We start from the raw sequence: 57,671 nt of genomic DNA on the forward strand, positions 1-57,671 counted from the left end.
ATCTGAAATATGCTGCCCGGTGCTTTGTCAGGGGATAATGCGTGCCGCTCTCAGTTGCGTGAACAGGCTGAAAAACATTTCGTGGGTGGCCTGCATACGGGTAAAGCCTGCCCGGCGCAGCTTGCTGCCATCACCAAACATGTCGTAATCCCAACCAAACACAAAATCTGCAAAACTCCCGTCGTTCAGCTGTAAAATGTCAGTTTCCATCAACCGCTGCCCGGCAAGTTCACGCCATGTCGTGCGGTAGTCCTTAAACAACTGATGAAATGACAGCCGGACCGGCGGTGCGTATTCCAGCTCAAACCAGCGCGCGATATGCGGCCAGAGCTCGCTCCAGCGCCAGATGTCACCGTTATTCACGTTGAAAGCCTGGTTCTCTGCCGCAGGCGAGGTTGCAGCCCACAATGTCGCCTCTGCCAGCAACCCGGCGTCAGTATGATCAACGATGCTATGCCAGGTTTGTTCTGAACCGGGAAAGCGGAGAGGTAAATCCTGAGCCTTACACAGCGACGCATACAGTGCGATGCTCATTGCAAGATTCATGGCATTGCCGGGCACCGCGCTGCCAACCACACCCGGCCTGATTGCATTCCAGTGCCACGTTTTCCCACGCTGAAAATGGCTGAGCCATGTGAGCTGAGCCGCGTTAAATTCTGCGCCGGGTATGGCGGGATCGCTTTCACGCGCCGGGGTTTTGAACGGTCCAAGATGTGCGCCATAAACTTTGTATCCTTGCATCAGGCTTACAATCTGGAGGGGTGCCGTTTTCTCAATGTTACTGACCAGATTGCGCAACATGGTGACGTTCGGTTCAACCATTTCTGTCCAGTTCGCGGCGTTCACCCAGGCGCTGTAAAAAATATGGGTGATGCGGCTGAGTGGTTGCAGTGCCTGCGCGCTGTTTTGCGCATCCAGTAAATCGACGTTTACAACCTGAATATTATCAGGGTGAGATAATGCATTGCGGCTCAGCCCGATAACCTCCCACTCATTTTGCAGAAGTGTTTTGACAAGCTGGCTGCCGACAATACCGCTGGCGCCGGCGACCAGCGCGACCTTTTGTTGCTGCGTCTTATTCATGGTGTTTCTCCAGAGAAGGTGACAGATACAGTGTGATATATTATTTTTTTCACACATATCCCATGAAACTGATGGCACTTATAAGCAGAATCATTAAATGAATAATAAGCTCAATGCCATTGCCACCTTTCTGCGCGTAGCACAAGCAGGCTCTTTTTCTGCAGCCGCCCGCCAGAGCGGTATGAAGCAATCTGCGGTCAGTCAGCAGATTGCCGCACTTGAGGAGGAGCTCGGTGTGGTATTGCTGCATCGTACAACGCGTGTGATGGCGCTTACTGAGCAGGGAGAAAGTTACCGGCGTGATATGCAGCTTTTGCTGGAGGCCATGCGGGAAGCAGAAAGGCGTCTGAACCCTGCCGATCACCACTGGCATGGCAGGGTTCATGTGCAATTGCCGAGCGGGCTGGGCCAGCTCTTTTTACCCCATCTGCTGACGCTTCAGAAAATGAACTCAGGATTGCACCTTACGCTTTCACTTGATGACCGCATCGCCGATCTTGTCACTGAAGGGGTGGATGTCGCGCTGCGCTTGACCCATGAGCCTCCGCAAACGCATGCGGCGCGCGTGCTGGCACGTATTGAAACGGCGCTTTTTGCCGCCCCCGGTTTTAAACCGGTTCATTCTGTGAGTGAGCTGGCGGCACATCCACATGTGCGATTCAGCGGCATCGCGCCGGAGGCACCACTACGGTTAGTTTCTGATAGTGAAACTATCGACATCAAAGTTAATACCGTGTTCCGGGCTAATACCAGTGAAGCGCTGTTACAGGCGATAGAGTCAGGCATGGGTATCGGTGGCATGCAGCTACCGCTCGCGGCCAGGGCTTTGCAAGCCGGTACGCTGGTTCCGGTATTACCCGCCTACAGGTTAGCTGATCGCTTCCTCTATGCGGTCTACCCGGACGCCCGCTTTATCCCGCAGAGGGTCAGAAGCATTATCACTGTAATCGAACAATTACTGCCTGAGATGACGGGGCCTTTACGCATTCTATAATGCTTTTTTCATAAAAATACGGCTCGTGCCTTCCGGTTGACAGTCAATACGCCCAACCCCTTCCCTCCCATCAACATGAACTCCCCCACAAACGCCGGCTTCAATTCAGAGAGTGGAAGACCCTCACTGTGGGTAACGCGCTGATTGACGCATTTATTGACCGGGGCTCATGCGATCTGGCAAAGGAATTTGCGTTCCCTTTAACCTGGCTCATAGACATGGTGATGGCGGGACTGCGCGCGGGGGCACCGCTACGCTCTGTTTCTCAATAGACGACGGCAAAGCGTGCATGCAGAAACTTCCTGCGATATCAATATCGTTGTATTACTGTCTGCTGAACTCTACCTCTATTTTATCTGTATCCCCCATCGCGGGGAGTGTCCCGGGATTTACAACGTTCCCGATGGGGGTGTAGCGATATGAAGAGTCAAATGAGGCATAGAATAAAACCAACGTTTGCGTTCCGTACAACATGAGATCACCGGCATGAAGGGTCCCCGGCTGCACCGGGCTGGAAGGCAAGCTATGAGGCAGTTCGGCAAATTTCTCGTTACCATTTAACTCAGTCATTTCGAGTTGCAGAGGTAACATATTAACAAAGGATTTAGCCGCCGGATTGTCGTGAATTCTGACTTCAAATGGTTGGCCATTAATGATCATTCTCGCCTTCATGACGTTATCCTTACGCAGTGTGGTGTCGGCATGGCTTGCAAAAGCGCACACCCAAAGCAGGCTCGTGAGTAAATATTTCACATGACCTCCGGAAGAGCAGCCACACCCGGCAGGATGTGGCTTTGGCGTTTAACTGAGGTGAGTTTTAAAGAATGACGCCAGCTTGGCGAAAGGGATCAAATCGGTACGGTCATACAAATCGACATGGCCAGCACCCGGGACGATATACAACTCTTTCGGCTGTCCGGCACGTTTGTAGGCATCTTCGCTGAATTCCTTCGAATGCGCCTGGTCGCCGGTGATGAAAAGCATCGGGCGCGGAGAAATCGTTTCGATATCATTGAACGGATAGAAGTTCATAAACTTCCCTATGCTGCTCAGCATCGGTTTTGTTGTCAGCTCTTCTTTCTCGCCCTGTGGCGTATAACCCCCCCGTGATGTGCGATAGAAATCGAAGAATTCCCGCTGAACCGCAGAGGTTGAATCATCGAGCTTGTTCACGGTTCCGGGAATATAGGCAATATCGCCGCCTTTAAACTCGACCAGCCGTTGTTCTGTAGCCGACTTAATAAACGCTTTGCGCTGTTCAGGCGTCACGGAATGATTAAGACCATGACGGAACACAGACCCCATGTCATACATGCTGACGGTGGCAATGGCCTTCATTCTCGGGTCAATTTTGGCAGCACTGATAACGAAGCTGCCGCTACCACAGATACCCAGTGCACCAATTCTCTGCGGATCAACATAAGGCTGAGTGCTGAGATAATCGACTGCAGCACTAAAGTCATCCGCATAGATTTCAGGGGAAATCAGATGACCGGGTTTGCCGTCACTCTCCCCCCAGAAGGAAAGATCAATCGCCAGCGTCACGAACCCTTGTTCCGCCAGTTTCTGGGCATACAAATTTGAGCTTTGTTCTTTCACCGCCCCCATCGGATGACCAATGACAATAGCGGGATGCTGCACGTCTTGCTTCATCCCTTTCGGTATAAACAAATTACCGACGACTTTCATTTGATACTGGTTTTTAAAGATCACTTTTTGCCGGGTGACCTTATCGCTTTGGTAAAAGTTATCTGCTCCGTTAGACATATCGGCTCCTGTCGCAGCAAATGAGCTGATTAACAGCCCTAACAGCAGGGTAAATACTTTCATTGATGAATCCTCAGTGGGTTGGATGGATATCTTTACGTGACGTTAATAAAGCCAGGGCAGCCGCGATGACGAGTAAAATGGCACTGATGAGAAAAGTGCTTTGATAACCACTATGGTCAAAGGCAAAACCCCCGAGAGTGGAGCCCATGGCGATTGACAGTTGCACGATGGCGACCATAAGACCTCCGCCCGCCTCCGCATCTTCCGGCAGGGTTCTGGCAATCCATGTCCACCATCCGGTGGGGGCCGCCGTGGCGATTAATCCCCACAACCCCAGCAACGGCGCAACGACCCATACACTGTTTCCAAAAGCAATCAGCACCCCGGCGATTGCAGCCATCAGCAAGGGAATGGTGATAAGTGTGGGATAAAAGGCGGTCTTCAAAAACGTGCCAATCACCAGGGTGCCGATAAAGCCTGCCATACCGATGGTCAGCAAAATGAGCGACAGCGTGGTGATATTTACCTGCGTGACTGTCTCGAGGAACGGGCGCAAATAGGTGAATAAGGAAAACTGCCCCATAAAGAACAATCCGCAGGCGGTAAGGCCAGCGACCACAAGCGGGTTAGCAAAAAGACGAAAAACATTGGCAGTCCTCTTACCGGCTTTCTCCGTGGTCATTGCAGGCAGGCTGAACCACTGCCATATAAAGGCAATGACCGCCACCGGAACGATGCAAAAGAACGCCCCGCGCCAGCCGATGACAGACCCGAGATAACTCCCCAGCGGAGCGGCTATAACGGTTGCCAGCGCGTTACCGCCGTTAAAAATAGCCAGTGCACGGGGAACCCGATGCGCCGGAACCAGGCGAATAGCCGTAGCGGCAGAAAGTGACCAGAATCCTCCGATCGCGATACCAATTAATGCGCGGCCCACCATGTAAATCAGATAACCGGGTGCCAGCGCGATAATTGCACCGGAAACGGCCATCAGCAACGTCATGCTCAGCAGCAATACCTTGCGGTTGAGTGTTCCGGCCAGCGCAGAAATGGAGAGACTGGTCAGTACCGCAAACAGACCGGAAATCGCGATCCCCTGCCCCACGCGTCCCTCACTGACACCTAAATCGGCTGATATCGGCGTCAGCAAGCTCACAGGCATAAATTCCGAAGCGATGAGCGCAAAGACGCATAACGTCATCGCGAAAACCCCGCTCCAGTAAGCGTGCTCTTTTTGACGTTTTGTATGACTCGGCAATGCGGACATAAATAGTAATTCCCAATAATCCAGGGTTATTTGCACACCCGCTGAACGCTATTCGCAGAAATAACGTAAAAAATAAAACGTGAAATAAAGATGAAAAAATAAGAGCGTTAATCTTCCCTCGCGGAATAAGCTCTTGTTGAAAATTTTACACGCGGTGTGCATCATTACTAGCTAATGGATACTGAATGGGCTTATAAGCATTACTTATTAATAAGGCGGGAAGGACTTTATGAAACGCAACCTGAACGATCTTCTTTATTTTATTACGGTTGCCCGTGAAAGCAGCTTCACCCGCGCCGCTGCAAAGCTGGGCGTCACCCAATCCGCACTGAGCCAGGCGATTTCGGCACTTGAAGAGGATATGCAAATTCGCCTGCTGACGCGTACAACCCGTAGCGTATCGCCGACCTCTGCCGGAGAACGGTTGCTACTGACCATAGGCGATCATGTTGATGGCATACTCGCCGAGCTAGACATGCTGACTGAGATGCGTGATAAACCCGCAGGAACTGTTCGCATCACCTGCGGCCCCCATGTTCTGAAAACCATACTGTTGCCCAAATTATCGCCTCTGCTGAAACACTATCCGGATATCAGACTGGAGTTTGATGCTAACCACGGTTTTCGCAACATCGTCGCCGACAGGTTTGACGCGGGTGTCCGTCTGGGTGACACCATCGATAAGGATATGATAGCGATACCGATTAGCCCGAAGTTGCAAATGGCTGCGGTTGCATCGCCTGAGTATTTTGCTACCCATGCGATGCCGCAAACGCCACACGACCTTCTCCAGCACAACTGCATTAATATGCGGCAAGCGACGTCAGGGGGACTTTACGTCTGGGAGTTCGACAATGAAGAAGGCCCGGTAAATGTCCGGGTTACCGGGCAACTGACGTTTAATACGTCAGCACACATGGTGGACGCGGCATTAGCCGGGCTTGGCATTGCTTTTCTGCCGGAAGAAGAGTTTGAATCACATATTGAGGAGGGGCGCCTGATACGCGTACTTGAACCGTGGTGCCAGCCATTTCCCGGCTATTACCTGTATTATCCCAGCCGTAAGCAACCCTCACCCGCATTTTCACTGGTCGCTGATGCCTTACGCCACAAGGCATAGAAAAGCCCGCGGGCCTTCAGGCAACGATGAGCGAAGAGATGACCAGATCTTGTTATGTTAGCCAGTGGCAGGCCGACATATGGCGTCTAAATTTCCATGCCCATGATGTGCAACTTACTTATCTGTGATTCCGTTCTGAAGTCAGTATCAGTTATGTGTCGCATGCCTGAAGCTTCATAGAATTTACGAGCGCGATCGTTTTTCTCTCTCACCGAAAGCCACAAAAATTTCTTATCTTGCTTTTGCGCAGCTGTAACGATTTCTTTAAATATTTCTTTTCCAAAGTGTTTACCCGTCGCTTCCGGTGCAAGATAAAGCCGGTCAAGCGATACCCCAGAAATAGCCGTTCCCGGAATCGTATTGATCCACGTGAGTTTGGCAAATCCAACCGGTTTATCGTTTTGCGCCAGAAACCAGCAAACTTTTGGATCCCTTAGTCCGTCATTGAGTGCGGACAAAGAGAATTCACTTTCCAGATACGTATTCATTTCGCGCTCTGACAACCACATATGTCTGAAGTGCGCCGGATATATATTGAAAGCCAGGCTGCGCAACAGGCTGGCATCTACCGGGTGGGCGATTCGTGTATTGATGTTCATGCAGAAACCTTAAACCAGCAATAAATTGGAATGACTTAACATATCAAACTTACTTTAATAACGGTCGAACTCTTCAGCAAGGGTATTCATCACTGCCCTGACTCTTGCAGTGTGCGACAGATCCTGATGCATAACCAGCCAGACCTCATAAGGGCTTTTACGCGTTCTTTCTGGCCACAGGCGGATAAGTTCCGGGTACATTTTCGCAAGGTAATCGGGCAGCTCACCCAGGGCCAGCCCTGCGCGAATAAACGTTGCTAACATCATGCTGGAGTCCAGCTCTGCCACTACGCGTCCTTTATGTCTCGGTTCTCCTGCCAGCAGTCCATCCTGAGAGCGCGTAATGCCTGACTGGTAAAGCGCGATACGGTGCCCGTCAAAGCCTTTGCCGGGTTCTGGTATGCCAAACCTGTCGATATACTTATGCGTCGCAAAAAGTCCCACCTCCCTGGAGGCCAGTTTACGGGTAATCAAATCCGGCTGTTCTGGCCGAATGGTGCGTACCGCTATATCCGCTTCGCGTCGGCCGATATCCAGCAGGCGTGTGGTGGTGGTCAGATTTACCCGAATATTGGGAAAGTTATGCTGTACGCGCTCGATTGCCGGTAAAACAAAATCAATGGCCAGCGAGTCAGTGGCAGTCACATGCACTTCTCCTTCAAGCCGGTCATCATCCCCGGAGCCGCGACGTTCAAAGCTGACCGTCAGGCGCTCAATCTCTTCTGCAAGCGAGAGTATTTTTCGCCCGCCAGCGGTCAGAACCCAGCCCTGACGGCTTTTTAAAAATAGTTTACTCCCCAATAATTTTTCAAGCGTATTGAGTCTGCGGCCTACGGTAGTCTGATCAACTGAAAGCTGCTCAGCCGCGCTGCGTAAAGTACCTGCGCGGTATACCGCCAGGAAAATCCGGACATCATCCCAGTTCATCGTTCCTCATGCTGCATTTTTGCAGGTATTGCCTGCATGATAATGCATTTAAGCAGGATGAAACAGACGTTAAGCTACGCACTTCTTCTGCTGATAACCCTTTTCAACACCGGAAATTTTATGCCTCGACTCTCTTTTATTATTACCGTTGCTATGCTGAGCGCGTTCGGTCTCATCGCGTCCGATATTTATCTTCCGGCGATGCCAGATATGGCACGCGAATTTGCGGTGGATCCATCGCGGATATCTCAGACCATTTCAGCCTATTTACTGGCACTGGCCATATGCCAGCTTTTTTACGGTCCGCTTGCAGATCGCTTTGGACGAAAACCCGTACTGCTCGCTGGCATTGCGATTTACATTGGCGGATCGCTGGGATGTGCAATTGCTGAGAGCTATTCTTCTTTTCTGCTCTTTCGCCTGCTGCAAGGGGCAGGTGCAGCGGCTGGTCTCGTCATTGGTCGCACGCTGATCGCGGATACCTGTAATAAAGCCATTTCTGCCAGGGTCTACTCGGTCATCTATCCGCTGGTCTCATTGTCACCTGCAATAGCACCGATGATAGGGGGACATCTCGCCGCCACATTTGGGTGGCATACGGATTTCATTTTCGTCGCCATTTTCGGCATGGCTACCATGCTGATGATCATTTTCATGCGCGAGACGCGACCTGAAAATATCTCTGCTACGGCCTCGCCGTTTTCAGGATTTAGCGTTATTTGCGGCGATACGGGGTTCTGGCGTTATACGCTTATCGTCTGTTGCATCTACAGTGCATGGTTTATTTATCTGACTCAGTCTCCTTTTTTATTTGCGCAGCTCGGGATGAGTGAGGAGGCGCGAGGATGGCTCTATATTCCCTTAACGGCAGGTATTATCGGTGCCAATGTGTTAACGAAACGGCTTTTAAACTTCTGGCAATATGATCGCATTGTTACTGCCGGCATCATGTGTTTTGTGCTGGGTGGTCTGGCTTATGCCACAGTAATGTTTACGGCAGAAAAAGGGATTTTATCTATTTTGCTTCCTATGTGCCTGGTCAGTCTGGCAAACGGCTCCAGCCTTTCACTGGCAATATCCGGGGCAATCAGCAGCGGGCATGGTCATGCCGCCACGGCCTCCGGAATGATTGGTTTTATGCAGATAGGCAGCGCGGCTGTTTTTGCCAACTTCATAAGTGCAGAGTTTGGTTTCAGCCAGCCGGTACTGGGCTCTTCAGTTTTATTGCTGGCTCTCACCGCACTTGTGGCCTGCCGTAAACAGCGTATCCGGCGCCATCATATTCAATCCTCCCGTTGAGCCTCTGACCGGCTGTGAAGGTTGTAATGTTTATTTCTGTCTCGAAATAAGAGTAATTAATCAAAGTTCAAAATAGCGCATTATTTCCACTATTAACGAATTTTTTCAGGATTAACAAATAACAGGTCATCAACGATGCAATTTTCTTCCCGCAAATACATATCCCGGAGTTTTATATAAATAATGTATAAATAATGGCACAACACTCATTGAGTGCATGCCTTTTTTGATCATGCCAATATTCTCACGACTTCAAACGTCAAACAGTATTAACATCTATTTAATTAAAGGATATTTGCATGACAAATTTAAATTATAAACCGACAATCTGGACACGTGCTGATGCTCTGAAGGTCAACGAAAATGACCCGACCACCACACAGCCTGTTGTTAGCGCCGATTTTCCGGTTATGAGTGATGAAGTATTCATTTGGGATACGATGCCGCTTAGGTCATTAGACGGCACGGTGGTTTCTGTCGACGGATGGTCCGTTATTTTCACGCTGACAGCGCAGCGTAATAACAATAATTCAGAATATCTCGATGCAGACGGAAATTATGATATTACCAGTGACTGGAATAATCGCCACGGACGCGCCAAAATTTGTTACTGGTATTCCCGTACGGGTAAGGATTGGATTTTTGGTGGCCGCGTGATGGCAGAAGGTGTTTCCCCTACGACCCGCGAATGGGCAGGGACGCCAATTTTGCTCAATGAAGACGGCGAGATTGATCTTTATTATACCTGTGTCACGCCAGGTGCGACCATTGCAAAAGTGAGAGGCAAAGTGCTGACCTCAGAAGAAGGCGTAACACTGGCCGGTTTCAACGAGGTTAAATCATTATTTTCAGCCGACGGCGTGTATTACCAGACTGAAAGCCAGAATCCATACTGGAACTTCAGGGATCCAAGCCCGTTTATCGATCCTCATGACGGTAAACTCTACATGGTGTTTGAAGGTAACGTGGCGGGTGAGCGGGGTTCTCACGTCATTGGCAAACAGGAAATGGGTACCCTTCCGCCGGACCATCGTGATGTGGGCAATGCAAGATACCAGGCGGGCTGTATTGGTATGGCCGTCGCCAAAGATCTTTCAGGAGATGAATGGGAAATTCTCCCTCCTCTGGTGACCGCTGTCGGCGTCAATGATCAAACCGAACGCCCTCATTTTGTCTTCCAGGATGGAAAATATTACCTGTTCACGATCAGTCATAAGTTTACCTATGCGGAGGGTCTGACGGGGCCTGATGGTGTTTACGGTTTCCTGAGTGATCGCCTTACCGGCCCTTATTCTCCGATGAACGGCTCCGGTTTGGTATTAGGTAATCCTCCTTCTCAGCCCTTCCAGACTTACTCGCACTGCGTAATGCCCAATGGCATGGTGACATCTTTTATTGATAACGTTCCGACCACCGACGGTAATTATCGTATTGGCGGGACAGAGGCTCCTACCGTAAAAATTGTCCTGACCGGAAACCGTTCATTTGTAGAATGCGTGTTTGATTATGGGTATATCCCGCCGATGAAGAATATTATTTTAAATTAATGAGGTGATCTGCCTTTCCGCATACGCTTTGCGGAAAGGCAGTGCAACTGGATTAAAACGGCACCGGCCTCCCCGCTGACTGAACGATTAAAGATTTATATTGATTCCAAAATCCCTGCCAATACATCTCCCGGCCTTTCAAGCACGGCCAGGTGAGTTCTGGCATTCTCCAAACGTTTCACCTTAAAGAAATCATGCGCCATAGCGAAACGCTGTTGTAAAGCAAGGTATTCGTCGTTTCTGTCGAGGGAATAGATATGGGTAGCCTTCGGTGGATTTTTGAGTTTTTCAAGGCGCTGGAGTGGCGAACCGTATGTCTGATAGGCATCGGCGATCACCTGCCCTGCAAGTCGCCACAACGGGTAGCTGGATTCAGACATTTCGGTTTTGAAATGATGGATCATGGTGGGTGACTCGCTTCCTGCCAGCCAAAATTCGTACAGCTGGTTCCGTGCAGACTGCCAGCGTTCTTCATGCTGCATCTCGTTGATTGAAGTGAAAAACGCCGTTGCAGGCTGATTCATGATCCAGTCAAGGAATATCACCGCAGGCACACGTTCTTTCAAACTTTCGGCCAAATCAACCGCTATCCAGCTGGCATGTGCAACGGAAACCGGTACTACGCGGGTCAGACCGAGATGGTCAATGAGTGTCAAAGCGTCTGTTAATAACGCCGCACCGTCAAAATCCTTGCCATCGGTCGATGATTTTCCATGACCACGCCAGTCAATAATGACAACACGGAAAAAAGCAGCGGCCAGTTCAGAGAAGTCATTGAAGACAGTTTTTGGCTGGCACCAGCCTGGCATAAGGAACAGCGTTGTGTCACCCGTACCGATATCCTGATAATCGATATCGCCATGCTCTGTATGCAAAATAGGCATGTTTTCGCCCCGTAGTGAAGTGAGTGGATAACTAACCTATCCGATCCCCCATCAATTAAACAAGCATTTGCTTGTTTAAATAGCACTAATGTCTTATCTCACGAGAGATCGCTAACTGACCTTTTGATTAACGCGATTATTTTCGAACTGCATAATAAGACTCAGCGCAGCGGGCAAAACAGTCAGCGTGACGAAAGTGGCAACGATCAGCCCGCCGATAATCGCATAGGCCATCGGCCCCCAGAAAACCTGCTCAGCAATCGGGATCATTCCCAGTATGGCCGCGCACGCCGTGAGCAATATGGGCCGGGAACGGTGTTGTGCCGCCGCTTTGATGGCTTCATCGCGGTCAAGCCCCTCCCTGACGTTATTGTCCACTTCACTGATGAGGATCACCGCATTGCGGATAATCATGCCTGCTAATGCGATGATGCCGAGCAACGCAACAAATCCCATCGGCGTACCCGTCGGCAACATCGCCAGCACAATGCCAATCAGTCCGAATGGCGCCATGAACAACGCGAGAAGCATGCGGGAGAAGCGCTGCAACTGGACCATCAGCAGGATCAGCATAACAAACAGTGTGACCGGCAACACCGCGAACACCGAGCTGTTGCCTTTGTCCGACTCGTCCACCACACCGCCCTCCTCTATCGTATATTCCGGCGGTAAGCTTGCCCTGATACGTGAGACCAGAGGAGAGAGTTGTTGAGAAACAGCCTCTGCCCGCAGACCTGCAGCTAAATCCGTCTGTACCGTGATAAACGGCAGGCGCTGCCGACGCCAGATAACCGGGTCATCAACTCCCCAGACCGGCGTCGCCACCTGACTCAGGGGGATTTTCTGCCCGCTTGCCGTGTTGATCATCAGCCCGGACAGCGTGGTCAAATCCTGACGTTCGCGCTTATTCCCGCGCAGAACAACGTCAATCAGCCGGTTTTTATCCCTGACGGTGGTGACAACGCTGCCAGACCAGACAGTGTTGAGCAACGTGGCGAGACTTTCGGAAGAAACACCCGCCGCCCGTGCTGCGGTCTGATTCACCTGTAACGTGATGACCCGCTCAGGTTCACCGGCGGTCAGATTAACTTCGCGGGTCCGGGGACTGTTTCCGAGAACGCTGGCGAGGTGCTGCGCAATCTGCCTGACCTTCGCATAATCCGGTCCGCTGACGCGATATTTTACCGGCCAGCCGATCGGCGGCCCCAGTTCCAGCGGCGAAACGCGCGTCGTGATATCACTGAAATCCCGGGCCAAAATAGTGTCCAGTTGCGCACGTAACTTATCCCTGTCCTCCAGACTTTTGGCGACAACAACCAGTTGTGCCGTGTTCTCATCATCCAGTAACACGTCCATGGGCAGGTAAAACCGCACCGCGCCTGACCCCACGTAGGTAGAAAAATGATCTACGTTCGGATTGTCTTTCAGGGCGTGCTCCAGCCTCTCCGCCCGGCGTGCCGTGTCGCTTTGCGAAACGTTACCGGGAAGCGTAAGGCTGACCAGCAGTTCCGGGCGATCGGACGCCGGGAAAAATTCGCCCTGCATAAACGTGGTCGCATAAGCGGCAAGCCCTAACAAAAGGCAGGCGAAACTGAGAGTCGCCACGCGTCTTTGCAAAACCTGATTCAGCAGACGCTGATAGAAACGCATCAGTCTGCCCTGTTTTTCAGCGTGTGATGCCAGTTTCTCAGGTAACAGCCAGGTTCCGATCAGCGGTGAAAACAGAATGGCCACTACCCAGGAACATAAAAGCGCAATCAGCACCACGGCGAAGAGAGAATAGCAATACTCTCCCGCACTTGAGGCAGCAAAGCCTACCGGAATAAAGCCCGCTATCATCACCAGTGTGCCGGTCAGCATCGGGAAAGCAGTCGTTTCAAATGCGTAAGTTGCCGCCCGCCATTTAGAATCACCGGCCTCAATACGGGAGACCATCGCCTCGACGGTTATCATGGCATCGTCCACCAGCAGCCCCAGGGCGATGATTAACGCCCCCAGCGAAATACGTTGTAACCCGATGCCGGCAAGCATCATGCCAATAAACGTCATTGCCAGCACGATGGGGATCGCCGCAGCCACCACCAGCCCGGCACGGGTGCCTAATGAGACGAAGGACACCGCCAGCACAATAACCACAGCCTCAATCAATACACGGATAAAGCCGCTTACCGCCTGCGATACTACGGCCGACTGATCCGCGACTTTAACCATTTCAATGCCGTGCGGGAGCTGTGCGCTAATCACGGCCATCCGGTCACTCAGCGCCTTGCCAAAAGAAAGCATGTTGCCTGTAGAAGCCATGGAAATGGCGAGACCGATCGCGGGCTGACCGTTGACCCGAAATGCCGGTGACGGGGGCTCGGCATCCTGGCGGCTAATGGTCGCGATATCCGTCAGCGGAATGTAGCGCCCGCTAATATGCAGCGTCACGGCACGTAAACTTTGCTCTGACGTCAGTGCGCCGCTCACACGCAGGGCAATGTTTTCACGATCGCTTCGCAAGACCCCCGAAGGTTCTACCGCATTTTGAGCCTTCAGTGCATCGGTGATTTGCCGGAGATCCAGCCCCATTCCCGCCAGTTGTGCCGGTGAAAATGCGAGAACAATATTCTCTTCCTGCACGCCCAGCAGGCTGGCTTTTCCCATATCCGGCAGCGACATCAGACTGCGGCTGATATCATCGACCTTGTCACGAAGCTCACGCGGCGTGAAACCTTCCGCAGTAAAGCCATAAATGGTGCCAAAGGTGTCATCAAATTCGTCATCCACCGAGGGACCCTGCACACCTGCTGGCAGTGACGGCGCGATATCCTGCATCTTTTTGCGCACCTGATACCAGATACCCGCAACCTCTGCAGGTGGCGTGTTATCGCGAAGATTCACAAAAATAACCGATTGCCCGGCACGCGTTTCACTTTGCACAAAATCAAGATAAGGCGTTTCCTGCAGTTTTTTCTCCAGCGTATCGGTGACCAGATTAACCGTATCCTCCACGCTTGCCCCCGGCCAGCTCGCGGACACCACGGCAGTTTTAATGGTAAACGCCGGATCTTCATTACGGGGGAGTTGCTCATAGCTGATGACACCCGCCGCCATTAACAGCAGCATAAAAAAGGCAATCAGTGACTGATGATTCAGCGCCCAGGCTGAAAGGTTGAAGGCCCCGACCGGGGAAGACGGTTTCATTCGCTGTCCTCCCCGGGCATGACTTTTTCACCTTCACGAAGTTTACTCACACCGGCAATGACCACCCTTTCGCCAGGCTGTACACCGGCAGACAGGAATATTTCAGAGGTACTGTAACGCCCGATAACCACGGGCCGTAAATGCAGCGTCAGCGTTTTCTCATCAACAACAAAAACCGCCGGTTTATCACCGGATCGGGTCAGCGCAGAAGCAGGCAGTGCTGTCAGACGCGGACCTGACGCGTTAAGTGTCAGTTGAACACTGGCACCGAGTGCCATGGCCGGTGGCGGGTTATCGAGGGTGATGCGGAGGCGCCAGGTGCGGGTTTGCGGGTCGGCCTGCGGGCTGACGTCGCGGAAATGCCCCTGCGCAACCACGGAAGGGGCCGAAAGTAACGATATAGTAAACAGGCTGTCAGCTTGCTGAGGAACAGACTGGGGATCGGCCACATCAAATACGGCATCACGCAGGCTGCCACTGGCCAGGGTGATCACAGACTGTCCGGCACTGACCACTTGTCCTGCCGACGCGCTGACCTGGGTAATCACGCCGTCAGCCGGAGCCGTGAGTTTTGTCCAGGACACGTTTTCCTGCGCATTTTTGAGCGCATCTTCACTGCTCTGACGCTTCGCGCGGGCAGCCTGCCAGTCAGCTTGCGCACTATCAAGCTGCGAGCGTGCGATAGCCCCGGAAGGCATCAGTAACTGCATACGCCTGAGACTGAGCGCCGCAACCTGCTCTGCCGCGCGGGCACTGTTCAGATCAGCCTGCGCACTGCTGAACTGGTTGCGGCTGGTCTCGCTTTCTTGCGTGGCGAGAACCTGACCGGCGATCACACGATCCCCCACCTCAGCCTGCCGCGTCAGAATGCGCCCGTCCAGCCGGAACCCGAGCGTCACCTCTTCATGGGCGCGTATTTCACCCGTTTGAATCAGGGAACTCAAAGCAACAGGAGGCGGTGCGGAAATGGTACGCACCGGCCTGACAGAGGGCGCTTGTTTATGGGCTTTGTCACCACAACCTGTCAGCACAATGGCAACGATGATCAGACAGGCGGCGGGAATGAAGGGAAGCATCCGACCGGTAGCGGATAAATGGCGAACGGCGTGACGCGCATAATCGGTGAAGGTAACAGCCATGACAGTCTTCCTGAATTGAGATGTCGCTATTCAATCCAATCACTGTCCAGATTCCCGTAATATTTCATCAAGAAACCGTCAAGATGCGCACTTTTTGCAAGATGGCTGACCGGCGCAGTGACAGCGGACGTGCAGCATGTAAATCAACATCGACCACGTCCACCGCATCGTCGTCTTCAATAATCAGCATCTGCCTGGTCTCCATACAGGTCATCTTGACGGTTTCTTCATAATTCCCCGACAGTTTATTGACACTGCCTCTTCATACTTCGGGTTTCAGACGCGGCTGCAATCCGCTACGAACCAACGTTTAGGTGATGAGGAATCACAATGACATCCAGAAAACTAATGCTGCAGATGACCTGTTTCAGCCTGTCCGCCACAGTGCTGCAGGCAATGGCCGACAACACGCCGTCTGCGCCGACGTTTACCGTCGGCATGGGCGCACAAAGCGCGCCGCGCTACAGCGGTTCCGATCAGCGCCACTGGCTGGTCGGGCCGGTCATTCAGGCGCGCGATGGCGCCTTTTTCTTCGATTCGCTCAAAGGCGTGGGTTATGACCTGCAGGCGGATAACGGCCTGTATCTGGAACATACGCTGGGATACAGCCTCGGGCGGACAGACAAAAATTCCACCTGGCGGGATGGCTCGAATAAGCTCAAAGGCATGGGGAATATCGATGCGACCATGAATACCGCGCTCGCGGTGGGCTGGTCTGCAACGCCGTGGCTGTCTTTTGAAGGCAAAGCCACCCTGCCACTGACGGACGGGCAAGGTGTGCATTATCAGACTTCCGTCACGGTACTGCCGCTGCAAAACGACACTGACACTGTTGCACTTCAGTCGGCAGCGCTCTTTGGCGACCGGCGCTATATGAATACCTTTTATGGTGTGAGCCGCGAACAAAGCGACCGCACTGACTTCGCGCCTTATCAGTCGGCCGGGGGTTTCTATGGCGTGGACAGCAGCCTGACCTGGAGCCATCAGTTCACGTCCCACTGGGGCGGCGTTATCAGTGCCGATTACACCTGGCTGGACGACAAAGCCGGTAACAGCCCGATTGTCGTTAAGCGCGGCGGCACGACTTACAATTTGGGTGTGCTTTATACCTTCTGATGCAATGAACATGAACCTATGAAAAGTCGTCCCGAACGGCGACTTTTTCATAGGTCCAAAAACACAAAGTCACAACCTTTCTGATAATAAAGGCAGAACACATGAAAGGAGATATCGCAACGCTGGTTTCAATTATTTTGTTTTATATTTTCTCATACTATTGCGTCTTTTTGACGTTATCCCCTCCGCAATTCGGCGGTCATTTCCGGCATATTCTGGATGTCCTCTTAAACTGAAAAAATATATGTGTGATCACAGAAAAATAAGCGCACATTCCCGGGCTGGTGCTGTTTAGAAAAGATATTTAAAACGCACGCGTGCGCCATAACGGTCATCCGTATTACCGGTTTTTACCGACGGCGATTCCAGCCAGGAGGCATAAGCCCCAAGATAAATATTGAAGTCAGGCATATCCATGATATCAGGCAGGTGCCATGAGGAATGGATGGTGTGGATGTCATATTTTCCCGGCGCCAGAATCGCGCAGTCGCTGTCACAGTCACTGGCTACCCCGGCCATATTGAACTTGTCGATATTGTTGTGCGCATAGATGTAACCCAGTTCCACGCGGTGCCATAAGGCATTTATGCCTGCGCTGAAATCTTTTTCGTCAGCGGCGTCGAGATAAGCCGTACTCAGGTTAACAACCGCACCGTTTTCTGCATCGGTTTTAAGCGTGTTCCAGCTCATCGTCATGCCGTAACCGGTCCGGCCCGACTGGTCTACCCAAACACCCTGAGTATCCTGATATCCATAGGCATTGTTCACCAGGTTGCTTTCGACAGCGGCGGCAACCGACCACGCGCCGGATTGCCAGGCCACGACCGGGCGGGCATAAACCACATTTTTACGGTTATCTAACGCATTGCCGTGATAGTTATTGTCGACAAATAGCGAACTGCCATCCTCTATAAGCGTGTTGAATTCGAAATACCAGTTATCGAGTGTCTTACTGAGCAGGAAATTGCCGCCGCTGCTGCTGCGCCCGCGCCCCTCTTTCATCATGTAGATATAACCGTAACCGTCACTGTAGAGATCGTTGGCGGTATTACCGGAATACTCAATGAACGTATCCTGATTCAGCGGGAACATATCCCAGGCCTCGAAGCGACCTATTTTAATTTTCCAGTCATCCTGCTGACCAAAGAAAAATGCCGCATCGTCGAGATTCATTTTTCCGTTTATATCAGCCAGTGGCTGAACAGTGAATCCGGCATATTTTCCATTAACCCCGTTTCGCAGACCATCAAACCCCAGAAGAATACGACCATTCATATCCCAGCGTTCTTTATCTCCGGGCGCCCAGTTTTTATTTGTACTGGTTTTTACCGACGTCAGGCTGCCCGTGCGGCTGGCACCGTCCATATTAAATTCAACGTCCCCGTAAAATTTAATATTACTATTCCCGCTGAGCTGAATAGCGGGAGTCGCGGGAACTGCGGGTGTATTGTTTACCACGGAGGATAATTGCTTCTCCTGCCTGAGTGCGCGAATTTCTGCCTCCGCACCCGCAGCGCGTTGCTCGGTGACTTTCAGCCGCTGCTCCATTTGTTCCAGCCGTTGTTCGAGGGAAAGCGTATCCTGTGCATTGGCTACTGAGGTACATACAGACGTCAACATACATCCGACCCAGATTTTATTCATCGGAAAAGACCTTCTTATTATTGATATTAGTGTGTCATTTTTTGTATAAATACAGCCCGAAGATAAACGCAGTAATAACCCGCCCATCATCAAAGACGGGTTATTCGCGACGCTGAACAGAATTTATTCCAGCTGCCAGGCTCCGGCATCGGATAATGTTGCCGTTCCATGCCAGGCAAATAAATTTAATTCTCGGTGACCGGCATCAGGATATATCCGGCTACTGAGGCAGGCCTGGCCGTCATTAACAAATACCTCGACGGATGAGCTGTCGATAAACACACGTAAAGCCAGAGGAGCGCCGGGCACTAACGGTACGCTGCGCGTGCCACATAATCCGTACTGCGGATAGCGGCGTTCCAGCACCAGACGCTGCATCTGGGTATCAACATAGACACGTAAACCGTCCCCCAGACTAAGTCCATACTGCTCCGCATCACTGCGTGCGCCATCCCAGTGAAGCGCAACTTCCATCGACTCCCCTTTTTCCGCCATCAGGATCTGCTGATTTTTCAAGGTACTGACAGGCCACGGGAACCAGGCCTGACGCAGTGCTTCCACCTCTTTCGCGGGACGCATCTGCAGACGATTGTTCTCATCAAGACTCAGCTCACGCGGCAGAGACAGCATCCCGGCCCAGCCGTCCTGTTGCTCCGGCATCGGCGACTCCCACATAGCCAGCCAGCCAATCACGATGCGGCGGCCATCCGGCGTCAGGAAACTCTGCGGGGCATAGAAGTCGTGCCCGTGATCCATTTCAATAAATTCTCCTGTACGAACAAACGGCTCGCCGGGCTGCCAGTCCCCCACCAGATAACCGCTCTGGAACAGATTACGGTTCTCAAAACCCTGCGCGGCTATCCCCTGCGGAGAAAACATCAGGACGCGTTTACCATTAAGGGTAAAGAAATCAGGGCACTCCCACATAAAGCCCATACCGGCTTCTGCCTCATCCAGGATCCCTTCATCCTGCCACTGACGCAGGTCGGCTGAACGATACAACCGTATTTGCCCGGTATCGCCAACGCGCGCACCGACGACCATGTACCAGCTATCCCCTTCGCGCCAGACCTTAGGGTCGCGGAAATGATGCAAGTCCGCCGGGGTATCGATAATGATCCCCTCACGTTTAAAGTGAATACCATCGCCACTGGTTGCCAGGCACTGCACCTGATAAAGGTTTTCGTCATTACCGGCGTCGCCGTGAAATTTATGCCCGGTGTAAATCAGCGCCAGGGTATCGCCATCCACCACCGCCGAACCCGAAAAACAGCCGTCTTTGTCTTCCGGTCCTTCCGGGGCCAGTGCAACGGGCAAGTGCTCCCAGTGAAGCAAATCTTTGCTCCGCGCATGTCCCCAGTGCATCGGTCCCCACTGGGTGGAATACGGATGATGCTGATAAAAAGCGTGATACCAACCCTCAAACCAGATCAGGCCATTAGGATCGTTAATCCAGCCAGCCCTCGCGGCCAGGTGATAGCGCGGGTACCAGCGCAGATTTACCCTCCCGTGCTTAGCCTGAAGTTCCTGTTCAGCATGAGCAATTGTATACGTCATCGTTTTCTCTCTTTTCAATCAGATAGTAGAAAGTTGCGGTATCTGTGGATCCCTAGAAGGCTTACCTGAGCGCAACAAGAAAATAGAAATAAAGGTGATACAGAACACCATCAGCCCCATAACCAGGTAGGACTGGGCAAATCCATATTTTTCGTAGCTGTAGCCGGCGAGGGGGGACAACACGGTGGCTATCACTGAGCTCGTACAGGCAAAGCCCACCAGATAGAGCGTGGATGAGAGTCGTTTATCGAAGTTAAGACTGTTGTATTTGAAGATAGCGATTAACAGTACCGGGAGTTCGACGGCATGCAGCAGCTTAGTAATGGAGATAAGCAGCGGGCCTTCCACTAAACCGGAAGCGACCATGCGCATCGCCATCACCATTCCGGCGAAAATCAGACCATTTTTGGCACCGATACGATTGACCAGCCACGGCGCACAGAACATGCCTGCGGCCTCCAGGAACACCTGAAACGAATTAAGATAACCGTACATGGCATTCCCTTCATGTTGCGTCGGGAACTGTGAGGAAAAATAGACCGGGAACTGCTGATCGTAGACGCCGTAAATACAGGTGCCGACCACAAAGAATACCAGAGCCCAGAAGCGCGGCAGGGTCAGCAGGCGTAATGCGTCCTCAAGGGTGACTTTGCCGCCTGACACGGCTTCCTGCATCGCGTGCGGTGCCGACGAGACGCGTAACCGCATCAAAAGCATAAAGAAGATCAGACCAGAACAACTGGCGACCGCGAAGTTCAGTTTCGGGTTGATATTAAACAGTAACCCGGCGAAAAACGTGGCGACAGCCCAACCCAGCGATCCCCACATTCTTGCTTTTCCGAATTCAAACTGGCTCTGGCGGGCAACACGCTCGGTGTAGGATTCAAGTACACCAATACCGCCATTGAAGGTCAGGCCGATATAGATCCCGCCAAAAAAACTGCCCAGAAAGACATTAATTTTCAGAAGATGTCCAAACAGCAGATAGGCCGGACCGGAAAAGATCAACAATGCCGTGATAAACCAGAGCAGGTTCTTACGCAGACCGAGTTTATCCTGAATAAAACCATAACAAATTTGCACAAACAGCGTGGAAAGCGACATCACGGAAAAAATGATCCCGGTGTCCCCTGCTTTCAGACCCACTTCCTGATGTAGCCAGATCGAGAGCAACGACCCTGTAGAGGACCAGGTCACAAAGAAAAAGAACAATAAAGCGCTGAGTATCAGATAACTGTGAGAATGACGGGTTTTCATCATGGCAATCTCATGCTGAGGTGGAGCGCAAATGATAACGTTAACATAAAATAAAACGCATGCCGTTTTACGGCGATTCTAGATGTTAATCACAAAAGTTAACGTTAACATTACCGGTGTGAGATCATGATCAACTTTTCGGGTTTACAGCGAACGACACACGCAGTCCAAAATCACGTATGATCCTTTTACATCAGCAAGTTAGTTTTATAGCCTGTCGCGTAGTGACAAGTTTGGAGCGAGAAGAATGGCATCCCTGAAAGATGTGGCAAAACTGGCAAACGTATCGCTGATGACGGTTTCCAGGGCATTAAACTCCCCGGAACGCCTGAAGCCGGAGACCCTGGCTCGCGTACAGTCCGCTATCGACGCCACTAATTACGTGCCCGATTTATCGGCAAAAAAAATACGTGGCGCTCACGCGATTGCAAAAACCATCGGTGTGCTGGCACTTGATACTGTGACCACCCCCTTTTCAGTGGAAATCACACTCTCCATCGAAGAAACCGCACGTGCGCATGGCTGGAACAGCTTTGTGGTTAACATGTTTTCCGATGACAGCCCGGAAAAAATCGTTGATCTGCTTCTCTCACATCGCCCGGATGGCATTATCTATACCACCATGGGATTGCGGCAGGTACCGCTGCCCGGAAAGTTGTTAAACCTCCCCTGTGTGCTGGCCAACTGTGAAAGCCTGCATCAGCAGGTAGCGAGTTATATTCCCGATGATGAACATGGACAGTATGTTGCGGTGCGGGCACTTTTATCTGCAGGCTATCGTCGCCCGCTCTGCTTACATTTGCCTGCCAACCATCTTGCGACTGTCAGACGCCGCAAAGGGCTGGAGCAGGCATGCACGCAAGCCGGTATAGCTCCTGATACGCTCGACCACCATTACATGGAATATGGCGATGAGCATTATCACGATATTCCCGACATGCTTTTGGCCCATATTAACCAGGGCAAACCTCAATTCGATTCAGTGGTGTGTGGAAACGATCGTATCGCATTTATGGTCTATCAGACGCTGCTGTCACAGGGCTTAAGGATCCCTGATGATGTTGCGGTGCTTGGCTACGATAATATGGTGGGTATTGGCGATCTATTCTTACCCCCCCTCTCGACCGTGCAATTACCCCATTACGAGATAGGACGCCTTAGTGCGCTTCATATTATTAACGGTGAGTGTCATAAGAATACTGTGGCCGTTGAAAGTCCGTTACTCCTTCGTGAATCAGTAAAAAACCACAGTAAAAGCAGATGAATATGATCAGCCGCTTTTAAAAGAATGGAAAATATAACGGGCCTGAGAATTGTCCGCAGAAAGCGTTCAGGAACCTTATCGGGTAGTGAATTAGACTGATTTTCTGGATTGTCTATTCAGCGTTGGAGTGCTTATTTTCACGGGATTAATGTCTAGACTCAACTTTCTGACAAATACCTAAGGAGCACACCATGGCAGACCATTCTGTTAAAGGCAAAGTTGTGATCATCGCAGGCGGTGCTAAAAATCTCGGCGGTTTGATCGCCCGCGATTTAGCCGCTCAGGGGGCGAAAGCCATCGCCATTCATTACAACAGCGCCTCCTCAAAAGCAGATGCTGATGAAACGCTGGCCGCCATCGAAGCCGCCGGAGCCAGGGCGGTGGCATTGCAGGCAGATTTGACGACCGCTGCAGCCGTCGAAAAACTCTTTGCTGACACCATCGCCGCCGTTGGCAAGCCGGATATCGCTATCAACACCGTGGGCAAAGTCCTCAAAAAACCCATGGCGGAAATAAGCGAAACTGAATACGACGAGATGACATCCGTTAACTCGAAAACGGCTTTCTTTTTCCTCAAAGAAGCCGGTAAAAATCTCAACGACAACGGTAAAATCTGCACGGTAGTCACCTCACTTCTGGGTGCCTTTACCCCGTTTTACGCCGCGTATGCAGGCACGAAAGCCCCGGTGGAGCATTACACACGGGCAGCGTCCAAAGAGTTTGGCGCGCGCGGTATTTCGGTCACGGCGGTAGGGCCGGGTCCGATGGATACCCCTTTCTTTTATCCTGCTGAAGGCGCTGACGCGGTGGCATATCATAAAACTGCAGCAGCACTCTCTCCTTTCAGCAAAACAGGCCTGACCGATATTGAAGACGTGGTGCCTTTCATTCGCCATCTGGTGAGCGATGGCTGGTGGATCACCGGCCAGACTATTCTGATCAACGGCGGCTATACCACCAAATAACCGATGACATCTGAATATCGGACTGTAAAAAGGATGGGTGATATGCTGAAGGCCCTGGAATATCCCCGTCCCTGCCGCAGACAAAGAGCAATAGCGAATTTCCTTTGTCAGGTATAACAACGAGATATTAAAGATGGACAGGTTCAACCAATATCGCGTATTCACGCAGGTCGCAGAAATGGGAAGCTTTGTTCGGGCCGCCAGCGCACTCTCTGTGCCGCGAGCCTCCGTTTCTGCCGCCATCCAGCAATTAGAATCGCAACTGGGCGTGAGGCTGTTGCACCGCACCACCCGCACAGTGCGGCTGACTACCGACGGCGAGCAATTGCTCGAACGGGTGCGCCCTTTACTGGCAGAAGTAGAGGATATCGACCAGTCATTTCAGCTCAGCCAGCGCCAGGCCTCAGGGAAGCTGACCATCGATGTCCCCAGCCGCATTGCCCGTCGCCTGATTGCCCCGGCCCTGCCAGAGTTATTGCGGTGCCACCCCCATTTACAGCTGGTTCTGGGGGTCATCGGACAGGGCTATCGATTTGGTACAGGACGGCGTGGATTGCGCTATCCGTGTGGGCGTATTGCATGACAGCAGTTTAGTCGTACGCTCCCTGGGTCACATAACCCTGATCAACTGCGCCAGCCCTGCTTATCTGAGCGAACATGGCCTGCCCTCCCAGCCGGACGATCTCGTCGGGGAGCATCTGGCCATCGGTTATATTTCATCAAGAACGGGTAAAGAGTTACCCTGGCAGTATCAGTCAAAGGACGGACATATACACAGTGTCAGCGTCCCCCACCAGGTTGGGGTTAACAATGCAGAAAGTTATATCGCCTGCTGCCTTGCAGGCCTTGGGCTGATCCAAATCCCCCGCTTCGATGTTCAGCATCTTCTGGATTCAGGGGAACTGATTGAGGTCCTGCCAGATTACCGGGCAGCGTCTATGCCGGTATCACTGCTCTATCCACATCGCCGCCAGCGATCCCGGAGACTGGCTGTTTTTCATGCATGGTTTGAGAAACTGATGCAACCCCATCTGGATACTTGAATTATCTCGTTTATTGACCAGAGAATTGCAGACTAAAATTAGCCGCACCGACAACATCAGCAACCTGTCTCACCCAGGCGAACCTTACCGATTCGCCAGCCGGTTTAAAATTCGTTATCATCCGCTCCCACTCTTCATCCGGGTATCCTGATGTCTGCGATTATCGATACTTTTATTGCCCCGCCGTGCCATGGTCAGATCGAGACGCTGTATCAGGACGAGCATCTGGTGCTTATCAATAAACCCACCGGACTGCTCAGCCTCTCGGGGAAAAACCCGCAAAATCTGGATTCCGTACATCACCGGCTGGTAAAGATATTTCCCGGCTGTACGCTGGTTCACCGTCTGGATTTCGGCACGTCCGGGCTGATGGTGATTGCGCGTAATAAGGCTATCAATGCCGCCCTCTGCCATCAATTCAGCCAGCGCACGGTGACCAAAGTGTACAGCGCATTGCTTTGCGGGCATCTGCAACATAACGAGGGGGTGACAGACGCGCCGATCGCCAAAGACCCTGCACTGTTTCCCCTGATGTCAATTTGCGCCGTCCACGGCAAGCCCGCCCGCTCCGGCTACCGGGTGGTTGAGCGCTTTTATCGTGAGCAGGAAAACGGCGAATTACTGCCACTGACGCGGGTACTGCTGACTCCGCAAACCGGGCGCACTCATCAGCTTCGCATTCACTGTCAGTATCTGGGCCACCCGATTTTGGGCTGTGATTTGTATGGCGGACGCCTGCTGCCGGGCACGGAACAGACTCCGCGACTGATGCTGCACGCCAGTGAACTGCATTTTGTTCATCCCGTCAGCGGAGAACGGATCGAAGCCCGCCATGCCAGCCCGTTCTGAAAGCGAAATCCTTTTTAACACCCCGCCCGGCACATTCCCTGCATTAAATTGCCCTCCCGCTTTGCAAAAGCGTTTTTAACCTGACGTTTGACGCTGTAGTCTCAGTAGCGGTTTTTATTTTGCTGCGTTCCAGCCAGGTAAACGGCCTTTAACCGATTTTAATAACGAAAAATTTTAGAAATCTGACGAACAGACAGGACAATTATGGACTCCATGCTCACCGCCCCCCACCCCGATGAGGAGATACCTTCATATCACCGTGCCCGCCGGGCTGCCTGGGGCAGTTTCGTCGGCGCAGTCGTAGACTGGTTTGATTTCTTGCTCTACGGCATCACCGCAGCATTAGTGTTTAACAGCGAATTTTTTCCGCAAATCGACCCGGCAATGGGCACACTCGCCGCATTTGCTACTTTCGGCGTCGGCTTTCTCTTCCGCCCGCTCGGCGGCATTGTCTTCGGACATTTCGGCGATCGCCTGGGTCGTAAGCGGATGCTGATGATGACCGTCTGGATCATGGGCATTGCCACCGCGTGCATCGGTATTCTTCCCTCTTTCGCGATGATTGGCTGGTGGGCTCCGGCGCTGCTGGTCACCTTGCGCGCCATTCAGGGATTTGCCGTCGGCGGCGAATGGGGTGGCGCGGCACTGCTGGCGGTGGAAAGTGCACCTTCCGGTAAAAAGGCGTTCTACAGCAGCGGGATACAGATGGGATACGGCGTCGGCCTGTTGCTGGCGACCGGACTGGTGTCACTGATCAGCAGCCTGACCACCGATGCGCAGTTCCTCAGCTGGGGCTGGCGTTTGCCATTTTTGTTCAGTGTGGTGCTGGTGCTGGGCGCGCTGTGGGTGCGCAATGGCATGGAAGAGTCGGTCGAGTTCGAACGTGCTCAGGAAAAGCTCCCCAAAGCAGCAAAAAAGCGGCTACCGGTATTTGAAGCGCTGTTGCGCCATCCCGGCGCATTTTTGAAAATCATCCTCCTGCGCCTGTGCGAACTGCTGACGATGTACATTGTCACGGCGTTCGCCCTTAACTACTCGACGCATAATCTGGGGATGTCGCGTGAGCTGTTTCTGAATATCGGGCTGCTGGTCGGTGGTATCAGTTGCCTGACGATCCCGTTATTCGCCTGGCTGGCAGACCGTTTCGGCCGTCGCCGCATTTACATTACCGGCGCACTCGTCGGCGCGATGAGCGCCTTCCCGTTCTTTATGGCGCTGGAAGCCCGCTCCATTGCCGGGGTGGTGATCTTCTCGCTGCTGCTGGCAAATATCGCCCACGATATGGTGGTCTGCGTCCAGCAACCGATGTTCACGGAAATGTTCGGCGCAGGTTACCGCTACAGCGGTGCGGGTGTCGGTTATCAGGTCGCCAGCGTCGTGGGCGGCGGATTTACACCGTTTATTGCCGCCGCATTGCTGAATTTCTCCGGCGGTGAATGGCATTCCGTCGCCATTTATCTGATGGCTGGCTGTTTGCTTTCTGCCCTGACGGCGATGTTTATGAAGACACCTGCGCCGCGCTGAACCGCCGGCCATGTAGAAAAGCCCGCTTAAAAATATTAAGCGGGCTTTTTTGCACCTGAAACAGATTTAGACCACCCGCAGCTCCTCGTAAGAGATCATCACATGTTCCGCAAATGCCGGACGCTGTGTGAGTTTTTCATAATAGTGTTCAATAGCCGGGAAGGACGGCCGTTCAATGGCAATATCGAAATAGCGATACAAACTGTGTCCAAACTGAATATCGGCCAGTGTGAATGCGCTTCCGGCAAGGTAGCCATGCCGGGCAATCTGCGCTTCGGCAATCGCCAGCTTCTTGTTCAGATTCTGCAATGATTTTTCTAATGCCTGATGATCCTGATCTTTAGCCGCCGTTCTCACCACCATCCAGAACACCGGCGCAGTGAAATTCATCGCTACGCTGATTTTTGCCCATTCCGTCCATTTATCGGTTTCGGCTCGCCGTTCAGGATCCTGCGGCCAGAATTCATCAGCACCGTATTTTCCTGCCAGATAACGCAGGATGGCGCCGGTTTCCCACAGCGGCTGGCCTTCACCATCGCGGATCACAGGAACCGTGCCATTGGGGTTCATCGCCAGAAATTCCGGGGTGTCATTCCCCCCGTATTTATGGCCGATGTCAAACCGCTCATACTCCAGCCCTAATTCCCCGATACACCACATCAGCGCCTGCACATTTGACGACGTTTTTCTGCCCCATACCCGAATCATTCACTTCCCCCTGTTCGTTCATAAAAGCACCATCCGGCTCTTGTACCCTAATAAAACATTGGCGACACCGTGCAGACAAGCCATATTTAGAATGAATGACGATAAACGAAGCCCAAAGGAAAAGCGTATGGATAACAAGTCCCTCACCCCCTCACAGGCGATTGAGAAGCTCGAAAAGATGTACAACGACTCTGTGGCCGCCCTGCGGGATGCGATTAAAGATTTCATCGTTCAGGGTACGTTGCCTGATATCACAGCGCGTGCTGCCGGGCTGTTTGTTTATCCGGAACTGCGGGTCAGCTGGGATGGCGTGACGCCAGCCAAAAACCCGACCCGCGCTTATGGCCGTTTTTCGCATCCGGGCCGTTATGCCAACACCATCACGCATCCTGAGCTGTTCCGTGATTATCTGCTGGAACAGCTTTCCCTGCTGGAAGAGGAATATGATGCGGTGATTGAAGTGGTGCCGTCACAGCAGGAGATCCCTTATTCGTATGTGATTGACGGCTCGGATCTGACGCTTGACCGGTCGATGAGCGCCGGGCTGGCGAAGCATTTCCCGACCACAGAACTGTCGCAGATAGGCGATGAAACCGCAGACGGCCTGCATTATCCCGGTGACACTTTCCCGCTGTCGCATTTCAATGCGCTGCGCGCTGATTTCTCGCTGGCGCGCCTGCGCCATTACACCGGCACGCTCACCGAACATTTTCAGCCATATGTGCTATTCACCAACTACACCCGATACGTCGATGAGTTTGTCAGCTGGGCGTGTGCGCAAATTGCCGATCCGGAAAGCCCGTATGAAGCACTGGCCTGCGCGGGCAGTGTATTTATCACGGCAGAAACGCAAAACCCTGAGCAGGCAGTGTCTGATCTGGCCTGGAAAAAACACCAGATGCCCGCCTATCATCTGATTGCCCGCGACGGTGCGGGGATTACACTGGTGAACATCGGCGTCGGCCCTGCCAATGCCAAAACCATTTGTGACCATCTGGCGGTGCTGCGTCCCCATGTCTGGCTGATGATTGGTCACTGCGGCGGATTACGTGAAACACAGTCGATCGGTGATTACGTTCTGGCGCACGCTTATTTACGTGACGACCATGTACTGGATGCCGTACTGCCGCCGGATATCCCGATCCCAAGCATTGCTGAAGTGCAACGTGCCTTGTATGACGCGACCAAAATGATGAGCGGCATGCCGGGTGAGCTGGTCAAGCAACGCCTGCGTACCGGCACGGTGGTGACTACCGATGACCGTAACTGGGAATTGCGTTATTCCGCCTCGGCATTGCGTTTTAATCTCAGCCGCGCCGTCGCCGTCGATATGGAAAGTGCGACCATCGCCGCGCAGGGATACCGCTTCCGGGTGCCTTACGGCACGCTGCTGTGCGTATCGGATAAGCCGTTGCACGGTGAAATCAAACTGCCGGGTCAGGCAAACAAATTCTACGAAGGCGCCATCTCAGAACATCTGCAAATTGGTATCTGTGCCATCGGCCTGTTGCGCGCTGAGGGCGATCATCTGCATTCACGCAAATTGCGTACCTTTAACGAACCCCCTTTCCGCTGATAACCACTCTGATTCCCCTTCAAGAGTTCGTGTTGCAGGCAGGCGGCAAGTTTGATAATCCCGGTGAGCTGACATTAAGTCAGTGATTCGGGTTATTAACCGCAGCCTCCCATCTGCGGCACAAAATATGGCGGGGAATTAAGGATTTCCTAAAAAAGACTTTGCATAATGCAGAGTCTTTTACCATCATAAATTAAAACGCTGTTCTACTTTCTTCCACACTGGAATTCTCTTGCAAAACGTCATCGTCTCTTTGCGCAAAGCCATCGAGCGCACGCCCTGGTATCCGAAACGGCGTTCTTACCGTACGTTGTTCTGGGGCGAAATAACGCCCCTCGCTGTCCCTATTTTCTTCGAAAATGCCTGCGTACTGCTGATGGGCGTACTGAGTACTTTTCTGGTCAGCTGGCTGGGCAAGGAAGCAATGGCAGGCGTGGGTCTGGCCGACAGTTTCAATATGGTGGTGATTTCATTCTTCGCCGCTGTCGATCTTGGTACCACCGTCGTCGTGGCGTTCAGCCTCGGTAAACTCGACCACGAGCGCGCCCGTGCGGCAGCACGTCAGTCACTGGCGATCATGACCGTTTTTGCCGTACTGCTGGCGATACTTCTGCAATTTTCCGGACATGTAATTGTCGACATGATCGCCGGCAATGCCGAGCCGGAGGTAAAAGAACTGGCGCTGTCTTACCTGCAAATGAGCAGCTGGAGCTATCCGGCGGCAGCCATTGCCCTGATCGGTTCCGGTGCTTTGCGTGGTGCGGGTAACACCAAAATCCCGATGTTACTTAACGGCGGGATGAACATCCTCAATCTGGTGATCAGCAGTGTGCTGATCTATGGTTGTTTCGGCTGGCACGGTCTGGGCTTTATCGGTGCCGGACTGGGGCTGACCATTTCACGTTATATCGGCGCGGTGGCCGTCATTTTCGTGCTGATGATTGGTTTCAATCCGTCCCTGAAAATCTCGCTGAAAAGCTATTTTCTGCCGCTCAATACCAACATTCTGCGCGAAGTCTTAGGCATCGGTATTCCGGCCAGTATCGAATCGGTATTGTTTAACGGCGGTAAATTACTGACGCAGGTTTTTGTCGCAGGCATGGGCACCAACGTGATTGCCGGTAACTTTATCGCCTTCTCGATTGCGGCGCTGATCAACCTGCCGGGCAACGCGCTGGGTTCTGCCTCGACCATTATCGTGGGAACACGTCTGGGCAAAGGGCAAATTGCCCAATCTGAGCGCCAGTTGCGCCATATTTTCTGGCTTTCCACTTTCGGGCTGTGTGTTCTGGCCTTCCTTTCAGTGCCATTTGCCGGTTTGCTGGCACGGTTTTACACCAACGAACAGGATGTTATCGACGTCGTCAAAATCCTTATCTGGCTGAACGCCGCCTTTATGCCTTTCTGGGCTGCCTCGTGGGTATTGCCTGCGGGCCTGAAAGGAGCGCGTGATGCCCGCTTTACCATGTACGTTTCTATGCTCGGGATGTGGGGTTGTCGCATCGTGGTGGGCTATTTCCTCGGGATCGTCCTGGGTTTCGGCGTAGTCGGCATCTGGCTGGGAATGTTCCTCGACTGGATCGTGCGCGGCCTGTTTTTCTACTGGCGTATGGCCAGCGGCCGCTGGTTGTGGAAATACCCGAAGGCCAAAAGGACAGCATGACTTACTGCGGTTATGCCCGCCGGTACATCCGGCGGGGATGGCCGATTTTCCCGTAGAGCATGTCGACTTTCAAATCGCCTTTCTGCACACAGTGTTCGAGATAGCGGCGGGCAGTGGTTTTACTCAACCCCGTTTCGCTGACGACTTCATCCACTGAATAGCAGCGTCCGGCATCCTGCATAAAGATGCCTTCCACCAGATTTAGCGTGTTTTCCTCGATGCCTTTATTACCCGCTTTCGGCGTGAAATCCTTCGCCTGGAGCTGATAAAGGCTGTCTACGTTTTGCTGATCCACCACTTTCCAGGTCCGCTGTGTCTGGCTGAACTGGATAAAGCGATCCAGCGATTGTTGCAGCCTGTTCCACGACACCGGTTTGAGGATGTAATCAAAAGCACCACAGCGGATCGCCTGACTGCAGGTATTCATGTCGCTGGCGGCGGTGATAAAAATCACCGAACAGGGTGTTCTCTTCAGCAGGTCATCTTCAATCAGTGAAATCCCCTGACCGTCAGGCAAATAGTTATCCAGCAACAGCAGTTGCGGCCGCTTTTCTTCGATAAGCACTTTCGCTTCATGCAGCGTGGATGCGACACCCACCAGTCGCAACCAGCGGTGATTATCAATCAGTTCGGCATACAGTTGTGCCAGCTGGTTTTCATCTTCAACAATCATTACGTCAATCATTTCAGCTTGCATCATTTGCTCTCTTCCAGTTCTTCTGGTCGGGGATTACCGGCATAAAACCACCCTTTTCTTCAGGGCAGCACACCGGAATAAAGACCGAGAAAACAGCGCCGCTCGGCGGATTATCGGACACTTCAATGGTTCCGCCCGCATGGCTGACATAGCTGGCAACCAGATGCAGTCCCAGCCCGTGATCGCCTTGCGTTTTGGATGTCACCCCCAGCGCAAAAATCTGTTCGCGCCGCTCCTGCGCAATCCCGATGCCGTGGTCAGCGACTTCAATCACCAGCTCATCCGTGCCGGAAACGACATACACTTCAACCGGCCCGGCATCACTGCCGCGCAGTAACGTGGCTTCGATGGCGTTATCCAGCAGGTTGCCGATGATCGACATCAGTTCAGTTTCACTGAGCGCAGCAGGCAGATACGTTAATTCACAGGCAGGATCGAATGTGAGCTCAACACCTTTTTCCCGGGCACGGGCATATTTTCCGAGTAATAAACCGCACAACCTTGGCGAGCAGAACCGCTCTGAAACGAAATCCAGCAATTCCTGCGCACTTTCAGACTGGGCCTCGATATAACGAATCGCCTCATCGTAGCGTCCCATATGCAGCAGGCCAGCGAGCGTTGCCGTCCAGTTGAGCTGTTCATGCCGCATCACCCGCAGGTTATCGGCATAACGCTGCACCTGACTTAGCTGGATGCTGAGCCGGTCGATATCGCTGCAATCCCGAAAAGTGATCACCCAGCCCTGAAGCTGGTCTTCCAGCATGATCCGCACCCGACTGGCAATCACGGTCAGGTTATTGAACAGGCAGATTTCGTCGTGAATGTCTTTTTTCAGCATGACCTGCGGGTCAAAGAAACTGACCGGCGCAATCACCTGCCTGAGCGGCTGACCACGCAGTTCACGGGACGGCACGTCAAGGTTGAGCAGCTTTTTGGCCGCCTGGTTGATGACCGCCACGCGGGAGTGCGCATCAATGGCGATCACCCCTTCGTAAATCGACTCCATCAGCGCCTTTTGCTGACGCACCAGCAGGCCGATTTCCCGGGGCTCCAGCGCAAACATCTGTCGTTTAATCGAACGTGAAAAAAACCATGAAAAGGTAAACAACGCCAGCAGCAAGGTGGCGGCCGCCAGTAAAATGCGGATGGCTTTTTCAACGGTCAGACTGTTGATGTGGCTGGTGAGATAGCCGACAGAAACGATACCCATCACCTTGCCTTGCGCGTTCACGATCGGTGCTTTACTGCGCAGCGACAGCCCGATCCCACCCAGCCGGATGGTGGTGGTGCTTTTACCCGCCAGCACTTCTTCGTTGTCCCCTCCGACCAGCGTTTTTCCGACGCGGTCAGCATAAATCGAATGAAACAGATGTATCGCTTTACCATCGCCGATCACCATATAACTGGCATCGCTGTGAGCAGAAATATTCCTCATTAAACTGTTAATTGCTGAAATGTCCTTATTTTCAACTGCGGTAATTAATGAGGGAATAAGTGCAATTTCCTCTGCCTGAACTTTTGCACGAATACCCATATCTTCATATAACTGACGTTCTATATCGTGATAGTAATAAACACCTGTCAGCGAAAAAAGCGCCATAAATAACAGAACAAGATAAACAAAAAGCTTTATCTGAAAAGAAGGACGGAACCGCATCGGAGAACCTATCGCCAGACCGTGATATTAACAAACAGTACGTGAAGATTATCATTCCCCGGTATTTCCGTCAGAATGAAGGATCAAAGTTGCGAGGCATGCCGCAGAACACCTTCAGGCACCGCAAGCCTCTGACGGCACAACACATAATTCACAACAGCTATTTCACGATAAATTAACAGTAATATTATAATTACAAATAACACCATAAAAACCACGAGAAAATAAACGCATCACGAATTTTTAAATTAATTAAAACCATAAAAACCTTTCGCTCCTTTAAAACACCCTGTCTAATTTGCGGCACTTCACATATTACCGGTTATTATTCCTCTTACACTCCCTGCACAAATTGACACAGGGGATTCATCATGAGTACAACCGACGACACTTATTCTGTTCCCGCGGGAGTTTCTTCCGCAAAACAGCTCTCATTAAAAGAAAAATGGTGGCACATTCTCGACACCTGGAAAATCGGCATTATTCCGTTGCCGCTGTTTGCCATGGCGGGGTTGCTTATCGCAATAGATTGTCTCGACGGCAAACTGCCGAGCGACATCGTGGTCATGGTCGCCACACTGGCATTCTTTGGATTCGCCTGCGGCGAATTCGGCAAACGTCTTCCTTTCATCGGCAAGATGGGCGCGGCAGCGATTTGCGCCACGTTCATTCCTTCCGCACTGGTCTATTACGGCCTGCTGCCGGATGTCGTGGTGGAATCCACCACCAAGTTCTATAAAAGTACCAACATTCTGTATCTCTACATTTGTTGCATCATCGTGGGCAGCATCATGAGCATGGATCGCAAAGTGCTGATCCAGGGTTTCATGCGTATTTTCTTCCCGATGCTGTGTGGCGAAGTGGTCGGCATGCTGGTCGGGATGGGCGTGGGTCTGTCGCTGGGCATGGAACCTTTCCAGATTTTCTTCTTCCTGATCCTGCCGATTATGGCCGGTGGCGTCGGTGAAGGAGCGATTCCACTTTCCATCGGTTATGCAGCCATCCTGCATATGGATCAGGGCGTAGCGCTGGGTCGCATTCTGCCTATCGTGATGCTGGGCGGCCTGACCGCTATCGTCATTTCCGGCTCACTCAATCAGTTAGGTAAACGCTATCCGCATCTGACCGGCGAAGGCCAGCTGATGCCGTCTTCCAAAAATGCCACCGCTGACAGCAGCAAGCTGAGCGGCACCGGTGGTAAAACGGATGTTACCACCATCGCGGCAGGCGCCCTGCTGGCCGTTCTGCTGTATATGGTGGGCATGCTGTTACACAAACTGATTGGTCTTCCTGCACCGGTCGGCATGCTGTTTGCGGCCGTTGGCCTGAAACTGGCGCACGGCGTTTCACCCCGCCTCCTCGAAGGTTCTCAGGTGGTGTACAAATTCTTCCAGACTTCCGTCACCTACCCGATTTTGTTCGCCGTCGGCGTGGCCATCACACCGTGGAAGGAACTGGTCGCCGCATTCACCATTTCTAATCTCCTGGTCATTGTCAGCACCGTTGCGGCGCTGGTCGCCACCGGCTTCTTCGTCGGCAAGAAAATTGGCATGCACCCGATTGATGTGGCCATTGTTTCGTGCTGCCAGAGCGGTCAGGGCGGTACCGGTGACGTCGCCATTCTGACAGCGGGTAACCGCATGCAACTGATGCCATTTGCCCAAATTGCTACGCGCATTGGCGGCGCCATCAATGTCTCAGTCTCCCTGCTGGTGCTTGGCAACTTCCTTGTCTGACGCCGGGCTAACCCTTTTTTAATTCAGGACATTTTTATGAAACTGGCAAGTTATCTCTATCAGGGACGCAAGTCCTACGGCATCGCGACAGAGCGCGGCATGATCGACCTCGGCCGCCATCTCGGGCAACGTTATCCCGACCTCAAAGCCCTGCTGGCAGGCAATGCGCTGGCACAGGCCCAGGCGCTGGCTGCCCTGCCCGCTGATGTGGATTTCGACGACCTGACTTTTCTGCCGGTGATCCAGAATCCGGAAAAAATTCTCTGTGTCGGCATGAATTACGCCGAAAAGCGTAAAGAGTTTGATCAGCATAATCCGGCCCCGACGCTGTTCGTCCGCTTCGCCGATTCCCAAACCGGCCATGCCTCTCCCGTTATCAAACCGAGCCTTTCTGTCGAGTTCGATTACGAAGGTGAACTGGCGGTGATTATCGGTTCTGCGGGGGAAAATATTTCCCGCGAAGATGCACTTACTCATGTCGCAGGATATAGCTGTTATATGGACGGCTCCGCCCGTGACTGGCAGCACACCTGGTTTACCGCCGGTAAAAACTGGCCGCAAACCGGTGCGTTCGGACCGTGGATGACCACCGCCGATGAGATCCCCGACCCCCACACCCTGGCGATCCGCACCTGGCTGAACGGCCACATGGTGCAGGACGACAACACCCGCAGCATGATCCACAAAGTCGCCGAACTGATTGAGTACATCAGCACCTTTACCTCGCTGAGTGCCGGTGACGTGATCATTACCGGCTCACCGGGCGGCGTGGGTAAAAAGCGCGTACCGCCGCTGTTTATGAAACCCGGCGACCGTATCGAAGTAGAAATCGAAAAGATTGGTCATCTCAGCAATATGATCGTCGCAGCAGACACGAAGGTTGCCGCCAGCCGTCAGGTGAGTCATGCCCAGGCAGCCCACTAACCGGTTAACACTGACCGAACTGGCCGGGCATTCAGCCCGGCGTTTTAAACATCGCTTTGACTTACAGCCGACATCAGGAACGCATTATGTTCAGCCGTGACCAACCGGACTTTCATGTCATCAGTGTCAGCCAGCCGCCGGAAGGCATGCTGGAGGATATCCGCACCCTGTTGCAGCAAAGCCAGTTAGGCATGGATGACGACATTGAGCAGTTCGTGGTGGCCTGCTCCGGCCGCCGGCTGGTCGGCTGTGCCGGTCTGGTCAGCAACACTATCAAATGCGTCGCCGTGGCCGCCGACTGGCGCGGGGAAAATCTCAGCGCCAGATTGCTGGGTGAAGTGGAAAATCTGGCGGTGTCCGGCGGCAAATTCCATTTATTTCTCTATACGCGGCCATCGAATCTGCAGCGCTTTCGCGGCTGCGGATTTTACCCGCTGGTGCAATGGGACGACGTTGCCGTGCTGATGGAAAACACGCCGGTAGGCATCAGCCATTATTGCCGCGGGTTGCAGCGCCATCACCACCACGGCCAGCGCATCGGTGCCGTGGTGATGAATGCCAACCCGTTCACCCTCGGGCATCGCTTTCTGGCAGAACAGGCAGCGGCAACCTGTGACTGGTTGCATGTGTTTGTGGTGAGCGAAGATGTGTCGTATTTCCCGTTTAAAGAACGTCTTGAAATGGTCCGTCTGGGTGTCGCGGACCTGCCCAACGTGACGGTGCATGCCGGTTCTGAATACCTGATCTCCCGCGCAACTTTTCCCGGCTATTTTCTCAAGGACGCCGGGCTGGTGAATCAGGCGTGGAGCGTGATGGATTTGCTGATTTTTCGTCAGTACATCGCACCGGCGTTAGGCATTACCCACCGTTTTGTCGGCAGCGAGCCTTTCTGTCCGGTGACCCATCAGTACAACTGCGACATGCATGACTGGCTGGAAGCGCCCGCACGCCTGACGTCGCCACCGCTGAAGGTGATTGAGTTGCCGCGCAAACGTCACGCCAGCGGCCGGGCCATTTCGGCCTCAGAAGTGCGTGCGCTGCTCCGGGCGCATCAGTTACCGCGCATCCGGGACATTGTTCCGCTCAGCACTTATGTACACCTTGAACAACACTATTCCGCCACTGCGCCCGCAGAACCGGCGCATGACGATGTCCTTATTATTTCACCCTCACTTTGTTAACAGCAGGAAATATTGATGAAAATTGTGAAGGAGGCGCTGGCAGGCACGGTTGAATCCAGCGATTTACTGGTAAAAATCGCCCCGGCCAGTGAGCTGAATGTGGTGATCAGCAGCGAGGTCGCCAAACAATTTGGCGACCAGATCCGCAGTGTGGTGAATGACACGCTGAGTGCACTCGGCGTCATCGCGGGTTTGGTGATTATCGAAGACAAAGGTGCGCTGGATTGTGTGATCCGCGCCCGGGTACAAAGTGCAGTACTGCGTGCAGCACAGGCTGAAGAGATTAACTGGGAGACATTACGATGAAAAAACTCCGCCGCAGTATGCTGTTCCTGCCGGGGTCCAGCGCCGCCATGTTATCCACGGCATTTATCTATCGCCCTGACTCCATCATGTTTGATCTGGAAGATGCCGTTTCGCTGCGCGAAAAAGACACCGCACGCATTCTGGTATTTCATGCCCTGCAACACCCGATGTATCGCGATATTGAAACCGTGGTGCGCATCAATCAGCTCAGCACCCCCTTTGGCCTTAAAGATCTCGAGGCCGTGGTGCGGGCGGGCGTGGATGTGGTGCGCTTACCCAAAACCGATACGCCGGAAGATATTTTTGAGCTGGAAGCGCATATCGAACGCATCGAGAAAGACTGCGGTCGCGAAGTTGGCTCCACCAAAATTATGGCGGCCATCGAATCGGCCATTGGTGTGATTAACGCCGTGGCGATCGCCCGCTGCTCGCCGCGTCTGATCGGTATCGCGCTGGCGGCTTTCGATTATGTGATGGACATGCAAACCGAGCGCGGCGACGGTACCGAACTGTTTTATGCCCGTTGCGCCGTGCTGCACGCGGCACGCGCCGCCGGAATTGACGCCTTCGATGTGGTGTATTCCGACATCAACGATGAGGCCGGTTTCCTGCGTGAAGTGGAACTGATCCGCAAGATGGGCTTTAACGGCAAATCCCTGATCAACCCGCGACAGATTGAGCTGCTGCATAACGCTTACGCACCGACGCAGGAAGATGTCGACTATGCGCACCGCGTGATTGCCGCCGCAGAGGAAGGCGAGCGCAAGGGTCTGGGCGTAATTTCGCTCAACGGCAAGATGATCGATGGCCCGATCATTAACCATGCGCAGGTGGTACTGGAACGCGCCAGTGCATCCGGCATCCGTCGCTAGCCCTCAATTTTGCACAGGAATATCAAGATAATGAGTCATTTAACTGAAACTTTGCACAGCCTTTATCCGCAGCTCAGGCATCTGACTGCCTTTGACGGCGCGCACCGCAATACGCCGTATCTTTCCGATCCCGATGCCCGCCTGCACCGTAAACTTTGCGATTCACTGGAACAGGCGATCGCCCGCAGCGGCCTGAAAGACGGCATGACCATTTCCTTCCACCATGCTTTCCGTGAAGGTGATCAGGTCATTAATAACGTCGTCGCCACACTGGCGAAGCTCGGTTTTAAAAACCTCACGCTGGCGTCCAGTTCGCTGATGACCTGCAACGATGCGCTGATCGAACCTATCCGCAACGGCGTCATCACCCGTATTTATACCTCCGGGATGCGTGGCAAACTGGCCGATGCCATTTCTCACGGGCTGATGGAAGAACCGGTACAAATCCATTCGCACGGCGGGCGGGTTAAATTATTGCAGGACGGCGAGCTGAAGATTGATGTCGCGTTTCTCGGCGTGCCATGCAGCGATGAATTCGGCAATGCCAACGGCACGCACGGTAAATCCTGCTGCGGTTCGCTGGGCTACGCGATGGTGGATGCACAGTTCGCCAGAACCGTGGTGCTGCTGACCGAAGAACTGGTGCCCTTCCCTAATATGCCCGCCAGCCTGGTACAGGATCAGGTGGATTACATCGTTAAAGTCGATCAGGTCGGCGATCCGGCAAAAATCAGCGTCGGCGCAGCGCGGGTGACCAGTAATCCGCGCGAACTGATGATCGCCCGCACGGCGGCTGAAGTCATCGAATACTCCGGCTATTTCAAGCCGGGCTTTTCAATGCAAACCGGTTCCGGCGCAGCGGCTACGGCCTGCACCCGTTTCATGGAAGAGAAAATGGAACGCAACCAGATCACCGCCCGTTTTGCCCTCGGGGGCATCACCGGCAGTCTGGTGGATTTACATGAAAAAGGCCTGATTGAAACGTTGCTGGATACGCAATGTTTCGACGGTCAGGCTGCGGCGTCACTTAGCCGTAACCCGCAGCATATCGAGATTTCTACCAACGTTTATGCCAATCCGGGAGCCAAAGCCGCGAGCTGCGATCAACTGGATATTGTCATTCTGAGTGCGCTGGAAATTGACACCGGCTTTAACGTTAACGTGATCACGGGTTCCGACGGCGTTATGCGTGGCGCGTCCGGCGGTCATTGCGATGTCGCCAGTGCGGCCAATCTGACCATTGTCGTCGCGCCTTTACTGCGCAGCCGAATTCCGACAGTCGTACGTCGCGTCACCACCCGCGTCACACCGGGGGAAAGCATCGATGTGCTGGTGACTGACCACGGCATCGCCGTCAATCCGGCACGTCCTGAAATCCGTCAGCGGCTGGAAGAGGCTGGCATGAAAATCATGGACATCGAAGCGTTGTATCAGCGGGCGATTTCCCTGACCGGCGAACCGAAACCAATTGAATTCACTGACCGTGTGGTGGGCGTTATCCGCTATCGCGACGGCAGCGTGATCGACGTGGTTCATCAGGTAAAAGAGGACGCATAATGACCATCATGACGCCTGCGGATGCAGGCGTCAGCCTGGAGGATTTGCTGGCAGCAAAGGAACTGCGTGCCAAACGGCAAACCGACTGGCTGACTCAATTCTCACAACCGCTGATTTCACTCACGCTGGTGACGCCGGGGCCGGTGAAAGACTCCGTGGCCTGGCGTCAGGTGATGCGCGAGGCGTTGCAACGTGCCGAAGTTATGCTGCTGCAACACGGCTGGCCGGTGCTGAAACATCAGGTTTTCTGGCTGCCGACCGGCGCCGAAGTATTCTGGTGCGTGGCACATCCTGCGCCGGAAGTGAAAGCGGCCACGGTTGAACTGGAACAATCGCATGCCCTCGGGCGTTTATGGGATTTCGATGTGATCTGCCCGCAGGCGGGTGTTGTTGGCCGCCGTTCGCTGGACAATGCCAGCCGCCGCTGCCTGATTTGCGACGGTCCTGCGCATGCCTGCGCCCGTTCACGTCAGCACCCGCTCGTGGACGTTATCGCTAAAGTGGAGGCACTGATTGATGGCTGGCACCGCACGCGCTGAACACCCTGCCTGCACGGACATCGCCACGCTGGCGGCAGAGGCGCTGCGCCGTGAAGTGTGGCTGACGCCCAAACCGGGACTGGTCGACAGCGCCAATAACGGCTCGCACCGCGACATGGATTTACCCCTGTTTCTGCGCAGCATTGACGCCATCACGCCCTGGCTGCATCAGTTTTTCGCCCTTGGTCAGCAGGATTTCCTGCAACCGGCGCAGGCGATGCTGACGCGCATCCGCCCGACCGGAATAGCCTGCGAACAGGCGATGTTCGGTGCCACACAAGGCGTTAATACGCATAAAGGCGGCATCTTTTCACTGGGATTATTGTGCACCGCCGCAGGCAGGCTGACCGGCCAGAGCCAGCCACTGACCCGCCACCGCTTATGCGCTGAAGTGGCCGCCATGACGCAAGGGCTGGTTGAACGTGAATTGCAAAGCTGCCGCCAGCCGGTGACTGCCGGTGAACGGCTGTTTATGGCGCACGGCATGACCGGTGCCCGTGGCGAAGTGCAGAGCGGGTTCCTCACTTTACGCCGTCACGTTTTTCCGTACTGGTATCAGGAAAGCCATTCCGGGCGCCGCAGTCTTAATGCTTTGCTGCGCCTGATGGCCTATAACCCCGATACCAATCTGGTAGCACGCGGCGGGCTGGACGGATTACATTTCGTGCAGGACTACGCCCGCCGGTTGCTGATAACGGGCTGGAAGACAGAGGATTTGCAGCAGATGGACCGCGCCCTGATCGCCCGCAATCTCAGCCCCGGCGGCAGTGCTGATTTGCTGGCGATTGCCACCGTGCTGATGGCTTTCCCGCAATGAATTCGTCCCCTGAATTCACCCGCATGCTGGTGCCCGGATTACGTGACAGCGAGGCCGGACACTGGCAAAGCCGCTGGCATGAGCAGCATCCGCACTGGCTGCGTATAAAACAGCGCAACTGGGCGCAGGTTGATCTCGAGGGCTGGATCACCGCCATCGATCGCGAGCAAAAACAGGCGACATCCCCGCTGCTGCTGATCGGCCACAGTTTTGGCGCGCTTGCCAGTCTGGTGTGGGCGAACCGTCATCCGCAACGCGTGGCGGGTGTCATGCTGGTCGCCCCCGCCGAGCCTGTGCGGTTCGGACTGGGTGATGACATTCTCCCTGCACCGCTGGCCGTGCCGGGGCTGCTGATCGCCAGCCATACCGATCCGCTGCTGACCTTTACCCGCGCGGAATTTTGGGCACAGGCGTGGCGCTGCGAGCTGGCAGATATCGGCGAAGCAGGACATATCAATGTGGAATCAGGATTCGGCGACTGGCCGTGGGGGCTGGCAAAACTGGAGGTGTTTGCCGCGCAACTGGCGGCAAATATGTCGGATTAAATGCGCAATAACGCTTTCGGCGTGACGTTACTCAACAATGCGGGTTTGTGTGGTCGGCGCAGGCTGTGATTTCTGGCAGCACAGGAAAACCATCACCAGCAGCGGGATCCAGCCCAGCACGATGCCCAGCGTGATTTTCATCCAGACATAGGTTTCCGGTGAAGCGTATTGCATCAGGATCGTATTCAGCAGGCGCGAGACAATACCAGCCAGATAAACGCCACCAAACCACCAGCCGGAACGGTTGATGTCGTGCATACGCCGGACACCGACCGCCAGCAACGGTAATGCCGTCGCCAGCGCAAACAGGGTGTAAGCGACACCTGCATAGAAAATACTGTAAGGATTACCCGCCAGCGCGAACAGGAATGACACGCCCATCGTCAGCAAAATAATAATCAGCAAATTGCCCAGCGCAAAGGTCCAGAACGCCTTGCGGCTCGCCCGACCACGGAAATCCACATACTTTTTCCAGCCCTGCACATAACACTGCCATAGCGTCATTTCATCACGTCCTTTTGCCTGTTCATCTGATGTTTCAATGGAAATTTCATTCTGCTTTTCAATAAGCCGGGAATTAAAGCGTTTTCTTACTGGCCCCGCAACTGCCGCGCCAGAAGATCGAGCTGATCGGCTATCTGATTGAGATCTTTATCCTGCTGCCCGGGCGCACGGGTCGAATTACGCACCACCAGTTTCGCAGGCAGAATTTTGGATGACATCACCTCCGCACTTTCGGCCAGTAAATGTTCAACCGCCTCTTTGCTCTGCAAATCGAGATCCAGTGACACGGTGGTCAGTGACGGATGGAAGAATGCGCTGTCGTACGTGTCATCGTAGCCAATGATCGACGCCTGCTGCGGAATGGCCACATTGTGCTGATGCAGCGCACTGATGACGCCCAGCGCCATCTGGTCATTGCCCACCAGCATGGCGGTGAATTGCGGAGTTTCACGCAAAATCTGCAACGCGCAGTAATAACCGCTTTTCGCACTCCAGTCGCCGTGGATGACGGTCACCGGCTGAATGCCCTTCTCTGCCAGCGTTTCCTGCCAGCTTTTCAGACGCAAACGGGAAGACACAGAATCTTCCGGCCCCGCCAGCAAGGCAAATTCCCGATGCCCTAAATCATGCAGATATTCCACGCTGGCACGCGACCCGTCAGCCGGATTAAAGCAGACGTTAAACACCGGACTGGTCGGGTCGACATCGAGAAACAGACACAGAATGTCGCGGTTGTTTTCATAAATCCGCTCAGCCTCGGCACTTTCCAGCGGGATGTTAATGATCATGCGGTCAACGCGTTGTGATTTCAGCTCGTTAATGGAGTCCTGAATGCTTTGATTGACGTCCTCATCAATCATTGAAATCAACACCTGATACCCGGCCTGATGGGCATATTTTTTCACTGACGCCGCAATTTGCGACGGCGCGTGTAAGGCCAGTGATGTGGTGACCAGTCCGATGGTAAAACTCTGCTTTCCAACCAGTTGCTGCGCCAGCCGGTTCGGCACATAGCGCAGAACTTCAATGGCCTGTTCGACCTTCAGACGCGTGGCATCTGAAACATTGGCCGATTTGTTTAACACCCGCGAAACCGTCTGGTACGAAACACCGGCATAGCGGGCAACATCTTCTAATGTCGAACTTTTTGATTTCATTCTTTCCCCACACAGCAGCCCGTGATTTTGCTCAATCTTATGATAATCGAGCCAACGTACGGGATCTCATTTAAAAGTTCAATCCGGGCGTTCGTTGCTGCATAAGTTATACGTTAACATTGCATATAATCGTGATTTACATCACTCCTGATTTATCATTAATTCATAAGTTGTAGACATATCTCACATTTCACAATATGTAAAATTGATCATTATTGTTTCTGGGTATCTTATAGATTTCGTAAATGTGAACGTCATACAATCATAAGGAAAAAAAATGAAACACAACTTACGCACTCTGGCTGTGGCGGTTTCCCTCGCCATCACAGCGGGCCCTGCTGTGGCAAATGATATTGATTTCCATGGATATCTGCGTTCGGGGCTGGGGGTTTCTGGCGGTGGCGGTCTGGAACAGTTCCAGAAAAACAAAGTCGGGCGTCTGGGTAACGAAGATGACACCTACGGCGAAGTCGAACTGGGCAGCGAAGTTTACAAGAAAGACGACGTGAGTTTTTACGTCGACTCGATGGTCAGTATGGTGTCTGACGGCTCCAATGATGATGAAAACACCCTGAATGATGATGCACAGTTCGGCCTGCGTCAGCTGAATCTGCAAATCAAAGGACTGGTGCCGTGGGATAAAGATGCAGTGATCTGGGGCGGTAAACGTTATTACCAGCGCCACGACTTACACATCATCGATACCAAATACTGGAACATTTCCGGTGCCGGTGCCGGTATTGAGAACCTGAAAATGGGTGAAGGTGCGCTTTCTCTGGCGTGGATCCGTGGCGATGCCAATGACGTGGATTACCGCGTGGATGGCAATAACGATGTGAACATTAACTACATCGACGTGCGTTATGCCGGGATCAAACCGTGGAGCGGTGCCTGGATGGAAATCGGTGCCGACTACGCCATGCCAAACCTGTCGCATGACCAGAAAGAGTACGGCGGCCTGTACGATGCGGATAACGGCGTGATGCTGACCGGTGAAATCAGTCAGGATATGTGGGGCGGCTATAACAAACTGGTGTTGCAGTACGCGGATAAGGGCCTGGCGCAGAACATGATTTCGCAGGGCGGTGGCTGGTACGATATGTGGAACTACACCAATGACGCCACCGGCTATCGTGGCATCATCACCGGTCTGATTCCGATCACCAGTAAGTTCAGCCTCAACCATGTGCTGACCTACGGCCATGCAGAAAACATTACGGATTACACCGACACGACTGAGCTGGTTTCTCTGGTAGGCCGCGCGCAATACCAGTGGACAGAATACGTGCGTACCATCGGTGAAGTCGGTACCTTCTATCAGAAAGATGATTACAAGAACGGCTCGAACTACAAGCAAGGCGGTCAGAAATATACGCTGGCGATGGGTCTGGCAGCCGGTCCGGAGTTTATGTCACGCCCTGAATTGCGTGTGTTCGCGTCTTATCTGAATGATTCTGAGCATGGCGATACGTTTGACGACCATACCAAAGCGGATACGTGGAACTTTGGGGTTCAGGTGGAAGCCTGGTGGTAAATTTCCTTCATTCTTGAAGCTGTTGCTGCGTTGGCTACGTTTACTCACCCGAATCACTGACTTCAGTCAGCTCATCGGGATTCGTTCACTTGCCGCCTGGCTACAACTCCAATAATTTTGGAAATGTGAAGTCATATTGTACAAAAAGAAATATCCTCATTGTTATACAGCGACAGATAAAAACTTAATTTCTCTTGTAGGGGATCGTTACGTTTTTTCTCCGCACAGCAGCATCATTATTATTTATAAAAAGCAGAAACAATAAAGGCAGCCTTGTGTCGGGCTGCCTTTATTTTTGGGATTATTTCAGCAACAGCGTTTAATTACTTTTCAGTCCAAACTTCTCAGTCATTAATTTCTTCAGGCTGTCGGATTGCTTACCGAATATCGCATGTACTTCCTGACCGATGATCACCACGCCAATCGCACCGGTCTGCTGGATAGCACCGGAGTTCACGCGCTTAAGTTCTTTTACCGTCACGCGCAGGCGGGTAATACAGGCATCGACATTCACAATATTATCGCGCCCGCCGAGTGCATCAATTAATAACGCCACGTCAGTCGATGGCGGCACTTCATTGTCAGGCGTTTTATTTTTCGCAGAGAATACATGCATAAAGTCTTTAATATTTACCATGATGAACACTCTCTTTCAGGAATGAAAAAAAACGTGCAACCGGGAAATCCTGATTGCACGTCGCTGTTAAAAATAATGGGTTAAGAAATAACAGATAAACGCCGCGACAGGATCTGACAACCGAATGCCGGAAGCGTCAGTGTGCGCGGTAATATACCGCCGTGAACCATGTCGCGGTAATCATCCGGCAATGTCACCGTCTGGCTGTCGGCGGCATAGTTTTGCAGGAAGATAAATTCACTTTCACCGTCGGTGCGTCGTGCGGCAGTGACACCTTCAGGCAGATCGGTGGCTATCGCCCGTGGCAGCTTCATTTCTTTCGCCAGCGCGGTATAAAAATCGGCGTGGAATTGCTGATCGTTTCGGGAAGCCAGATAATACGCCTGCCCTTTGCCAAACAGATTCACGGTCACGGCGGGCGTGCCGGCGTAGAAATCGTCACCGTACGTCGCCAGTGCGGCTGCACCTTCCAGGTGGATCACTTCACACAATTCGCTGGCACGATACGGGCCGTTTAACCCCAGCGCATTGCCTTCAGTGCCGCTGACACTGTTGTGCTGATCGTCGGTCAGGCTGTCGATTTCTTCCGCCCAGATACCCAGTACCGGACGCAACGGTCCAGGGAATCCGTTGAGGAAACACAAATCGCTTTCGTTAACGATACCGCTCCAGTAAGTCGCGACGAACCGCCCGCCGGCCTGCACGAACGCGGTGATCCGCTCGCCGACGCCTGCCCTCACCATATACAGCATCGGCGCAATCACCAGGTCGTAACCGGTTAAATCGCAATCGGCATTGATCACATCGACCGCAATGCCCTGCGACCACAGTGCGCGGTAATGTCCGGCAACCGTGTTTTCATATTCCAGTCCCTGATTGCGCGGTCCGAGGGAATCGTCCATCGCCCAGCGGCTTTCCCAGTCGAAGATAATTGCCACTCTGGCTTCTACGCGGCTGCCCGCCACCGGAGCCAGCGCCGATAGAATCCCGCCCAGTTCGGCCACTTCGCGGCCGACACGGGTATCGATATGCCCGACGTGATCGACGACCGCGCCGTGGAATTTTTCTGACGAACCGCGGCTTTTACGCCACTGGAAATACTGCACAGAATCCGAACCATGAGCGACCGCCTGCAAAGAAGACAGAATATGCATGCCCGGCTTTTTCAGTTTGCTGACCGGCTGCCAGTTGGTGAAACTCGGTGTCGATTCCATCAGCACAAACGGCTGTCCCTGTTTCAGCGTCCGCATTAAATCGTGATACATCGCAGTGTACGCCGCCAGACCGATATCATCTTTGCGGGTATGCCACATCGGATAGCTGTCCCACGAGATGAAATCCAGCACGCTGGCGAGTTTCCAGTAATCGTAATCGTAGAAATACTCCATGAAATTGGTGGTCGCCGGTAACGCCGGATTCTCCGCTTTGAGCGGGCGGATTTCCTCGCTGCAAAAACGCGTGACCTGATCGGTGTTAAAACGACGCCAGTCGAGATTCAGGCCGTGAATGCCGCTTTCGCCCTGCGGCGACGGCGATTCGATCTGCGCCCAGTCGGTATAGGTGTGGCTCCAGAAAGTGCTCCACCAGGCTTGATTCAGCGCATCGAGCGTGACGTAACGGGCTTTCAGCCAGTCGCGGAAACGGGTCTGGCAGTAATGGCAATGGCACTCGCCGCCGTATTCGTTGGAAATATGCCAGCCAATCACCGCCGGATGATGGGCGTAACGCTTCGCCAGCGCACTGTTCATCAGTTGCACTTTTTCGGCATACACCGGCGAACTCATACAGTGATTGTGACGCCCGCCGTGCAGTGCTTTTACGCGGTCACGCCCGACACGCAGAACTTCAGGATACTTTTGCGACATCCACGCCGGACGTGCGCCGCTTGGTGTGGCAAGAAATACCGAGATGCCATTTTCATGCAATTTGTCCAGCACCTGATCCAGCCAGCCAAAGGTAAAATGACCTTCTTCAGGCTCCAGCGCTGACCAGCTAAAAATTCCGACTGACATGACATTACAGCGCGCCTCTTTCATCATTTCGACATCGCGAATCAGCACATCGGGGCTTTCCAGCCACTGTTCCGGGTTGTAATCCGCACCATGTAATAGCCCGGAAATCTTACTGCTCAGAAGAGGAAATTTCGTCATGCTTGGGTCCTTAGGAACTTTAAGAAATATCAACTCCCCGGCCAATCAAGCCGGGGAAAAAGGGATTAATTGAAGACTTTGATGGAAGGAAGAACCTGACCGTCACAGCTGAACAACGCCTGATTTTCGCGGGCATTGCCCTCTTTCCAGTGGTCGTTGATGTAGGTCATCCCGGCCGGGGTCGCCCAGCCTGCGCCGTCAACGGCGATCCAGGTCGGTTCCCAGTAGAACAGACCCTTGCCGCGATGATCCGGCACCGCGACCAGGCTTTTGATCATGTCGCTGAGGAAATCAGCCTGCCCCTGCACCGTGCCCGGATAGCCGCCGTCTTTGGCTTCTTTTTCGGTAAAGCTGTTTTCAGCCGCATCACAGTTTTTGGTGGTATAGCCGTAAGCCACTTCCACCACGATCACGTCTTTGTTGTAGCGCTTGCTGATGTCGTCCATGTTGGTCTGCAACGCGGAAACCGGACCGTTCCAGTAGGTATAAAATGACAGGCCAATCACGTCGTAAGGCACCTTGCGCTGATTGATTTCATCGAACCACCAGCGGAAGGTGTCGTTCTTAGTGCCTTCGGCCAGATGCAGCATGATTTTGATATCAGAAGGATTTTTTTCATCAGCACGCACACCGGCAATCGCCGCATTCAGCAACCCGGCCAGACGGTCAAACTCCCCGCCGCCTGCGCCCCAGCTTTTGCCTTCAGGCCATAAAATGCCGCCGTTCATTTCGTTGCCGACCTGCACCATATCCGGCACGGTGCCTTGTGCACGGAATCTGGCGATCACCTCGCGGCTGTAATCATGAATGGCAGTTTTCAGTTGCGGATAATCCATTTTCTCCCAGCTTTTTGGCTTGAACTGTTTACCCGGATCAGTCCAGAAATCGCTGTAATGGAAATCGAGCAGGATTTTAAAACCCTGCGCTTTGGCGCGTTTCGCCAGCTCCAGCGTGGTGGCCAGATCGTTATTACCGCCACCGTACGGATGCCCCTGCGCATCTTTCGGATCCACCCACAAGCGCAGACGCACGTAGTTGAAACCGTTTTGTCTGAGGATCACCATCGCGTCGGTCTGCTTGTGGTTTTGATCAAAGAACTTGCCGCCGTGTTTTTCGACGTCAATCAGCGTCGAGATATCCGCACCTTTGATGAAATCCGCCGGGACGTTGGCGACTTTTTTAATTACCACCTCCTGCGCCACCCCGGAAAATGACACCGCCAGCAGCACGCAGGCCATTGCGCTTTTGTTGAAAATCTTCTTAGAAAAGAAAGTCATCGGATTATCCTTTTGTACTGCCAGCCGTCAGGCCGGAAACGAAGTATTTTTGTAAAGCCAGATAGAAAATGGCGACAGGCACGGCGATCAGTACCGCGCCTGCGGCGTACATGGTGTAGTTGGCACCCATTTTTTGCGCGACCAGGTTGTACAGGCCAATCGGTAGGGTATACTTATCTGGCGTGCGTAAAATGGTGCTGGAAAGAATGAAATCACCCAGCGGTCCGGTGAAGGAAAACAGCGCGATCACGGCCAGAATCGGCTTGGACAAAGGCATGATGATTTCGATGAAAATGCGGAAATTGCCCGCGCCGTCCATCCGCGCTGATTCATCCAGATCTTTCGGAATGGCGTCGAGATAGCCTTTCATCAGATAGGTGTTCATCGGGATCATGCCGCCGACGTAAATCAGCACCAGTGCCAGATGACTGTTGATAAGCCCGAGTAACTGCGCCAGCACAAAGATGGCGATCAGCGCGGAAAACTGGGGGATCATCTGCAATAACAGAAACAACATCAGCCCGTCTTTGCGGCCTTTAAAGCGAAAACGCGAGAAAGAATAGGCGGTGAAACTGACACAAATCAGGGTCAGGATCATGGTCAGGAAACTGATTTTCATCGAGTTCCAGTACCAGCCGACATAATTCACTTCGCCGTTAAACAGGTCTTTGTAATGCTGGAACGAGACGTTCTCCGGAATAATCGACGTGCTGAGCAGGCTGTTACCGGCATTCAGTGATGCGCCGACGGTCCAGATCAGCGGATAAATAATGATCACCGCCACAATCAGCAACAGGAAATAACTCAGCCCGAGGCGGATAAACCGGTTTCTTTTAATACTGCTGTTCTTACTCATGCCCTTCCCCCGGTTACGCCATATCATCTTGTTTAAATGAATTGGTTGAGCGGAATTGCCACAGAGCAATACCGACCACAAATATCGACAGCAAAATCGTAATGGTCGCGGCAATGGCATATTGTGAAGATGACATGGTGAGTTTATATATCCACGACACCAGAATATCCGTTCCGCCTGCATTCGAACCGGCCACTGCCGGGCCGCCGTTATTAAACAGATAGATAATATTGAAGTTATTAAAGTTGAAGGTGTATTGCGTGATAATAATCGGCGCAATGGAATATAAGACCAGCGGCAATGTAATGGTTTTAAGTTTCTTCCAGGTACTGGCACCATCCATTGTCGCGGCTTCATATAAATCGTTCGGAATGGCCTGCAATACGCCGGTAGTCATGGCAAACACAAACGGGAAGCCCAGCCAGGTCTGCATCAGGATCAGCGCCGTTTTGGTCCAGAACGGATCGGTCAGCCAGGCTTTAGGCTCAATGCCTAAGGCAGCCAGAATGCCGTTATTGATGACACCGAATGAGTCATTGAACATGCCCGCAAACACCAGAATGGTGACAAAACCCGGCACCGCCCACGGCAAAATAAGCACGGTGCGGATCAGCGCCTTGAAGCGCAAATCTTTCTGGTTCACCAGAATTGCCAGCATCACGCCAACCGTACATTGCAGCGTGGTCGCCAGCACGGTCCAGACCACCGTCCATTGCAATACATCCAGCAAGGTCGAACGCCAGATATTGAGCGTGAAGATATTAATAAAGTTTTTGAACCCCACCCAGTCGACTAATTTAGCCGGCGGCGTGTGGTATAAATTATAATTGGTAAAAGCAATGGAGAAGCCGAATATAATCGGGAAGACCACCACAAACACCAGCAAAATAAAGCCCGGCGTAATCATCAGATAAGGGAAACCTTCACGCAGCAGCAAATGATATTGCTTGCGCACGCTGGGTAATTCCATCCCCTGGTCGCGGCGTTTACCATTTGCCCACGCATCGCGCAGACTCCAGTAATAAAAGGCCACGCCGAACGCGCCAATCAGCAGGCTGATAATGCCTTTGGCGAGCAGAAATATCGAATTATCACGCGGCACTTCTTCGCCCAGTGTATATAAACCCCATAATCCCTGACGCAGGAAATCATAGAAGACGCCGGCGAAACAAATAAGAATGATAAAAAACAGTATTCCCTTGGCCCATTGCCGGTTATAAAACTGCCCAAAACCGGGGATCAGCGCCACAGCCAGCGCCACCGGTGCATGGTGGCTGGCAGAGAGTGGCGCCTGGTTTTCCTCATGAAGACGCATAGACACAAAGATGTTCCTTTCACTGGTGAGGGAGTGAAATCACTCCCTCCGGTCAGACATACGTGGGTTTCAGCAGGCGTTGCCGGTTATTCGTTGCTGGCTTTCGCCGCTTCGATTTGCATCTGGATATTTTTCACCGCGTCGTTCAGCGCGGCATCAACCGGCTGTTTGCCAGTCACACCCAACTGGATGCCGTTGTTCGCAGGCCCCCAGACTTCCTGCATTTCCGGTACACCCGGCATCGCCGTGGCGCGGGTGGATTGTTCGGCCACCGCGTTGGCTTTCTCATCATTTTTGATCATCGGATCATTAACCAGCGCCGTCAGTGCCGGGATTTCCTTGGTCACTTCGTAGCGCACTTTGGCGTACTTCGGCTGGTTGATGAAGGTGATGAATTTTTCCGCCAGCGGTTTTTGCTTGCTGTAGGTTGAAACCGCATAACCTTTTACGCCAAGGAAAGAACTCATCGGTTTGCCGTTTGGCAACAGCGGCAGCGCTTTCACGCCATAGTTAATGCCAGCAGCTTCATACGGCTGGAAGGCCCAGGGACCGGTGATCACCGCAGCCGCTTTCTTTTCAGTAAACAGCGAGTCGATGGCGTTCAGGCCGTTATCGCCGACAATCCCTGCCGGGAATAATCCGTCGGCATAGAATTTCTTCAGGTAAGTAATGGCTTCAATGCTGCCCGGTTTATTCAGGCCGATATCTTCGACGTTGATTTCGCCTTTAGCATCCTTACCGAATATATAGCCGCCCATCGAGGCCATCGCGCCGTAGGCGTAATACACTTCGTCAAACTTGGCTAACAGACCATATTTACCTTTCGCCCTTTCGGCTTTGGAGAAGGTGTAATACTCGTCGAGGGTCGCCGGTGCCTGTGGCAGCAAATCTTTGTTGTAAATCAGCACCAGCGTTTCCACCGCTTTCGGCACACCATAGGTCTGGCCTTTAAGCTGGAAGGCGTTCAATGCTGGCGGCGTAAAGCTCGCAAGAAACGCTTTGTCGAGATTCAGTGGCGCCAGTAAACCCTGTACCACTGCCGTGCCCAGCTGATCATTGGGGATCACGACGACGTCGGGGCCGATACCTGCCGGACCATCCAGACGTAATTTCTCCGTTTGTTGTGCATAAGGCGTTTCCTGCACCACGACTTTGACGTTGTTCTCTTTTTCAAAATCTTTCACCGCGTCGGAAATACCGGAAGATTTCTTAATATCTTCCCAGACAAGTAACTGTCCCTCTGCTGCCCGGACGGCCTGGCTGCTGAGACTTAATGACATCAGTACCAGGGCAGTAAGGTGGGTAATTTTCATTGTCGCTCCTGAATGTGAAGGTATAACATTTTTGTAGGGTACGTAACGACAGTCAGTCAACACTTTATACAAATAACCCTTTAAAATCTGATTTAGTAATGATGAATGTCGCCTTAAAAACTATGTTATACGTTAAACTTACACACCATAAATCACTACAAAAAGATGCGCATTGTGTGATCTTCTCTCCAAAATTCAAACCCGCCTGTGCAAACGCTTACACAAGGTGGTTATAGTCCGAAACATCAGCGGTATGAATTATTCATGAGGTCAAACATGTCCAGCATCAGACTTAAAAATGTGGTCAAGCGTTTCGATAAAACAGTGACGTTGCATGGCATCAATATTGATATTGAAGACGGCGAGTTCACCGTTTTCGTCGGGCCGTCCGGGTGCGGGAAATCCACCCTTCTGCGCATGATTGCCGGGCTGGAAGATATTACGGAAGGAGACGTTTACATTGGCGAGCAACGGGTGAATGACGTCGACCCTTCACGCCGTGGCGTGGCGATGGTGTTTCAGTCTTACGCGCTGTATCCGCACATGACCATTGCGGAAAACATGGGTTACGGGCTAAAAGTCAACGGCGTACCGAAAGAGGAAATTCGTCATCAGGTGGAGATGGTTGCCAAAACCTTGCAGCTTTCTCATTTGCTGGACAGAAAACCGAAACAGCTTTCCGGCGGTCAGCGCCAGCGCACCGCGATTGGTCGTGCGATTGTGCGAAATCCGCAAGTGTTTATGTTTGATGAACCGCTGTCTAACCTGGATGCCGAGCTGCGGGTGGATATGCGTTTACACATTTCCAAGCTGCATCAGGAACTGAAAACCACCATGGTGTACGTGACGCACGATCAGACCGAAGCCATGACGCTGGCCGATAAAATCGTGGTGATGAATTACGGCAAAGTCGAGCAGACAGGCGCGCCGATGGATCTGTACTACAACCCGGTGAATCAGTTTGTGGCCGGATTTATCGGCTCGCCGAAGATGAATTTTCTGCCTGCAGAGGTGCTGAGCTGGCAGCCGGAGCGGCTCGAAGTGCGCCTGACACCGGAGAAGACGCTGACGCTGGCGCTTAACACCAGCGAACTGGCAGCAGGCGATAAAGTGACGCTCGGCATCCGACCTGAACATCTGCTGTCGCAGGAAACTGAAAACGTGCTGGAATTTAACTGCGAAGTGGTTGAACGGCTGGGCAACAGCACCTATCTGTTTGGTCAGTGTTATGGCACCGACGGTTTCAAAATGCTGCTGCCGGGCGATATGGCGTTCAATCCTTATCAGAGCCTGACCACCTGGTTCGATGCTAAACGTTGCATGGTATTCAGCGAAGACGGTCTGCGCATCAGCGCGCCGAGCCTTTCACATCTGCATTAATGTTGTCAGACCGCCCGCTGCGGCGGTCTCCTCCCGCACTTTCCCCGCTAAAAGGCTTTCCCCCATCAGATTCACTTTACACCCTTTCCTTTATGCAGGGCTTTTGCGCCGCATAAAGGAAAGGGGCTTACCGGGACACTTCACCTCCCGGCAGTTTCAGTGCTATATCTCTTTATCATGATTTTCAGATAAGGGATCCCCATGCCACTGCAATGCCGCATTCTTGATGATTACCAGAACGTTTCCCTTTCGCTGGCTGACTGGCGTTCACTGGCACCGCAGGTGGAATGCCAGGCGCTGACGGAACATATTGCTGATGAAAACACCCTCGCTGAAACCCTGAAAGACGCCGACATCGTCGTGATTATGCGTGAACGCACACCGTTCACCGCCGCGCTGTTTACCCGTTTGCCCAAACTGAAACTGCTGATCACCTCCGGTATGCGCAATGCCTCAATAGATCTCGCGGCGGCGAAAAAGCATGGCGTGACGGTCTGTGGCACCGGCAGCGGGCAGTCTGCGCCGGTTGAGCTGACATGGGCACTGATCCTCGGGCTGGCGCGGCATCTGATGACTGAAAATAATGCGTTTCGCCACAACGGCTCGTGGCAAAGCACGCTGGGTTTTGGCCTGAGCGGCAAACGTCTTGGTCTGCTGGGACTGGGAAAAATTGGTCAGAAGATGGCACATATCGCGCAGGCGTTCGGTATGGATGTGTGTGCGTGGAGCCAGAACCTGACCGCAGAACGCGCGGCGGAACAGGGTGTGACACTTTGCGCATCGAAAGAAGAATTACTGCAAACCAGCGATGTGGTGTCCATTCATCTGGTGCTCGGCGAACGCACGCGCGGCTTGCTGGGTGCGCAGGAACTGGCGCAGATGAAGCCCTCTGCCCTGCTGATTAATACCTCGCGCGCCGCGATTGTCGATCAACCCGCCCTGCTCAATGCGTTGCAAAAGGGTGTGATTGCCGGTGCCGGACTGGATGTGTTTGATGTCGAGCCGCTGCCGGCAGATCATCCTTTCAGAACGCAACCCAACGTACTGGCGACGCCGCATCTGGGCTACGTTTCCGACGGCAATTATCAGGTGTATTTCACCGAAGCCGTCGAAGACATTCAGGCGTTTCTGGCCGGAAAACCGGTACGCGTTTTGGAATAAGGTAAACAACAGGCGTAAAAAAACCGGGCATCAACCCGGTTTTTGTATTCGGTCGCGACGAAACTACTTGGTTTCGTTGGCTTTGATTTCGCCCATTGCTTTCAGCTTTTTGGACATTTCACGACGTTCTTTCGACAGGTCCGCATTGCGGATGATGTAATCATCAACGCGATCTTCATAGTCGCCGCGCATGCTGGCAATGATCGCCTGAATTTCGTCGATGCTCATACCTGGTTTGATGTAATCACTCAGGTTGTCGAGCAGCAGAACACGTTTCTGGTTGTCACGGATTTTCTTTTCGTTGTCAGCAATTTCGCGTTGTAATTTGTTTTTACGACGGAAAATGCGCACAAACTCCAGAACGTCCTGGAAACTCGGCTTATTGATATTGTCCATTTTAACACCTTCGATTAAGTTACACAGATTCAGTGACTGACTTGTCGCAACCGCTTGTCCTGCCTTAACTGTCAGCTAGCAGAAGAGTAGCAAAGATCGGGCTGCGCGCTCAGATAATCGTCCAATAACGCCATCTTACCCGTTTTAGGCCACAGACAAAAATCCCTTCATGCTTTCGGCGTTTTACCGCTGATTATTTGAGCGTCTTCTTTTTGCATCGTCATGGTGATCAGGTCGCCCATAGCCCGCAGTTGTTCCGCCACCTGTGAGCTCAGCCACACGTAGCCATACACCTGCGCTTCCAGATGATTTGCTGCATTCATTTCCGCCATCAGCGCTTTCAGCTCTTCCGCAGATTCGTTGAGCTGATGATTGATCGTCAGTTCGTCGCCTCGCGTGCCGTTCATCAGCATCAGACTGAGCTTTTCCAGCGTATTGAGCATCAGCAGTTGCGCACTGCGCAGCGTGCGGGCATTGAGCATCAGGAAATGGCTTTCGCGCGAACTCCAGTAGGCATCGGCCAGCAGTTCCAGCGTACACAACAGATTACGGCTCAGGGTCTGGATCGCATCAAACACTTCACGCGGAATATGCGATTCCTTACTGGCGGGAGCGAACAGAGCGCGCATCTTGACCATCTGCCCCATTGTCGTTTTCATTTTACCGTGCAGATGCGGGCGTTCGAGCATATTCGGCGATAACCACGCGCTGTAGAGTTTGTTCAGCGACATCAGGTAATCGGCCATCTGCATGCGCCAGTGAATAAACGCGCGCTGCGGATAAATACTGGCGAAAAGCAGCGCCAGCAGGGAACCGAAAATCACATCGCCGGAACGCCACAGCGCGGTATTCATATCGCCCGGCCCTGCGCCACACACCACCGCCAGCGTAATGCCGATCAGCAGCGCCATATACGGACGCTTGCCAAGGGTCAGATAGCCGCTGACAAACATCACAATCCCGCACCACACCAGCATCAGCGGAAAAGAGTACAGCTCGAGCCATAAGGCAATCAGCCCGGAAACGGAACCCAATACCGTGCCGGTAATGCGCTCCAGCACCCGCTGAAGCACGTTTCCCCAAAACGACATCGGTCCCATCACCACGACCAGGGTGATCAGCGGCCAGGTACCTTCGGGGATTTTCGTCAGACGGACAATCAGGAATGTCAGAATAAATGCCACCGCGATCCGCAGGGCGTGAGTCATTCTGTAATTACGGTAAATGACGTTATCCAGCGCAGAAATTTTCTTGTCGAGACGCACGTTGAGCCTGCCGTAAGGCGTAAATTCAAAGAAGGCGGTAGTTTAGCCGAGTTACCAGAGGGGATCACCCTGGTTTTGTCAGGGATTTGGGGGATCGGTGCGGTATTGCGGAATAACGGGCCGATTTTGATGATGTGTTCCATGCCTGCGCATTTTGTCATGACTTCATTGTGGCGGATGGTATCCTAGTCGCCGTCAAGTTCATTCATTCCGCACTGATTAAGGTTATTTCCGTCATGTCAGACAAGCCGCAAAAAACTTTTTATTTTCATGATTACGAGACATTCGGTAAAAACCCGGCGCTGGATCGCCCGGCACAATTTGCCGGGGTGAGAACTGACGAAGATTTCAATATCATCGAAGAACCGCTGGTGATTTATTGCCGCCCTTCTGACGATTATCTGCCTGAACCTGAAGCGGTGATGATCACCGGTATTACGCCACAAGTAGCGCTGGAACGCGGCCTGATCGAAGCCGAGTTTACCGCGCAAATCCATAAAGCTTTCAGCGTGCCGGGCACCTGCATTGTCGGATATAACAATATCCGTTTCGACGATGAAGTCAGCCGTAATATCCTTTATCGCAACTTTTACGATCCGTATGCCTACAGCTGGCAGAACGGCAATTCCCGCTGGGATCTGCTGGATGTGATGCGCGCCTGTTATGCACTGCGTCCGGAAGGCATCAACTGGCCGGAAAATGATGACGGTTTTCCGAGCTTCCGTCTGGAACATCTGACCAAAGCCAACGGCATTGAACACGAAAATGCCCATGACGCGATGGCCGACGTCTACGCCACTATCGCTATGGCAAAGCTGGTGAAACAGGCGCAACCACGTTTGTTCAGCTTCCTGCTCGAGCATCGCAGCAAACATAAACTCAATACCCTGATCGACATTCCTGCCATGGCCCCG

Annotated in this window: 51 protein-coding genes and 1 pseudogene (2 of these 52 cut by a window edge); 26 read left to right on the forward strand and 26 right to left on the reverse strand. The window is 52.8% G+C overall.

The features are described 5' to 3' along the window. Positions 1 to 6, forward strand: partial view of a hypothetical protein gene (locus UC14_RS11790; RefSeq protein ID WP_015689645.1) — the 3' end only. The gene continues 198 nt to the left of window position 1, outside the view; only the last 6 of its 204 coding nucleotides appear in the window; its start codon lies off the left edge, out of view; its stop codon occupies positions 4 to 6. Positions 7 to 27: 21 nt separating this feature from the next. Here UC14_RS11790 and UC14_RS11795 read toward each other — a convergent pair whose 3' ends face one another. Next, positions 28 to 1,083, reverse strand: a complete 1,056-nt coding sequence (locus UC14_RS11795; RefSeq protein WP_013574956.1) for an SDR family oxidoreductase — start codon at positions 1,081 to 1,083, stop codon at positions 28 to 30. A gap of 97 nt (positions 1,084 to 1,180) precedes the next feature. Between UC14_RS11795 and UC14_RS11800 the strand changes: the two genes are divergently transcribed. Next, complete coding sequence (locus tag UC14_RS11800; RefSeq protein ID WP_013574955.1) at positions 1,181 to 2,077, forward strand: LysR family transcriptional regulator; 897 nt, start codon at positions 1,181 to 1,183, stop codon at positions 2,075 to 2,077. Positions 2,078 to 2,401: 324 nt separating this feature from the next. Here the strand turns inward: UC14_RS11800 and UC14_RS11810 are convergent, their stop codons facing one another. From UC14_RS11810 to UC14_RS11820, 3 genes are read right to left on the reverse strand one after another with little or no spacing between them, the layout of a single operon-like run. Continuing rightward, positions 2,402 to 2,830, reverse strand: coding sequence for a cyclophilin-like fold protein (locus UC14_RS11810; RefSeq protein ID WP_232829671.1), 429 nt, complete (start codon positions 2,828 to 2,830; stop codon positions 2,402 to 2,404). 48 nt (positions 2,831 to 2,878) lie between these two features. Beyond that, positions 2,879 to 3,907: an alpha/beta hydrolase gene (locus UC14_RS11815; RefSeq protein WP_112197733.1), complete on the reverse strand. Its 1,029-nt coding sequence runs from the start codon at positions 3,905 to 3,907 to the stop codon at positions 2,879 to 2,881. Positions 3,908 to 3,917: 10 nt separating this feature from the next. After that, the gene (locus UC14_RS11820; RefSeq protein ID WP_112197734.1) at positions 3,918 to 5,114 is read right to left on the reverse strand and encodes an MFS transporter; all 1,197 of its coding nucleotides are present in this window, start codon (positions 5,112 to 5,114) and stop codon (positions 3,918 to 3,920) included. Between the two features lie 229 nt (positions 5,115 to 5,343). On the opposite strand from UC14_RS11820, the gene UC14_RS11825 reads away from it, so the two are divergent. Further along, positions 5,344 to 6,234 (forward strand): LysR family transcriptional regulator, encoded by an 891-nt coding sequence (locus tag UC14_RS11825; RefSeq protein ID WP_112197735.1) that lies wholly within the window; start codon positions 5,344 to 5,346, stop codon positions 6,232 to 6,234. Between the two features lie 86 nt (positions 6,235 to 6,320). Here the strand turns inward: UC14_RS11825 and UC14_RS11830 are convergent, their stop codons facing one another. Both UC14_RS11830 and UC14_RS11835 read right to left on the reverse strand, forming a co-directional pair. Then, positions 6,321 to 6,833, reverse strand: a complete 513-nt coding sequence (locus UC14_RS11830; protein WP_112151772.1) for a GNAT family N-acetyltransferase — start codon at positions 6,831 to 6,833, stop codon at positions 6,321 to 6,323. A 54-nt stretch (positions 6,834 to 6,887) separates the two neighbouring features. Beyond that, on the reverse strand, positions 6,888 to 7,760 hold the full coding sequence (locus UC14_RS11835; RefSeq protein WP_037035909.1) for a LysR family transcriptional regulator: 873 nt from the start codon (positions 7,758 to 7,760) through the stop codon (positions 6,888 to 6,890). A 36-nt stretch (positions 7,761 to 7,796) separates the two neighbouring features. On the opposite strand from UC14_RS11835, the gene UC14_RS11840 reads away from it, so the two are divergent. Both UC14_RS11840 and sacB read left to right on the forward strand, forming a co-directional pair. Further along, positions 7,797 to 9,059, forward strand: a complete 1,263-nt coding sequence (locus UC14_RS11840; RefSeq protein ID WP_112151771.1) for a multidrug effflux MFS transporter — start codon at positions 7,797 to 7,799, stop codon at positions 9,057 to 9,059. Positions 9,060 to 9,358: 299 nt separating this feature from the next. Beyond that, the gene (gene sacB, locus UC14_RS11845) at positions 9,359 to 10,606 is read left to right on the forward strand and encodes a levansucrase (protein WP_112197736.1); all 1,248 of its coding nucleotides are present in this window, start codon (positions 9,359 to 9,361) and stop codon (positions 10,604 to 10,606) included. 95 nt (positions 10,607 to 10,701) lie between these two features. Here sacB and UC14_RS11850 read toward each other — a convergent pair whose 3' ends face one another. The 4 genes from UC14_RS11850 to UC14_RS11865 all read right to left on the reverse strand — a co-directional run bounded on the left by UC14_RS11850 (position 10,702) and on the right by UC14_RS11865 (position 16,020). Further along, positions 10,702 to 11,490: an alpha/beta hydrolase gene (locus tag UC14_RS11850; RefSeq protein WP_112151769.1), complete on the reverse strand. Its 789-nt coding sequence runs from the start codon at positions 11,488 to 11,490 to the stop codon at positions 10,702 to 10,704. 111 nt (positions 11,491 to 11,601) lie between these two features. Then, positions 11,602 to 14,676, reverse strand: a complete 3,075-nt coding sequence (locus UC14_RS11855; RefSeq protein WP_112197737.1) for an efflux RND transporter permease subunit — start codon at positions 14,674 to 14,676, stop codon at positions 11,602 to 11,604. After that, on the reverse strand, positions 14,673 to 15,815 hold the full coding sequence (locus UC14_RS11860) for an efflux RND transporter periplasmic adaptor subunit (RefSeq protein WP_112197738.1): 1,143 nt from the start codon (positions 15,813 to 15,815) through the stop codon (positions 14,673 to 14,675). The genes UC14_RS11855 and UC14_RS11860 overlap by 4 nt, the downstream gene beginning before the upstream one ends. 67 nt (positions 15,816 to 15,882) lie before the next feature. After that, entirely contained in the window at positions 15,883 to 16,020 is a 138-nt protein-coding gene (locus UC14_RS11865) for a hypothetical protein (RefSeq protein ID WP_232829672.1), read from the reverse strand. Positions 16,021 to 16,145: 125 nt separating this feature from the next. Between UC14_RS11865 and UC14_RS11870 the strand changes: the two genes are divergently transcribed. After that, on the forward strand, positions 16,146 to 16,931 hold the full coding sequence (locus tag UC14_RS11870) for a MipA/OmpV family protein (protein WP_112151765.1): 786 nt from the start codon (positions 16,146 to 16,148) through the stop codon (positions 16,929 to 16,931). A gap of 291 nt (positions 16,932 to 17,222) precedes the next feature. Here UC14_RS11870 and UC14_RS11875 read toward each other — a convergent pair whose 3' ends face one another. The 3 genes from UC14_RS11875 to UC14_RS11885 all read right to left on the reverse strand — a co-directional run bounded on the left by UC14_RS11875 (position 17,223) and on the right by UC14_RS11885 (position 21,392). Next, a complete protein-coding gene (locus tag UC14_RS11875) occupies positions 17,223 to 18,575 on the reverse strand; it encodes a carbohydrate porin (RefSeq protein ID WP_112197739.1) in 1,353 nt (450 codons plus the stop codon). Between the two features lie 123 nt (positions 18,576 to 18,698). Next, complete coding sequence (locus UC14_RS11880; protein WP_112197740.1) at positions 18,699 to 20,132, reverse strand: glycoside hydrolase family 32 protein; 1,434 nt, start codon at positions 20,130 to 20,132, stop codon at positions 18,699 to 18,701. A gap of 18 nt (positions 20,133 to 20,150) precedes the next feature. Next, entirely contained in the window at positions 20,151 to 21,392 is a 1,242-nt protein-coding gene (locus tag UC14_RS11885; RefSeq protein WP_015689639.1) for an MFS transporter, read from the reverse strand. 244 nt (positions 21,393 to 21,636) lie between these two features. Here UC14_RS11885 and UC14_RS11890 point away from each other — a divergent pair, with 244 nt between their 5' ends. The 5 genes and pseudogenes from UC14_RS11890 to shiA all read left to right on the forward strand — a co-directional run bounded on the left by UC14_RS11890 (position 21,637) and on the right by shiA (position 27,034). Beyond that, positions 21,637 to 22,653, forward strand: coding sequence for a LacI family DNA-binding transcriptional regulator (locus UC14_RS11890; protein ID WP_013574937.1), 1,017 nt, complete (start codon positions 21,637 to 21,639; stop codon positions 22,651 to 22,653). 191 nt (positions 22,654 to 22,844) lie between these two features. Then, the gene (locus UC14_RS11895; RefSeq protein ID WP_013574936.1) at positions 22,845 to 23,618 is read left to right on the forward strand and encodes an SDR family oxidoreductase; all 774 of its coding nucleotides are present in this window, start codon (positions 22,845 to 22,847) and stop codon (positions 23,616 to 23,618) included. A gap of 133 nt (positions 23,619 to 23,751) precedes the next feature. Next, positions 23,752 to 24,661 (forward strand): annotated as a pseudogene (locus tag UC14_RS11900) (LysR family transcriptional regulator). Positions 24,662 to 24,811: 150 nt separating this feature from the next. Then, entirely contained in the window at positions 24,812 to 25,510 is a 699-nt protein-coding gene (locus UC14_RS11905) for an RluA family pseudouridine synthase (RefSeq protein ID WP_013574934.1), read from the forward strand. A gap of 204 nt (positions 25,511 to 25,714) precedes the next feature. Further along, a complete protein-coding gene (shiA, locus tag UC14_RS11910) occupies positions 25,715 to 27,034 on the forward strand; it encodes a shikimate transporter (protein WP_112151760.1) in 1,320 nt (439 codons plus the stop codon). 66 nt (positions 27,035 to 27,100) lie between these two features. Here the strand turns inward: shiA and UC14_RS11915 are convergent, their stop codons facing one another. After that, positions 27,101 to 27,742: a glutathione S-transferase family protein gene (locus tag UC14_RS11915; RefSeq protein ID WP_037035935.1), complete on the reverse strand. Its 642-nt coding sequence runs from the start codon at positions 27,740 to 27,742 to the stop codon at positions 27,101 to 27,103. Positions 27,743 to 27,869: 127 nt separating this feature from the next. On the opposite strand from UC14_RS11915, the gene UC14_RS11920 reads away from it, so the two are divergent. Together UC14_RS11920 and UC14_RS11925 are read left to right on the forward strand one after the other, a co-directional pair. Then, the gene (locus UC14_RS11920) at positions 27,870 to 29,318 is read left to right on the forward strand and encodes an AMP nucleosidase (RefSeq protein ID WP_013574931.1); all 1,449 of its coding nucleotides are present in this window, start codon (positions 27,870 to 27,872) and stop codon (positions 29,316 to 29,318) included. 232 nt (positions 29,319 to 29,550) lie between these two features. Beyond that, on the forward strand, positions 29,551 to 30,981 hold the full coding sequence (locus UC14_RS11925; RefSeq protein WP_112197741.1) for an EmmdR/YeeO family multidrug/toxin efflux MATE transporter: 1,431 nt from the start codon (positions 29,551 to 29,553) through the stop codon (positions 30,979 to 30,981). Positions 30,982 to 30,991: 10 nt separating this feature from the next. Here UC14_RS11925 and UC14_RS11930 read toward each other — a convergent pair whose 3' ends face one another. Together UC14_RS11930 and UC14_RS11935 are read right to left on the reverse strand one after the other, a co-directional pair. Then, on the reverse strand, positions 30,992 to 31,678 hold the full coding sequence (locus UC14_RS11930; protein ID WP_015689638.1) for a response regulator: 687 nt from the start codon (positions 31,676 to 31,678) through the stop codon (positions 30,992 to 30,994). Beyond that, positions 31,668 to 33,335, reverse strand: a complete 1,668-nt coding sequence (locus UC14_RS11935) for a sensor histidine kinase (protein WP_013574928.1) — start codon at positions 33,333 to 33,335, stop codon at positions 31,668 to 31,670. The genes UC14_RS11930 and UC14_RS11935 overlap by 11 nt, the downstream gene beginning before the upstream one ends. Before the next feature lie 371 nt (positions 33,336 to 33,706). Between UC14_RS11935 and UC14_RS11940 the strand changes: the two genes are divergently transcribed. The 9 genes from UC14_RS11940 (at position 33,707) to UC14_RS11980 (ending at position 41,812) form a co-directional block, all read left to right on the forward strand. Then, positions 33,707 to 35,071, forward strand: coding sequence for a 2-hydroxycarboxylate transporter family protein (locus UC14_RS11940; RefSeq protein ID WP_013574927.1), 1,365 nt, complete (start codon positions 33,707 to 33,709; stop codon positions 35,069 to 35,071). 36 nt (positions 35,072 to 35,107) lie between these two features. Continuing rightward, positions 35,108 to 35,995: a fumarylacetoacetate hydrolase family protein gene (locus UC14_RS11945; protein WP_013574926.1), complete on the forward strand. Its 888-nt coding sequence runs from the start codon at positions 35,108 to 35,110 to the stop codon at positions 35,993 to 35,995. A gap of 86 nt (positions 35,996 to 36,081) precedes the next feature. After that, the gene (gene citC, locus UC14_RS11950; protein WP_112151758.1) at positions 36,082 to 37,176 is read left to right on the forward strand and encodes a [citrate (pro-3S)-lyase] ligase; all 1,095 of its coding nucleotides are present in this window, start codon (positions 36,082 to 36,084) and stop codon (positions 37,174 to 37,176) included. A gap of 15 nt (positions 37,177 to 37,191) precedes the next feature. After that, entirely contained in the window at positions 37,192 to 37,482 is a 291-nt protein-coding gene (gene citD / locus UC14_RS11955) for a citrate lyase acyl carrier protein (protein WP_013574924.1), read from the forward strand. Continuing rightward, positions 37,479 to 38,354, forward strand: coding sequence for a citrate (pro-3S)-lyase subunit beta (gene citE, locus UC14_RS11960; protein ID WP_037035952.1), 876 nt, complete (start codon positions 37,479 to 37,481; stop codon positions 38,352 to 38,354). The genes citD and citE overlap by 4 nt, the downstream gene beginning before the upstream one ends. Before the next feature lie 30 nt (positions 38,355 to 38,384). Further along, on the forward strand, positions 38,385 to 39,911 hold the full coding sequence (citF, locus tag UC14_RS11965; RefSeq protein ID WP_013574922.1) for a citrate lyase subunit alpha: 1,527 nt from the start codon (positions 38,385 to 38,387) through the stop codon (positions 39,909 to 39,911). After that, positions 39,911 to 40,450 carry a citrate lyase holo-[acyl-carrier protein] synthase gene (gene citX / locus UC14_RS11970; protein WP_112197742.1) on the forward strand — a complete coding sequence of 180 codons (540 nt, stop codon included), beginning with the start codon at positions 39,911 to 39,913 and terminating at the stop codon, positions 40,448 to 40,450. Before citF ends, citX begins: the two co-directional genes overlap by 1 nt. After that, positions 40,428 to 41,267, forward strand: coding sequence for a triphosphoribosyl-dephospho-CoA synthase CitG (citG, locus tag UC14_RS11975; protein WP_013574920.1), 840 nt, complete (start codon positions 40,428 to 40,430; stop codon positions 41,265 to 41,267). Before citX ends, citG begins: the two co-directional genes overlap by 23 nt. Next, positions 41,264 to 41,812: an alpha/beta hydrolase gene (locus tag UC14_RS11980; protein WP_112197743.1), complete on the forward strand. Its 549-nt coding sequence runs from the start codon at positions 41,264 to 41,266 to the stop codon at positions 41,810 to 41,812. Before citG ends, UC14_RS11980 begins: the two co-directional genes overlap by 4 nt. Positions 41,813 to 41,839: 27 nt before the next feature. Here the strand turns inward: UC14_RS11980 and UC14_RS11985 are convergent, their stop codons facing one another. Together UC14_RS11985 and UC14_RS11990 are read right to left on the reverse strand one after the other, a co-directional pair. Next, positions 41,840 to 42,316 carry a DUF805 domain-containing protein gene (locus UC14_RS11985; RefSeq protein ID WP_013574918.1) on the reverse strand — a complete coding sequence of 159 codons (477 nt, stop codon included), beginning with the start codon at positions 42,314 to 42,316 and terminating at the stop codon, positions 41,840 to 41,842. An 86-nt stretch (positions 42,317 to 42,402) separates the two neighbouring features. After that, positions 42,403 to 43,473 (reverse strand): LacI family DNA-binding transcriptional regulator, encoded by a 1,071-nt coding sequence (locus UC14_RS11990; protein WP_013574917.1) that lies wholly within the window; start codon positions 43,471 to 43,473, stop codon positions 42,403 to 42,405. A gap of 277 nt (positions 43,474 to 43,750) precedes the next feature. Here UC14_RS11990 and UC14_RS11995 point away from each other — a divergent pair, with 277 nt between their 5' ends. After that, positions 43,751 to 45,007: a maltoporin gene (locus UC14_RS11995; protein ID WP_013574916.1), complete on the forward strand. Its 1,257-nt coding sequence runs from the start codon at positions 43,751 to 43,753 to the stop codon at positions 45,005 to 45,007. Positions 45,008 to 45,326: 319 nt separating this feature from the next. Here UC14_RS11995 and UC14_RS12000 read toward each other — a convergent pair whose 3' ends face one another. The 6 genes from UC14_RS12000 to UC14_RS12025 all read right to left on the reverse strand — a co-directional run bounded on the left by UC14_RS12000 (position 45,327) and on the right by UC14_RS12025 (position 52,555). After that, a complete protein-coding gene (locus tag UC14_RS12000) occupies positions 45,327 to 45,644 on the reverse strand; it encodes a glucose PTS transporter subunit EIIB (protein ID WP_013574915.1) in 318 nt (105 codons plus the stop codon). 80 nt (positions 45,645 to 45,724) lie between these two features. Beyond that, the gene (locus UC14_RS12005; RefSeq protein ID WP_015689636.1) at positions 45,725 to 47,794 is read right to left on the reverse strand and encodes a beta-galactosidase; all 2,070 of its coding nucleotides are present in this window, start codon (positions 47,792 to 47,794) and stop codon (positions 45,725 to 45,727) included. A 65-nt stretch (positions 47,795 to 47,859) separates the two neighbouring features. Next, on the reverse strand, positions 47,860 to 49,071 hold the full coding sequence (locus tag UC14_RS12010; RefSeq protein WP_013574913.1) for an arabinogalactan endo-beta-1,4-galactanase: 1,212 nt from the start codon (positions 49,069 to 49,071) through the stop codon (positions 47,860 to 47,862). A 4-nt stretch (positions 49,072 to 49,075) separates the two neighbouring features. Beyond that, positions 49,076 to 49,927 carry a sugar ABC transporter permease gene (locus tag UC14_RS12015; protein ID WP_013574912.1) on the reverse strand — a complete coding sequence of 284 codons (852 nt, stop codon included), beginning with the start codon at positions 49,925 to 49,927 and terminating at the stop codon, positions 49,076 to 49,078. Between the two features lie 13 nt (positions 49,928 to 49,940). Further along, the gene (locus UC14_RS12020) at positions 49,941 to 51,242 is read right to left on the reverse strand and encodes a carbohydrate ABC transporter permease (protein WP_015689635.1); all 1,302 of its coding nucleotides are present in this window, start codon (positions 51,240 to 51,242) and stop codon (positions 49,941 to 49,943) included. 86 nt (positions 51,243 to 51,328) lie between these two features. Next, entirely contained in the window at positions 51,329 to 52,555 is a 1,227-nt protein-coding gene (locus tag UC14_RS12025; RefSeq protein ID WP_013574910.1) for an extracellular solute-binding protein, read from the reverse strand. 276 nt (positions 52,556 to 52,831) lie between these two features. Between UC14_RS12025 and UC14_RS12030 the strand changes: the two genes are divergently transcribed. Both UC14_RS12030 and UC14_RS12035 read left to right on the forward strand, forming a co-directional pair. After that, complete coding sequence (locus UC14_RS12030) at positions 52,832 to 53,935, forward strand: ABC transporter ATP-binding protein (RefSeq protein WP_037035967.1); 1,104 nt, start codon at positions 52,832 to 52,834, stop codon at positions 53,933 to 53,935. 201 nt (positions 53,936 to 54,136) lie between these two features. Then, on the forward strand, positions 54,137 to 55,096 hold the full coding sequence (locus UC14_RS12035; RefSeq protein ID WP_112197744.1) for a D-2-hydroxyacid dehydrogenase family protein: 960 nt from the start codon (positions 54,137 to 54,139) through the stop codon (positions 55,094 to 55,096). Positions 55,097 to 55,159: 63 nt separating this feature from the next. Here the strand turns inward: UC14_RS12035 and UC14_RS12040 are convergent, their stop codons facing one another. Together UC14_RS12040 and UC14_RS12045 are read right to left on the reverse strand one after the other, a co-directional pair. Then, positions 55,160 to 55,492, reverse strand: coding sequence for a DUF496 family protein (locus tag UC14_RS12040; protein WP_013574907.1), 333 nt, complete (start codon positions 55,490 to 55,492; stop codon positions 55,160 to 55,162). 167 nt (positions 55,493 to 55,659) lie between these two features. After that, positions 55,660 to 56,757, reverse strand: a complete 1,098-nt coding sequence (locus tag UC14_RS12045; protein ID WP_013574906.1) for an FUSC family protein — start codon at positions 56,755 to 56,757, stop codon at positions 55,660 to 55,662. 236 nt (positions 56,758 to 56,993) lie between these two features. Between UC14_RS12045 and sbcB the strand changes: the two genes are divergently transcribed. Beyond that, a protein-coding gene (gene sbcB / locus UC14_RS12050) for an exodeoxyribonuclease I (protein WP_015689632.1) crosses the window boundary here: on the forward strand, positions 56,994 to 57,671 show its start. It continues 750 nt past the right edge of the window; only the first 678 of its 1,428 coding nucleotides appear in the window; its start codon is at positions 56,994 to 56,996; its stop codon lies off the right edge, out of view.

The organism is Rahnella sp. NRRL B-41462 (genome assembly GCF_003263525.1).
In the GTDB taxonomy this organism is placed as follows: Bacteria; Pseudomonadota; Gammaproteobacteria; order Enterobacterales; family Enterobacteriaceae; genus Rahnella; species Rahnella aceris.

Excerpts from the sequence above, each read along its gene's own strand:
- UC14_RS12015 (WP_013574912.1), bottom strand. The coding sequence starts at position 49,927 with ATGAGTAAGAACAGCAGTATTAAAAGAAACCGGTTTATCCGCCTCGGG.
- citD (WP_013574924.1), top strand. The coding sequence starts at position 37,192 with ATGAAAATTGTGAAGGAGGCGCTGGCAGGCACGGTTGAATCCAGCGAT.
- UC14_RS12035 (WP_112197744.1), top strand. The coding sequence starts at position 54,137 with ATGCCACTGCAATGCCGCATTCTTGATGATTACCAGAACGTTTCCCTT.
- UC14_RS12020 (WP_015689635.1), bottom strand. The coding sequence starts at position 51,242 with ATGCGTCTTCATGAGGAAAACCAGGCGCCACTCTCTGCCAGCCACCAT.
- UC14_RS12005 (WP_015689636.1), bottom strand. The coding sequence starts at position 47,794 with ATGACGAAATTTCCTCTTCTGAGCAGTAAGATTTCCGGGCTATTACAT.
- UC14_RS11930 (WP_015689638.1), bottom strand. The coding sequence starts at position 31,678 with ATGCAAGCTGAAATGATTGACGTAATGATTGTTGAAGATGAAAACCAG.
- shiA (WP_112151760.1), top strand. The coding sequence starts at position 25,715 with ATGGACTCCATGCTCACCGCCCCCCACCCCGATGAGGAGATACCTTCA.
- UC14_RS11820 (WP_112197734.1), bottom strand. The coding sequence starts at position 5,114 with ATGTCCGCATTGCCGAGTCATACAAAACGTCAAAAAGAGCACGCTTAC.
- UC14_RS11945 (WP_013574926.1), top strand. The coding sequence starts at position 35,108 with ATGAAACTGGCAAGTTATCTCTATCAGGGACGCAAGTCCTACGGCATC.
- UC14_RS11980 (WP_112197743.1), top strand. The coding sequence starts at position 41,264 with ATGAATTCGTCCCCTGAATTCACCCGCATGCTGGTGCCCGGATTACGT.
- UC14_RS11840 (WP_112151771.1), top strand. The coding sequence starts at position 7,797 with ATGATAATGCATTTAAGCAGGATGAAACAGACGTTAAGCTACGCACTT.
- citG (WP_013574920.1), top strand. The coding sequence starts at position 40,428 with ATGGCTGGCACCGCACGCGCTGAACACCCTGCCTGCACGGACATCGCC.
- UC14_RS11830 (WP_112151772.1), bottom strand. The coding sequence starts at position 6,833 with ATGAACATCAATACACGAATCGCCCACCCGGTAGATGCCAGCCTGTTG.
- UC14_RS11860 (WP_112197738.1), bottom strand. The coding sequence starts at position 15,815 with ATGGCTGTTACCTTCACCGATTATGCGCGTCACGCCGTTCGCCATTTA.
- UC14_RS12040 (WP_013574907.1), bottom strand. The coding sequence starts at position 55,492 with ATGGACAATATCAATAAGCCGAGTTTCCAGGACGTTCTGGAGTTTGTG.
- UC14_RS12030 (WP_037035967.1), top strand. The coding sequence starts at position 52,832 with ATGTCCAGCATCAGACTTAAAAATGTGGTCAAGCGTTTCGATAAAACA.
- UC14_RS11935 (WP_013574928.1), bottom strand. The coding sequence starts at position 33,335 with ATGCGGTTCCGTCCTTCTTTTCAGATAAAGCTTTTTGTTTATCTTGTT.
- UC14_RS12025 (WP_013574910.1), bottom strand. The coding sequence starts at position 52,555 with ATGAAAATTACCCACCTTACTGCCCTGGTACTGATGTCATTAAGTCTC.
- UC14_RS11915 (WP_037035935.1), bottom strand. The coding sequence starts at position 27,742 with ATGATTCGGGTATGGGGCAGAAAAACGTCGTCAAATGTGCAGGCGCTG.
- UC14_RS11880 (WP_112197740.1), bottom strand. The coding sequence starts at position 20,132 with ATGACGTATACAATTGCTCATGCTGAACAGGAACTTCAGGCTAAGCAC.
- UC14_RS11885 (WP_015689639.1), bottom strand. The coding sequence starts at position 21,392 with ATGATGAAAACCCGTCATTCTCACAGTTATCTGATACTCAGCGCTTTA.
- UC14_RS11855 (WP_112197737.1), bottom strand. The coding sequence starts at position 14,676 with ATGAAACCGTCTTCCCCGGTCGGGGCCTTCAACCTTTCAGCCTGGGCG.
- UC14_RS11795 (WP_013574956.1), bottom strand. The coding sequence starts at position 1,083 with ATGAATAAGACGCAGCAACAAAAGGTCGCGCTGGTCGCCGGCGCCAGC.
- UC14_RS11815 (WP_112197733.1), bottom strand. The coding sequence starts at position 3,907 with ATGAAAGTATTTACCCTGCTGTTAGGGCTGTTAATCAGCTCATTTGCT.
- UC14_RS12000 (WP_013574915.1), bottom strand. The coding sequence starts at position 45,644 with ATGGTAAATATTAAAGACTTTATGCATGTATTCTCTGCGAAAAATAAA.
- UC14_RS12010 (WP_013574913.1), bottom strand. The coding sequence starts at position 49,071 with ATGACTTTCTTTTCTAAGAAGATTTTCAACAAAAGCGCAATGGCCTGC.
- UC14_RS11835 (WP_037035909.1), bottom strand. The coding sequence starts at position 7,760 with ATGAACTGGGATGATGTCCGGATTTTCCTGGCGGTATACCGCGCAGGT.
- citC (WP_112151758.1), top strand. The coding sequence starts at position 36,082 with ATGTTCAGCCGTGACCAACCGGACTTTCATGTCATCAGTGTCAGCCAG.
- UC14_RS11800 (WP_013574955.1), top strand. The coding sequence starts at position 1,181 with ATGAATAATAAGCTCAATGCCATTGCCACCTTTCTGCGCGTAGCACAA.
- UC14_RS11895 (WP_013574936.1), top strand. The coding sequence starts at position 22,845 with ATGGCAGACCATTCTGTTAAAGGCAAAGTTGTGATCATCGCAGGCGGT.
- UC14_RS11870 (WP_112151765.1), top strand. The coding sequence starts at position 16,146 with ATGACATCCAGAAAACTAATGCTGCAGATGACCTGTTTCAGCCTGTCC.
- UC14_RS11940 (WP_013574927.1), top strand. The coding sequence starts at position 33,707 with ATGAGTACAACCGACGACACTTATTCTGTTCCCGCGGGAGTTTCTTCC.
- UC14_RS11905 (WP_013574934.1), top strand. The coding sequence starts at position 24,812 with ATGTCTGCGATTATCGATACTTTTATTGCCCCGCCGTGCCATGGTCAG.
- UC14_RS11865 (WP_232829672.1), bottom strand. The coding sequence starts at position 16,020 with ATGGAGACCAGGCAGATGCTGATTATTGAAGACGACGATGCGGTGGAC.
- UC14_RS11890 (WP_013574937.1), top strand. The coding sequence starts at position 21,637 with ATGGCATCCCTGAAAGATGTGGCAAAACTGGCAAACGTATCGCTGATG.
- UC14_RS11985 (WP_013574918.1), bottom strand. The coding sequence starts at position 42,316 with ATGACGCTATGGCAGTGTTATGTGCAGGGCTGGAAAAAGTATGTGGAT.
- UC14_RS11875 (WP_112197739.1), bottom strand. The coding sequence starts at position 18,575 with ATGAATAAAATCTGGGTCGGATGTATGTTGACGTCTGTATGTACCTCA.
- UC14_RS11990 (WP_013574917.1), bottom strand. The coding sequence starts at position 43,473 with ATGAAATCAAAAAGTTCGACATTAGAAGATGTTGCCCGCTATGCCGGT.
- citE (WP_037035952.1), top strand. The coding sequence starts at position 37,479 with ATGAAAAAACTCCGCCGCAGTATGCTGTTCCTGCCGGGGTCCAGCGCC.
- UC14_RS11920 (WP_013574931.1), top strand. The coding sequence starts at position 27,870 with ATGGATAACAAGTCCCTCACCCCCTCACAGGCGATTGAGAAGCTCGAA.
- citX (WP_112197742.1), top strand. The coding sequence starts at position 39,911 with ATGACCATCATGACGCCTGCGGATGCAGGCGTCAGCCTGGAGGATTTG.
- UC14_RS11850 (WP_112151769.1), bottom strand. The coding sequence starts at position 11,490 with ATGCCTATTTTGCATACAGAGCATGGCGATATCGATTATCAGGATATC.
- citF (WP_013574922.1), top strand. The coding sequence starts at position 38,385 with ATGAGTCATTTAACTGAAACTTTGCACAGCCTTTATCCGCAGCTCAGG.
- UC14_RS11825 (WP_112197735.1), top strand. The coding sequence starts at position 5,344 with ATGAAACGCAACCTGAACGATCTTCTTTATTTTATTACGGTTGCCCGT.
- sacB (WP_112197736.1), top strand. The coding sequence starts at position 9,359 with ATGACAAATTTAAATTATAAACCGACAATCTGGACACGTGCTGATGCT.
- UC14_RS11995 (WP_013574916.1), top strand. The coding sequence starts at position 43,751 with ATGAAACACAACTTACGCACTCTGGCTGTGGCGGTTTCCCTCGCCATC.